At 51.4% G+C, this 57,671-nt stretch carries 46 protein-coding genes, 1 tRNA gene, 1 other RNA gene and 1 pseudogene (2 of these 49 running past the window's edge); 33 read left to right on the forward strand and 16 right to left on the reverse strand.

Features of this window, described 5'->3' with window-relative positions:
* The 13 genes from QUF18_RS01380 to QUF18_RS01440 form a co-directional block, all read left to right on the forward strand.
* Positions 1-528, forward strand: the 3' portion of a protein-coding gene (locus QUF18_RS01380) for a TadE/TadG family type IV pilus assembly protein (RefSeq protein WP_289384581.1). Its footprint begins 39 nt before the window's first position; only the last 528 of its 567 coding nucleotides appear in the window; its start codon lies beyond the left edge, outside the window; it ends in the stop codon at positions 526-528.
* On the forward strand, positions 525-1,115 hold the full coding sequence (locus QUF18_RS01385) for a TadE/TadG family type IV pilus assembly protein (RefSeq protein WP_289384583.1): 591 nt from the start codon (positions 525-527) through the stop codon (positions 1,113-1,115). Before QUF18_RS01380 ends, QUF18_RS01385 begins: the two co-directional genes overlap by 4 nt.
* Before the next feature lie 118 nt (positions 1,116-1,233).
* Positions 1,234-2,448: a phosphopentomutase gene (locus QUF18_RS01390; protein ID WP_289384586.1), complete on the forward strand. Its 1,215-nt coding sequence runs from the start codon at positions 1,234-1,236 to the stop codon at positions 2,446-2,448.
* 28 nt (positions 2,449-2,476) lie between these two features.
* Positions 2,477-3,376 (forward strand): bifunctional DNA-formamidopyrimidine glycosylase/DNA-(apurinic or apyrimidinic site) lyase, encoded by a 900-nt coding sequence (gene mutM / locus QUF18_RS01395; protein ID WP_289384588.1) that lies wholly within the window; start codon positions 2,477-2,479, stop codon positions 3,374-3,376.
* A gap of 33 nt (positions 3,377-3,409) precedes the next feature.
* Positions 3,410-4,183, forward strand: a complete 774-nt coding sequence (locus QUF18_RS01400; protein ID WP_289384590.1) for an enoyl-CoA hydratase — start codon at positions 3,410-3,412, stop codon at positions 4,181-4,183.
* A 261-nt stretch (positions 4,184-4,444) separates the two neighbouring features.
* Positions 4,445-4,711 carry a 30S ribosomal protein S20 gene (gene rpsT / locus QUF18_RS01405; RefSeq protein WP_289384593.1) on the forward strand — a complete coding sequence of 89 codons (267 nt, stop codon included), beginning with the start codon at positions 4,445-4,447 and terminating at the stop codon, positions 4,709-4,711.
* 1,410 nt (positions 4,712-6,121) lie between these two features.
* On the forward strand, positions 6,122-7,696 hold the full coding sequence (gene dnaA, locus QUF18_RS01410; protein WP_374806472.1) for a chromosomal replication initiator protein DnaA: 1,575 nt from the start codon (positions 6,122-6,124) through the stop codon (positions 7,694-7,696).
* Positions 7,697-7,939: 243 nt separating this feature from the next.
* Positions 7,940-9,058 (forward strand): DNA polymerase III subunit beta, encoded by a 1,119-nt coding sequence (gene dnaN / locus QUF18_RS01415; protein WP_289384595.1) that lies wholly within the window; start codon positions 7,940-7,942, stop codon positions 9,056-9,058.
* Between the two features lie 38 nt (positions 9,059-9,096).
* The gene (gene recF, locus QUF18_RS01420) at positions 9,097-10,242 is read left to right on the forward strand and encodes a DNA replication/repair protein RecF (protein ID WP_374806447.1); all 1,146 of its coding nucleotides are present in this window, start codon (positions 9,097-9,099) and stop codon (positions 10,240-10,242) included.
* A 91-nt stretch (positions 10,243-10,333) separates the two neighbouring features.
* Positions 10,334-11,119: a molybdopterin-synthase adenylyltransferase MoeB gene (locus tag QUF18_RS01425; protein ID WP_289384601.1), complete on the forward strand. Its 786-nt coding sequence runs from the start codon at positions 10,334-10,336 to the stop codon at positions 11,117-11,119.
* On the forward strand, positions 11,112-11,603 hold the full coding sequence (locus QUF18_RS01430) for a GNAT family N-acetyltransferase (RefSeq protein WP_289384603.1): 492 nt from the start codon (positions 11,112-11,114) through the stop codon (positions 11,601-11,603). The genes QUF18_RS01425 and QUF18_RS01430 overlap by 8 nt, the downstream gene beginning before the upstream one ends.
* Before the next feature lie 19 nt (positions 11,604-11,622).
* Positions 11,623-12,882, forward strand: coding sequence for an aconitase X (locus QUF18_RS01435; protein WP_289384606.1), 1,260 nt, complete (start codon positions 11,623-11,625; stop codon positions 12,880-12,882).
* Positions 12,882-13,310: an aconitase X swivel domain-containing protein gene (locus QUF18_RS01440; RefSeq protein ID WP_289384608.1), complete on the forward strand. Its 429-nt coding sequence runs from the start codon at positions 12,882-12,884 to the stop codon at positions 13,308-13,310. The genes QUF18_RS01435 and QUF18_RS01440 overlap by 1 nt, the downstream gene beginning before the upstream one ends.
* 75 nt (positions 13,311-13,385) lie before the next feature.
* On the opposite strand, the gene QUF18_RS01445 is transcribed toward QUF18_RS01440, so the two are convergent.
* The 8 genes from QUF18_RS01445 to QUF18_RS01480 form a co-directional block, all read right to left on the reverse strand.
* Positions 13,386-14,354 (reverse strand): 2-hydroxyacid dehydrogenase, encoded by a 969-nt coding sequence (locus QUF18_RS01445; protein ID WP_289384610.1) that lies wholly within the window; start codon positions 14,352-14,354, stop codon positions 13,386-13,388.
* Positions 14,351-15,994: an ABC transporter ATP-binding protein gene (locus QUF18_RS01450; RefSeq protein ID WP_289384612.1), complete on the reverse strand. Its 1,644-nt coding sequence runs from the start codon at positions 15,992-15,994 to the stop codon at positions 14,351-14,353. The genes QUF18_RS01445 and QUF18_RS01450 overlap by 4 nt, the downstream gene beginning before the upstream one ends.
* Positions 15,991-17,127: an ABC transporter permease gene (locus QUF18_RS01455; protein WP_289384613.1), complete on the reverse strand. Its 1,137-nt coding sequence runs from the start codon at positions 17,125-17,127 to the stop codon at positions 15,991-15,993. Before QUF18_RS01455 ends, QUF18_RS01450 begins: the two co-directional genes overlap by 4 nt.
* Positions 17,127-18,221: a microcin C ABC transporter permease YejB gene (locus tag QUF18_RS01460; RefSeq protein ID WP_289384616.1), complete on the reverse strand. Its 1,095-nt coding sequence runs from the start codon at positions 18,219-18,221 to the stop codon at positions 17,127-17,129. The genes QUF18_RS01455 and QUF18_RS01460 overlap by 1 nt, the downstream gene beginning before the upstream one ends.
* Positions 18,222-18,281: 60 nt before the next feature.
* Entirely contained in the window at positions 18,282-20,141 is a 1,860-nt protein-coding gene (locus QUF18_RS01465; protein ID WP_289384618.1) for an extracellular solute-binding protein, read from the reverse strand.
* Positions 20,142-20,275: 134 nt separating this feature from the next.
* Positions 20,276-22,138: an extracellular solute-binding protein gene (locus QUF18_RS01470; protein WP_289384620.1), complete on the reverse strand. Its 1,863-nt coding sequence runs from the start codon at positions 22,136-22,138 to the stop codon at positions 20,276-20,278.
* A 125-nt stretch (positions 22,139-22,263) separates the two neighbouring features.
* Positions 22,264-22,488 (reverse strand): alkylphosphonate utilization protein, encoded by a 225-nt coding sequence (locus QUF18_RS01475; protein ID WP_289384622.1) that lies wholly within the window; start codon positions 22,486-22,488, stop codon positions 22,264-22,266.
* Between the two features lie 74 nt (positions 22,489-22,562).
* Complete coding sequence (locus QUF18_RS01480) at positions 22,563-23,252, reverse strand: c-type cytochrome (protein ID WP_289384624.1); 690 nt, start codon at positions 23,250-23,252, stop codon at positions 22,563-22,565.
* A gap of 182 nt (positions 23,253-23,434) precedes the next feature.
* Here QUF18_RS01480 and QUF18_RS01485 point away from each other — a divergent pair, with 182 nt between their 5' ends.
* Together QUF18_RS01485 and QUF18_RS01490 are read left to right on the forward strand one after the other, a co-directional pair.
* The gene (locus QUF18_RS01485) at positions 23,435-24,178 is read left to right on the forward strand and encodes a 3-deoxy-manno-octulosonate cytidylyltransferase (protein ID WP_289384627.1); all 744 of its coding nucleotides are present in this window, start codon (positions 23,435-23,437) and stop codon (positions 24,176-24,178) included.
* 51 nt (positions 24,179-24,229) lie between these two features.
* Complete coding sequence (locus QUF18_RS01490) at positions 24,230-25,096, forward strand: prephenate dehydratase (RefSeq protein ID WP_289384628.1); 867 nt, start codon at positions 24,230-24,232, stop codon at positions 25,094-25,096.
* A 51-nt stretch (positions 25,097-25,147) separates the two neighbouring features.
* On the opposite strand, the gene nudC is transcribed toward QUF18_RS01490, so the two are convergent.
* Positions 25,148-26,095: an NAD(+) diphosphatase gene (gene nudC, locus QUF18_RS01495; RefSeq protein WP_289384630.1), complete on the reverse strand. Its 948-nt coding sequence runs from the start codon at positions 26,093-26,095 to the stop codon at positions 25,148-25,150.
* 38 nt (positions 26,096-26,133) lie between these two features.
* Complete coding sequence (locus tag QUF18_RS01500) at positions 26,134-26,544, reverse strand: HIT domain-containing protein (protein ID WP_289384632.1); 411 nt, start codon at positions 26,542-26,544, stop codon at positions 26,134-26,136.
* Positions 26,545-26,711: 167 nt separating this feature from the next.
* Here QUF18_RS01500 and ffs point away from each other — a divergent pair.
* The 5 genes from ffs (at position 26,712) to QUF18_RS01525 (ending at position 31,367) form a co-directional block, all read left to right on the forward strand.
* Positions 26,712-26,808: signal recognition particle sRNA small type (ffs, locus tag QUF18_RS01505), an RNA gene on the forward strand.
* 121 nt (positions 26,809-26,929) lie between these two features.
* Positions 26,930-28,777: a DNA polymerase III subunit gamma/tau gene (locus QUF18_RS01510; protein WP_289386082.1), complete on the forward strand. Its 1,848-nt coding sequence runs from the start codon at positions 26,930-26,932 to the stop codon at positions 28,775-28,777.
* Between the two features lie 176 nt (positions 28,778-28,953).
* The gene (locus QUF18_RS01515) at positions 28,954-29,277 is read left to right on the forward strand and encodes a YbaB/EbfC family nucleoid-associated protein (RefSeq protein WP_022711615.1); all 324 of its coding nucleotides are present in this window, start codon (positions 28,954-28,956) and stop codon (positions 29,275-29,277) included.
* Positions 29,278-29,358: 81 nt separating this feature from the next.
* Positions 29,359-29,964 carry a recombination mediator RecR gene (gene recR, locus QUF18_RS01520; RefSeq protein WP_289384640.1) on the forward strand — a complete coding sequence of 202 codons (606 nt, stop codon included), beginning with the start codon at positions 29,359-29,361 and terminating at the stop codon, positions 29,962-29,964.
* Between the two features lie 125 nt (positions 29,965-30,089).
* Complete coding sequence (locus QUF18_RS01525; RefSeq protein WP_289384642.1) at positions 30,090-31,367, forward strand: lytic murein transglycosylase; 1,278 nt, start codon at positions 30,090-30,092, stop codon at positions 31,365-31,367.
* 3 nt (positions 31,368-31,370) lie between these two features.
* Here the strand turns inward: QUF18_RS01525 and QUF18_RS01530 are convergent, their stop codons facing one another.
* Positions 31,371-32,255: a LysR family transcriptional regulator gene (locus QUF18_RS01530; RefSeq protein WP_289384644.1), complete on the reverse strand. Its 885-nt coding sequence runs from the start codon at positions 32,253-32,255 to the stop codon at positions 31,371-31,373.
* A 105-nt stretch (positions 32,256-32,360) separates the two neighbouring features.
* On the opposite strand from QUF18_RS01530, the gene QUF18_RS01535 reads away from it, so the two are divergent.
* Positions 32,361-33,377, forward strand: a complete 1,017-nt coding sequence (locus QUF18_RS01535; protein ID WP_289384646.1) for a YeiH family protein — start codon at positions 32,361-32,363, stop codon at positions 33,375-33,377.
* A 237-nt stretch (positions 33,378-33,614) separates the two neighbouring features.
* Here QUF18_RS01535 and rpsA read toward each other — a convergent pair whose 3' ends face one another.
* The 3 genes from rpsA to aroA all read right to left on the reverse strand — a co-directional run bounded on the left by rpsA (position 33,615) and on the right by aroA (position 37,491).
* On the reverse strand, positions 33,615-35,315 hold the full coding sequence (rpsA, locus tag QUF18_RS01540; RefSeq protein ID WP_289384648.1) for a 30S ribosomal protein S1: 1,701 nt from the start codon (positions 35,313-35,315) through the stop codon (positions 33,615-33,617).
* A gap of 176 nt (positions 35,316-35,491) precedes the next feature.
* Positions 35,492-36,133: a (d)CMP kinase gene (gene cmk / locus QUF18_RS01545; RefSeq protein ID WP_289384650.1), complete on the reverse strand. Its 642-nt coding sequence runs from the start codon at positions 36,131-36,133 to the stop codon at positions 35,492-35,494.
* A 5-nt stretch (positions 36,134-36,138) separates the two neighbouring features.
* Complete coding sequence (gene aroA, locus QUF18_RS01550) at positions 36,139-37,491, reverse strand: 3-phosphoshikimate 1-carboxyvinyltransferase (RefSeq protein WP_289384652.1); 1,353 nt, start codon at positions 37,489-37,491, stop codon at positions 36,139-36,141.
* A 446-nt stretch (positions 37,492-37,937) separates the two neighbouring features.
* Here aroA and QUF18_RS01555 point away from each other — a divergent pair, with 446 nt between their 5' ends.
* Together QUF18_RS01555 and QUF18_RS01560 are read left to right on the forward strand one after the other, a co-directional pair.
* Entirely contained in the window at positions 37,938-38,333 is a 396-nt protein-coding gene (locus QUF18_RS01555) for a TIGR02300 family protein (protein ID WP_289384654.1), read from the forward strand.
* 262 nt (positions 38,334-38,595) lie between these two features.
* Positions 38,596-38,671, forward strand: a tRNA-Ala gene (locus tag QUF18_RS01560).
* Positions 38,672-39,036: 365 nt separating this feature from the next.
* Here QUF18_RS01560 and QUF18_RS01565 read toward each other — a convergent pair.
* Complete coding sequence (locus QUF18_RS01565; protein WP_289384656.1) at positions 39,037-39,249, reverse strand: hypothetical protein; 213 nt, start codon at positions 39,247-39,249, stop codon at positions 39,037-39,039.
* 155 nt (positions 39,250-39,404) lie between these two features.
* Between QUF18_RS01565 and QUF18_RS01570 the strand changes: the two genes are divergently transcribed.
* Entirely contained in the window at positions 39,405-40,670 is a 1,266-nt protein-coding gene (locus tag QUF18_RS01570) for an NAD(P)/FAD-dependent oxidoreductase (RefSeq protein ID WP_289384658.1), read from the forward strand.
* A 100-nt stretch (positions 40,671-40,770) separates the two neighbouring features.
* Here QUF18_RS01570 and QUF18_RS01575 read toward each other — a convergent pair whose 3' ends face one another.
* The gene (locus QUF18_RS01575) at positions 40,771-42,432 is read right to left on the reverse strand and encodes an FMN-binding glutamate synthase family protein (RefSeq protein ID WP_289384660.1); all 1,662 of its coding nucleotides are present in this window, start codon (positions 42,430-42,432) and stop codon (positions 40,771-40,773) included.
* A 2,290-nt stretch (positions 42,433-44,722) separates the two neighbouring features.
* Here QUF18_RS01575 and QUF18_RS20460 point away from each other — a divergent pair.
* From QUF18_RS20460 to QUF18_RS01620, 9 genes and pseudogenes are all read left to right on the forward strand, one after another.
* Positions 44,723-46,243: pseudogene (locus QUF18_RS20460) on the forward strand (DNA translocase FtsK); the annotation flags it as partial.
* 282 nt (positions 46,244-46,525) lie between these two features.
* A complete protein-coding gene (locus QUF18_RS01585) occupies positions 46,526-46,744 on the forward strand; it encodes a hypothetical protein (protein ID WP_289384662.1) in 219 nt (72 codons plus the stop codon).
* 907 nt (positions 46,745-47,651) lie between these two features.
* Complete coding sequence (gene cyoA / locus QUF18_RS01590) at positions 47,652-48,596, forward strand: ubiquinol oxidase subunit II (RefSeq protein ID WP_289384664.1); 945 nt, start codon at positions 47,652-47,654, stop codon at positions 48,594-48,596.
* Between the two features lie 76 nt (positions 48,597-48,672).
* Positions 48,673-50,658, forward strand: a complete 1,986-nt coding sequence (gene cyoB / locus QUF18_RS01595; protein ID WP_289384665.1) for a cytochrome o ubiquinol oxidase subunit I — start codon at positions 48,673-48,675, stop codon at positions 50,656-50,658.
* Positions 50,655-51,275 (forward strand): cytochrome o ubiquinol oxidase subunit III, encoded by a 621-nt coding sequence (gene cyoC / locus QUF18_RS01600; RefSeq protein WP_289384667.1) that lies wholly within the window; start codon positions 50,655-50,657, stop codon positions 51,273-51,275. Before cyoB ends, cyoC begins: the two co-directional genes overlap by 4 nt.
* Positions 51,272-51,625 (forward strand): cytochrome o ubiquinol oxidase subunit IV, encoded by a 354-nt coding sequence (gene cyoD, locus QUF18_RS01605; RefSeq protein ID WP_289384669.1) that lies wholly within the window; start codon positions 51,272-51,274, stop codon positions 51,623-51,625. The genes cyoC and cyoD overlap by 4 nt, the downstream gene beginning before the upstream one ends.
* A 197-nt stretch (positions 51,626-51,822) precedes the next feature.
* Positions 51,823-52,395: an SH3 domain-containing protein gene (locus tag QUF18_RS01610; RefSeq protein ID WP_289384671.1), complete on the forward strand. Its 573-nt coding sequence runs from the start codon at positions 51,823-51,825 to the stop codon at positions 52,393-52,395.
* A 763-nt stretch (positions 52,396-53,158) separates the two neighbouring features.
* On the forward strand, positions 53,159-55,054 hold the full coding sequence (locus tag QUF18_RS01615; RefSeq protein ID WP_289384672.1) for an autotransporter assembly complex protein TamA: 1,896 nt from the start codon (positions 53,159-53,161) through the stop codon (positions 55,052-55,054).
* Positions 55,051-57,671 carry the 5' portion of a translocation/assembly module TamB domain-containing protein gene (locus QUF18_RS01620; RefSeq protein ID WP_289384674.1) on the forward strand. It continues 2,158 nt past the right edge of the window, so 2,621 of the gene's 4,779 nt are visible here — the first part of the coding sequence; its start codon is at positions 55,051-55,053; the stop codon falls past the right edge of the window. Before QUF18_RS01615 ends, QUF18_RS01620 begins: the two co-directional genes overlap by 4 nt.

Consider the following 57,671-nt stretch of genomic DNA (forward strand, 5'->3'; position numbering starts at 1 on the left):
CCTCAAAAAAAGTTCCGTTTGTTTTTTCGGGACGAAAAAGGTGTAACAGCAGTCGAGTTTGCTCTGGTTGTTTTTCCGTTTTTATTCTTGATTTTTGCGATCATTGAGCTGGGCATTAGTTTTGCAATGCAGCAGATGCTAAATTTTGCGGTTGAGGATATAAGTCGCCAATTTTATACGGGGCAGCTCAGAGAAGAAAATCTGAGACCTGATTCTGTTAAGAGCAGTATTTGTAAAAAAATCAGCATTTTACCCATCGTTGATTGTAATAAATTGTCGATCAATCTGGATAATTATACTAGTTTTTCAGAAGTGCCTGTGAAAAATCTTGTTACGAAAAACGGAGAGCTTGGCCTGCCGCAAACGATCAATGTCGGAGGGCCATCGACGATTAACCAGATTAATGTGTTGTATCGCTGGCCTGTCATGACCAATATTCTGTATTATTTGAATCCGGATGTGAAACCTGCTGATCGTGTTCTTCCACTGTTTATAACCGTCACCTGGCAAAATGAGCCATATTCATGATGGGAAAAGAGTGTGAAAAACTGGTTCGCTTAGTACAGAACATATATGCATATTTAAGATGCTTTTCGAAAGATGAACGGGCTGTATCGGCGGTAGAGTTCGCTTTATTGTTGCCTGTTATAATCCTGATTTATGCTGGTGTTGCCGATGTTTCGCGTGGTGTTGATGCAAGCCGCAAGGTCAATCGGGTCGCTAGTGTTGTTGGTGACTTGGTAAGTCGGCAAATTAGTGTGCTACCTGCGCAATTGGATGATATTTTTCTGATTGGTGCCAGCATTATGGTGCCGTCAGCAAAAAATCCTGAAATTAAAATATCTTTTCTAAGAGTGGAGAGGATCAATAATTCTTCAAATTTTAGAGTGACATTGTTATGGTCGCGCAAGACCCGTGGCTTTGATGATAAAAAAGGCATGGGCGCAACAGAGCTACCAGAGAGTCTACGTAAAGAGGTCATGAATTATATTCGTGTTGAAACACAATATACCTATCAGCCACTGCTTTCTGCTGTGCTTCCCCCTATCAATATGGCAGAGACTTATTTTGTCAGCCCGCGCTATTCGGATCTTATTCCTTGTGCGGCTTGTTGATAGCTCGTCCGCGATAATACATCGAGTGGCATAAACACCTCCATGCTTGACGCTTGCGGTAGGTTTCATGATATGCATTTCGTTGAACCAAACGAAAGCAGTCAGAAGGCACTATTCTATGCGGCGGGTTATACTCATTGTGCTCGACTCATTCGGCATCGGCGGCGCACCGGATGCGGATTTGTTTGCCGATCAGGGCGCTAACACTCTAGGTACGATTGCCGGTTTTTGTGCCGACAGGCAGACACATCTGAACATCCCTCATATGCTGCAGCTGGGGCTGGGACTGGCTGCGCAATGCGCGACCGGAATATATCCGGCCGGGTTCAATGCCGATCTGCCGGTCAGCGGACTTTGGGGCGCGGCTTGCGAAGTCTCAAAAGGCAAGGATACACCTTCCGGCCATTGGGAAATTACAGGTTTGCCGGTTCCTTTCGACTGGGGTTATTTTCCAAAGACTATTCCAACATTTCCTGCAAGCCTGACCGAAACGATTATTCGCCAAGAGAAACTCAGCGGAATATTGGGCGATTGCCATGCATCCGGCACGGAGATTATTGCGCAATATGGTGAGGAACATATCCGTAGCGGCAAGCCGATTTTCTACACATCTTCAGATTCAGTCTTACAGGTCGCTGCCCATGAGGCGCATTTTGGCTTGCAGCGTCTCTATGATCTGTGTGCGGCTTTGCGCTTGCTGGTCGATCCGCTCAATATTGGCCGTGTGATTGCCCGCCCTTTTATTGGTGAGACGCGGGACAGTTTTGAGCGCACCGGCAACCGGCGCGATTTCGCGGTGCCGCCGCCACAACCGACACTGCTGAATATTGTCGAAGCGTCAGGACATGATGTTTATGCGGTGGGTAAAATCAGCGATATTTTTGCCGGATCAGGCATAACAAAACTACGTAAAGCGCATGGCAATCAAGCACTGGTGGATGCCACTCTGGAAGCGATGGATGAAGCCGGTGACGGCGATCTGGTTTTCACCAATCTTGTTGACTTTGATATGCTCTATGGTCACAGGCGCGATATTACCGGCTATGCGGCTGCCCTTGAAGCCTTTGACAAGCGCTTACCTGAAATTTTGCAAAAAATGTGTGAGGGCGACTTGCTGATTCTGACCGCCGATCATGGTTGTGATCCGGGCTGGCATGGCAGCGATCATACCCGTGAATGTGTGCCGGTGCTTGTCGCGGGCGCTGGAAGCGGCACGATTGGTATGCGGAATAGTTTTGCCGATATTGGTAAATCTGTTGCATCCTATCTGGGTCTTGAGAATAATCTGGCCGGTGAGAATTTTCTGACAGCAGATAATAAAGCGCAGTCATAAACGCAGCCAGATAAGAGTGGAGATTAGAATGCCTGAATTGCCTGAGGTGGAAACGGTTCGCCGTGGTCTGCAACCGGTTATGGAAGGTGCAGTCGTAGAAAAACTGGTTTTAAATCGTCCTGATCTGCGTTTTCCTTTTCCGGAAAATCTCAATGAGCGCCTGCAAGGGCAAAAAATTGTCTCACTGGGGCGCCGCGCCAAATATCTGCTGATTGAATTTGAGGATGGTGCCAGTCTGATCAGTCATTTGGGCATGTCCGGTTCCTATCGGATTGAGCCTGATTTGCGTATTTCTGCGCCGAAACAGGCTCAGGAACAGGCAGATGACGGGTTTCATTATCCGCGGTCCAAAAATCCTGCACATGACCATGTGGTTTTTCACGTTCAATCGGAAATCTATGGCCAAAGGCAGGTGATTTATAATGATCCGCGCCGGTTCGGTTTTTTGTTGTTGTGCGGCGCCGGTGAACTGGCAGACCACCCTTCATTGAAAGACCTTGGCATTGAGCCGACCGGTAACAGCCTGTCCGGAGCGGTGCTTGCCAGTCTTTTCAAGGGTAAAAAAACAGTTTTAAAGGCAGCTTTGCTGGATCAGCGGTTGATTGCCGGTCTTGGCAATATTTACGTTTGTGAAGCCTTATGGCGCACCGGCTTATCTCCGCTGCGTGCTGCCGCAGAGGTTGCAGAAGACCCTAAGCTTGCAGAAGCACTGGCAACTTCAATCCGCGAGGTCATTGCCGAGGCAATTGTTGCGGGCGGTTCCAGCCTGCGCGATCACCGACAGGCAGATGGCACGCTGGGCTATTTCCAGCATAGTTTTGCGGTTTATGACCGTGAGGGTGAACCTTGCCGGCGTTGCGGCGCGCCTGTGCAGCGCATTGTGCAGAACGGGCGCTCGACTTTCTTTTGTGCAGCTTGCAGCGTTTAATTTTCTACAGCATAATTTTAGGGGAGTATCTCGATGGCTTATGAAACCATTTTGGCTGAAACACGTGGCAAAACCGGCCTTATCCGGTTGAACCGGCCACAGGCACTGAATGCGCTGAACCTGCAACTGGTGAGTGAGCTGATGGACGCTCTGCGAGCCTTTGACAAGGATGATGCAATTGGCGCCATTGTTCTGACAGGCTCGGAAAAGGCTTTTGCTGCGGGCGCTGATATTAAGGAGATGCAGAACCTGACTTTCGCAGAAGCCTATGGTCAGGATTTCTTAGGCGAAGCAGAGGGCGTCAGCGCCATTCGCAAGCCGATTATCGCGGCCGTCAGCGGGTATACATTGGGCGGTGGTTGTGAGCTGGCCATGATGTGCGATTTCATCATTGCGGCGGATAATGCAAAATTTGGTCAGCCTGAAATCACATTGGGAATCATTCCGGGCATTGGCGGGACGCAACGTCTGGCACGCTTTGTCGGCAAGTCCAAAGCGATGGATATGGTGCTGACCGGCCGGATGATGGACGCTGCCGAGGCAGAACGCTGCGGGCTGGTATCGCGCGTTGTTGCACCGGAAGCACTGCTCGATGAAGCTCTGAAGGCTGCAGAGCGGATTGCATCCCTCTCAAGGCTTTCCGTGATGATGGCTAAAGAATCGGTCAATCGCGCTTTCGAGACGACATTGCAGGAAGGGTTGAAATATGAACGCCGTTCTTTTCAAGCGCTTTTTGCGACAGAAGATCAGAAAGAGGGCATGGCGGCTTTTGTCGATAAGCGCACTCCGACCTTTTCAAACCGCTGAGTCGGGGCGCGTGAGGCTGCTCTGCCCCTGAAACCATGGGCAGAGCGTCAGGAAAGGCTTTGAAGGCCATCTTTTACGGGATTCAGGCGCTCTGTGCGAGAGAATCCACATTGACGGGGCTGCAAAGCTGATCTATAAGCGCGCAACAGTGAGACGGCTCTCGGGCTGTCCGAATAGATTTTTGCCCGGTGGCCTGCCCCTTCGATATGATATCGATGCTGAAAAGCCCGCTGGATAGCTGACAGAAAAAGAGAGGCATTTATGGCCAATACACCTTCGGCAAAGAAAGCGGTTCGTAAAATCGAAGCCCGCACCGAGGTCAACAAATCCCGTCGCTCACGCGTACGTACCTTCATTCGTAAGTTTGAAGATGCTGTAGCACTTGGTGATAAAGATGCTGCACAGGCTGCTTTCAAGATTGCTGAGCCTGAACTGATGCGCGCTGTCACTAAAGGCGTTGTTCACAAGAACACAGCTTCGCGTAAAGTTTCGCGTCTTGCTGCACGTCTTAAAGGCATGACCGCCTGATATCAGGTGTCGTCTGTTTGTTAAAAAAACCCGGTCTTCGTACCGGGTTTTTTTGTGCCTGAATTTCTGATGATTCTGCATATTCAAAGTTACAAGCTTTTGCTGGCTGACTGTTTTGGCGTTGGACATTCATCAACGCGGGGGGGGGGGGGCAGGCGAATACAGAGTGCGCGGACGGCAGCTTTCGCTGGAGCGGTTTATGTGCCGATTAGATCGTACTGCTCGCTCTAAAGCGTGTTGCGCTCAAAGAGATCCAGCTTGGCTGTGAAATGCTCTGGCGTGCATTGCGTCAATCTCATTCAAACTGCCGCACAAAACTTCTTTCACTCTCGTAGAGTGACAAAGACGAAATGAGCCCTTTTGCAGCAGACATGCGTTAGGCACTACCCGTTCCGCAGGTTTTTTGAAGTGAGACCCGGTTCCGTTATTTCGTTAATATTTGAGCGCGGTTGTTCACACGAGAATCGCCTTTGCGTGCCGTTTCATTTTGAGCAGGATTCACTGTGTAAAAGCGGCTGTTTTACAAAAGAAACTGCTAAAGTACCTTGGAGATTCTCTTTTCTAAATTTTTCTTTTTGCAATGAATTTCCGGCTGAGACCCGTTTTTATACACAGTTCTGCACTGAGTCTGGGGATTGCTCAGGAGGGCTCTGAGTCAAGCGAATTATTATTATTTTTTTTCACGCCTGAGATTCTGGAATGGTTAATAATTGCTCCGATAAAAAGATGTTGAATCCAAAGGTCTTATTAATTTCAGACCCTGTATCAGAAGAGTTATGCGTACTGAAAGACAGTTCCAATGATTAAAAAACCCTTAACGGTGGTCTTGCCCTGAGGCTAAAGATTTCGCTAATGTTAGCCGATCAGTGCTCTGGACCATTGGCATAAAAGCTATCGGCGTCCGGTTATAATTTCATGGTGTGCAAAGTGAGCTGACGCAGAATTTCCTGTTCTGCGAAGGAGAATTTGTGTGCCTGCAAAATCCAGCACTGCGGGGGAAATATCCTGAATGAGGATCTGACCTGCGGTTGCCGGAGATGAGAGAGGCTGTTCTGTAATGTTACGATATTACAGAATTTACCAGTCATTAACCTAAACAAAGCTTTGCGCAGCCGCAAACGGAAACAGAGGTTGTTGAATGGTTCAATACGGGCAATCAGCATAGGGCGGACAAAACATGAGTCGTTATCTGGTGATCTCGCATCGGCATATTCGAGCGAACAGAATTTAAGACCGAAGCTAAAACGAACAAAAAAGAGTGCGGATGCTGAGAGACCCTTTCAGTCAAACCGCTGAGTAACAAGCATCTGCAAAAGATGCTCCGGTGTGATCGCAAGATCAGCTGCCTAAAAAACTGAACATGATTGTGAGGCGACAATGATTGCAAAGAATGAGGCGAAACTGGGCGTGATGAACGAAGCCGGTCAGCCAGTCCCGCCGATCAGTCAGAGCCTGCATGGTCAGTTTGATACGGCACCGGATTTTATGAGTGAGAAAGAGAATATGACTTTGACAACCGCTTCTCCGGATGAGGCCTTTGAACGACTGCTGAGCAAGCTGAAAGCGCGCGTCGGCAGTGAAATATTCTCTTCATGGTTCGGCCGTCTGAAGCTTGATGAAGTCTCCAAGAGTGTTGTGCGTTTTTCCGTTCCGACCGCCTTTTTGCGTTCATGGATCAACAATCATTACGCAGAAATGCTGACCCTGCTGTGGCAGGAAGAAAACCCGCAGATTATGAAGGTTGAGGTTGTTGTGCGCGGTATGAGCCGTGTTGCACGTCCTGTTGCACCGGTTGCCGATGTTATGCCGGAAATCCCGCAGCTCGCCGCTCCGCAGCGCGAAAAGCCGGTTTTCCCGGTTGGCCAGAGCTTCTCTGCCGAGAAACGTACCAGTCAGGTTGAAGCGGCCGCTCAGAGTGCTGCTGCCGGTTCTGTGCTCGGTTCTCCGCTTGATCCGCGTTATACATTCGACAGCTTTGTTGATGGTGCATCCAACCGCGTGGCACTTGCCGCAGCGCGTACCATTGCTGAAGCCGGTTCCAGCGCCGTGCGTTTCAACCCGCTGTTTATTCATGCCTCCGTTGGTCTTGGTAAAACCCATCTTTTGCAGGCGATTGCCGCCAATGCATTGCAGCGCCAAGACAAGCCGCGTGTTGTCTATCTGACCGCTGAATATTTCATGTGGCGTTTTGCAACTGCAATTCGTGACAATAATGCGCTCTCCTTCAAAGAGCAGCTGCGCGATATCGACCTGCTGATTATTGATGACATGCAGTTCCTGCAGGGTAAATCGATCCAGCACGAGTTCTGCCATCTGATCAATACGCTGCTCGACAGTGCCAAACAGGTTGTTGTGGCCGCAGACCGTGCGCCGTCCGAACTGGAATCACTCGATGTGCGCGTGCGTTCCCGCCTGCAGGGTGGTGTGGCTCTGGAAATGGCAGCACCGGATTATGAAATGCGTGTGGAAATGCTCAAGCGTCGTCTGAGCGCTGCGCAGGCCGAAGAACGCAATATTGATATTGCTGATGATATTCTCGCTCATGTGGCACGCACTGTCACCGGTTCCGGCCGTGAACTGGAAGGCGCTTTCAACCAGCTCCTGTTCCGTCAGTCTTTTGAGCCAAATCTCTCGATCGACCGCGTTGACGAGTTGCTTGGTCATCTGACCCGCGCAGGTGAACCTAAGCGTATCCGTATTGAAGAAATTCAGCGTATTGTTGCCCGTCATTACAATGTGTCGAAGCAGGATTTGCTCTCGAACCGCCGTACCCGCACGATTGTAAAGCCGCGTCAGGTCGCGATGTATCTCGCGAAAATGCTGACCCCGCGCTCGCTGCCGGAAATTGGCCGTCGTTTCGGCGGACGTGATCACACTACAGTTCTGCATGCTGTGCGTAAGATCGAAGATCTGGTCGGCGCCGATTTGAAACTGGCGCAGGAGCTTGAGCTTCTGAAGCGCCTGATCAACGAACAATCCGCATAATCTGTTACAGATATCCATGATTCTGTATCGCGGCTCATGTCGCGATACAGGCTCCCATACAAAAAAGGGTGCAAAGAGCGGGCTACAGGCCTTTTATGCAGAAGAAATCATTGATGTGCGGTTCTGCGGACTTGCAATGTCCCCTTAAATTCTGGCAATTTAACCGTCCATGAGGCGCCTGTCGCGCCGTGATCTCCGGTCAGCTGGGCTGTGCCGGACAGATGTTAGCGAGTTCTGTATATCATGCGCGTAACTATTGAACGTTCAAATCTCCTGAAATCCCTCAATCATGTGCATCGCGTGGTTGAGCGCCGGAATACAATTCCGATTCTCTCCAACGTCTTGTTGCAGGGTGAAGACGGTGTGCTGAAGCTTAAAGCCACGGATCTTGATCTGGAAGTAACCGAATCGACCGATGCCGCCATTGATACGGCTGGTGCGACAACAGTTCCGGCGCACCTGCTGTATGACATCGTGCGCAAGCTGCCGGACGGCGCTGAAGTGATGCTGGCCAATAATGAAGATGGGACAGCCATGTCGGTTGTATCCGGCCGCTCGTCCTTCCGTCTGCAATGCCTGCCACAGTCCGATTTTCCTGAGCTGACAGCGGGTAGCTTCACCCATACATTCCGTATGGAGGCGAGCGCGCTGAAACGTCTGATCGACCGCACCAATTTTGCGATCTCGACGGAAGAAACCCGTTATTACCTCAATGGTATTCATCTTTATGCCGGTGAAGATGATGGCCGTTTGGAACTGCGCGCCGTTGCCACTGACGGTCACCGTCTGGCGCGTGCCGCGATGGAAGCACCAAGCGGTGCCGAAGGCATGCCCGCCATTATCATTCCGCGCAAAACCGTTGCGGAATTGCAGAAGCTGGTTGATGTGCCGGATATGCAGGTGACGATTGAAGTGTCGGATGTGAAAATCCGCTTCACCGTTGGTACTGTTGTTCTGACCTCGAAACTGATCGACGGCACATTCCCTGAATATAAGCGGGTGATTCCGGCTGGCAATGACCGCAAGCTGGTGATTGACCGCCAGAGCTTTGCCGCTTCCGTTGACCGCGTATCGACCATTTCCAATGAAAAAGGCCGTGCGGTTAAGCTCAGCATTTCCGATGGTCTGCTGACACTGACCGTGAACAACCCCGATTCCGGTTCCGCGACAGATGAAGTACCGGCAGGCTATGACAGTGAACCGATGGAAATCGGCTTCAACTCGAAATATCTGCTCGATATCACATCGCAGCTTTCCGGTAAGGAAGCCGTGTTCATGCTGGCCGATGCCGGTTCGCCAATGCTGGTGCGCGATGAGGGTGATGAACATCTGGTCTATGTTCTGATGCCGATGCGTGTATAAGTGCACGGGTGAACACAGATTATAACATGAATGCACAAATGACAGGTCGCAGCGAACGGGTCAGTTTCCGTCGTCTGCGGCTTGCGCATTTTCGCAACTATGACAGCCTGACCTTGCCGCTCAGTGGCGGCCATGTGGTGCTGACCGGCGAGAATGGCGCAGGTAAAACCAATCTTCTTGAGGCGGTTTCCTTTCTGTCACCAGGGCGGGGGATGCGTCGCGCTGCCTATGCCGATGTCAGCCGCAGCGGCGCGCCGGATGGTTTTGCTATCCATGCATTGCTGGAATCAGCAAGCTATGGCGAGGCCGAGATCGGTACCGGTCTGGCCGGAACCAATGGTGAAACAGGGCGCAAAGTTCGTATCAATAGTGCGCCCGCCAGCGCCGATCAGCTGCTCGATTATTCCCGTATCATCTGGCTCATTCCGGCGATGGACGGGTTGTTTACCGGTTCTGCCGGAGACCGCCGTCGTTTTCTTGACCGAATGGTGCTGGCCATTGATGTCAGCCATGGCAAGCGCGTGCTGGATTATGAAAAAGCCATGCGCAGCCGCAACCGGCTGATCTCGGATTATAACAGTGATACCCAATGGCTGGATGCGATTGAAGCGCAGATGGCCGAACTTGGTACAGCCATTGCGGCTGCGCGTGCAGAGCTGATCAGCCTGATCGCGGCCATGATTGAGCAGACACCCGATGACAGCCCGTTTCCGAAAGTGGATTGCTTTCTTGAGGGCGAGCTGGAAGGTCGTATCCGTCTGGAAGCGGCGCTGGATCTCGAAGAGAATTTCCGTCGAACACTCCGTGACATGCGCGGTCGTGACCGCGCGGCAGGACGCACATTAGACGGGCCGCACCGCACCGATATGGTTGTGCATCACCGCCCCAAGGGCATGCCTGCCGCCTTGTGCTCGACCGGTGAGCAGAAGGCTCTGCTGATCGGGCTGGTACTTGCCCATGCGAGATTAACTGCCAATCTTGCCAATATGACACCGGTGCTGTTGCTGGATGAAATTGCTGCCCATCTTGACGAGGGCAGACGTGCTGCCTTGTTCGATATTATTGATGATCTGGGTGCGCAGGCTTTTATGACCGGAACGGATCGTGCCCTGTTTCGCGACCTCAAAGGTGAGACGCAGTTTTTCAATGTCAGTGCTGCCAACCTGACATCTTATGACATTTGAACCGGCAGGGTTTCTGCGGCTCTTTTTATTTTACGCGTATCTTATCCGAAAACCGCTTCACACTTTTCAGGATACGCTCTAGACTTCTCGCATGAGCACACAGGCTGAACCCTTTAGCGGATTAGAAATCGAGCGTTATGCGCGCCATATCATCTTGGCCGAAATCGGCGGGGCAGGGCAGCAGAAGCTTAAAAATGCGCGCGTTCTGGTGATCGGTGCGGGCGGGCTTGGCAGTCCGGCATTGCTCTATCTGGCGGCAGCCGGTGTCGGCCATCTCGGCATTGTCGATGATGATATGGTGACCCTGTCCAATCTGCAACGCCAGATCGTGCACCACACCGATAGCATCGGTGAGAATAAAACCGACAGCGCCGCCGCTACCATGCAGCGTATCAACCCGCATATTAAAGTGTACTGCCACACATTACGGCTCACGCCAGAGAATGTGGCGGAGCTGTTTTCAGCCTATGATATTATCGTCGATGGTTCGGATAATTTTGCCACCCGCTATCTGGTGGCGGATCATGCGGCATTGCTGGAAAAAGCACTGGTCACCGCAGCGATGGGGAGGTTTGACGGCTCGCTGACAGTGCTGAAACCCTATGAACGGGATATGCAAGGCAATCTCTATCCGCATTATCGTGATCTGTTTCCTGAGCCGCCGCCGGACGGATTGATTCCCTCCTGTGCAGAAGCGGGCGTAATCGGCGCCTTACCGGCGATTCTCGGCTCAATGCAGGCCATGGAAGTGATCAAACTGATTACCGGCATCGGAGAGCCTCTGCTGGGCCGTTTGCTGCTCTATGATGCGCTGGCGGCGCGTTTTGAAACCATGCGCTATAAACGACGGGCAAAGGCGGCTGAAACAGATGAGTGAACAGAGCCGGTCTTTTCAGGTTTTTACAATTACACCTGACTATGACGGGTTCGATACTCTGTTGCTGCTGATACAGGATGCCTTTGCCACGCTGGATCGTGTGATTGATCCGCCAAGTTCGGCCGGACGGCTGACGACAGATATTCTGCACTATAAGGCTTATAAAGAGACAGCCTATGGCGTGCTCTGTGATGGTGAGCTGGCCGCATGCGTGTTTCTGGCGGATAAGGGCGACTATCTTTATTTAGGCAAGCTGGCGGTCGGTAAAAAATTTCGCGGGCTTGGGCTGGCACATCTTTTGGTCGAACAGGCCGAGAAGCTGGCACGGCAGCGTGCAATGTCGCATATCGACCTGCAAGTCCGCATTGAGCTGAAGGATAATCAACGCCTGTTCAAAAGGCTGGGTTTTGAAGTGGTCGGAGAAACCATGCATCCGGGCTTTGATCGCGTGACATCGCTGACAATGCGTAAAACTCTGCTTTAATCATATTCGGGAGGAACCTATGGTGCTGGCACTGAGCGCGGAGGAGCGTGCCATTATCAACGGGCGGGATGGTGCTGGCTCTGCAATGGCAATGCGCATCGTTGCCAGAACTGCGGAGCTGATGGGGGCGCCGAGGCTGATCCCCATCGCTTCCGCACATATTGACGGTGCGCTTTATCATGGCGACAGCGGAACTTATTTTGCAGAGAAGCTGGTTGAAGGACAGGCAAAGGTGCGCGTGCGCGCGACGCTGAATGTCGGTTCGCTGGATCTGACCGGTTGTTCCGGTAACCGTTTGCCGCCGCATGAGGCGGCAATGGCGAAGCGGATGATGCAGGCCTATATCAAACTTGGTTGTGAATCGTCATGGACCTGCGCGCCCTATCAGGCAGGGCACCGCCCGCAAACCGGCACCGATGTGGCATGGGGCGAATCGAATGCCGTGGTGTTTTGTAACTCGGTTTTGGGTGCCCGTACGAATCGCTACGGCGATTATCTCGATATTGCCTGTGCGATTGCCGGTCGCGCACCGGACTACGGATTGCACCGGCCGGAGAATCGCCGTGCGACCGTTGTGGTTGATCTGAGCGCTCTTGATTCTGCACTTCTAAATCAGGCGGTGGCCTGGCCGGTGTTGGGCAATCTTTACGGACGCCTGATTGGTGATTCTATCGGCGTGGTGACAGGTGTTGCACCGGAGATGTTATCCGAGGATGATCTGAAAGCCTTTGGTGCTGCCTCTGCCTCATCCGGCGCTGTTGGTCTTTTTCATATTGCGGGGCGCACGCCGGAGGCACCGGATGCCGAATCGGCATTGCAGGGACATGAACCGCTGGAAACGATCCGCGTGACACCACAAATGGTGCGGGAAGCACGCAAAGCTTTGTCCACGATCGAGGCGGACAGAATCGATGCGGTGGCAATTGGCAGTCCGCATTTATCGCTCTTTGAATTTGACCAGCTGGAGGCTGCAATTTCTGACCGGCGATTAACGGTGCCGCTTTATGCCTGTACGGGACGGCATGTGCTGCGCGAGCTGGACAAGAATCAGCGCAGGCAAAGACTGGAACAGGCGGGCGTGATTGTCGTGGCTGATACCTGCGTGGTCGTCACGCCGATTCTGCCGGAAAAGGACAATGCGGTGCTGATGACCAATTCCGGTAAATTTGCCCATTACGCGCCGGGCAATACCGGCTATGGCGTTATCTATGGGTCTTTGCAGGAATGTGTTGAAAGCGCTGTCACCGGCCGTGTCCGGTTTACTGAGGAGACATGGTGATGGAGGCGCTTTTACAAGACAGATTTCAGGCTAAAATACTGGTTGCAGGTGCGTCGGTGGAAGCGCCTGCTTTTGCGCTGACGGCGCCGATCAGCTTTTGGGGCGGCGTTGATCCGCAAACCGGCCTGATCGCCAATGTGCGCCATCCGCAATATGGCCAGTCTGTCTCCGGTAAAGTGCTGTGCCTGCCTGCAACTGTGGGGTCTTCATCGGCGGCTGCTGTGCTTCTGGAACTGGTACACAGCAACCGTGCACCGGGAGCGATTCTCTTGCATGAGCCGGATGCAATTCTGTTGCTGGGTTTGATTGTTGCAGAAGAAATGGGATTGAAAATCCCGCCCGCCTATCAGCTGGATCGTGAAACCTATGCGCTGTTAGATCAGCGACAACTTCATATCAGTGAGCAGGGAATAATCTGTTTTCTATAAGAAAAGAGCCGGAAACTCCGGCTCTTTTCATTATCTCATAGTGCTCCTTATGCGTCCAATGGAGCGACCGCTATTTTAATATTGTTTTTCACGGTCAACCAGATTGGTCAATGTGCCGTCACGCTCATAATCGGTAATCATTTTCACGACTTCCGGTGTCAGCGCATTGGCGGAGGAGCTGGCTGCGGCATGTGGTGTGATGGTAATTTTCGGATTTCCCCAAAGCGGGCTCGATTCCGGCAGTGGCTCGGTTTCAAACACATCAAGCGAGGCAGCAGAGAGCAGGCCGCGTTCAAGCGCTGCCTGAATATCCGCCTCATTCTGCAAACCACCACGTCCCGCATTAATCAGGATTGGCGCGCCGAGCGGGCCGTCCTCTTTCATACGCCCAAAGACTGACATCGACAGAATGCCTTTGGTATCCGGTGTCAGCGGCAGCAGGCAGACAAGAATATCAACCTGTTTGAGAAAATCGCTCAAGCCGTCTTTACCGTGATAAGTGTTCACACCGGCAACATCCTGCGGGCGGCGGCTCCAGCCGCTGACATTGAAACCAAGATGTTTCAGCTTGTCGGCTGCATCGCGCCCTAAAACGCCTAAGCCCATAATCCCGACATTGACCTCATTGGCCGCAGGTTGACGGCGGTCTTCACGCCAGATTTTCTTGAGCTGTTGCGCACGATATTGCGGTCCGAGACGATGATGATCGAGAACCTGCCAGACCACATATTCAGTCATACGCATGGTCAGGTCAGGCGAAACGGTGCGTACGATAGGCAGGTTTGGCACCTGATCATCGTGGAACACATGATCCACACCGGCACCGAGCGAGAAGATAACTTTCAGATTCGGCAAATTGGCGAGTGAGCCGCGCTTTTGCTTCCAGACCAGAGCATAATCAATGGAGGCTTCTTCACCGGCTTTGATCTCGGTGACAATCTCACGATCCGGCGCATATTTGGCAAACGCCTGCATCCAGATTTCCGGATCCCAGCCAGTGGCTGCAAAATAGATTTTACCGGTGTTTTTTGTTGCTGCACTCATTGATTTACCACTCCCTTTTCAGCCGTCTCCAAACGGAAGGCTGCTGCCATCAATGCGCGGGTGTAATCGGTTTTCGGCGCCTCAAAAATCTCCTCCGCCGGACCATATTCCACCGCTTTGCCATTGCGCATCACCAGAACATGATTGGCAAGGGCTTTCACCACACGCAAGTCGTGACTGATGAAAAGATAGCTTAAATTGTGCTTTTTCTGTAAGTTTCGCAGCAATTCGACAACCTGTGCCTGCACACTCATATCGAGAGCAGAAGTCGGTTCATCCAGCATCACAAAACGCGGATTGAGCACCATGGCGCGCGCAATAGCGATACGCTGGCGCTGACCGCCGGAAAACTCGTGGGGATAGCGGAAGCGGCTTTCGGGATCGAGATTAACCTCATGCAGAGCTGCCACGACTTTATCATCGCGCTCATCGAGAGAAAGTTTAGGCTCATGCACCTGCAGGCCCTCGGCGATAATTTCCGCCACGGACATGCGCGGGCTAAGCGAACCGAACGGGTCCTGAAACACGATTTGCATTTCACGACGTAGCGGGCGCATATTTTTGAATGAGAACTGATCAATATTCCTGTCACCAAAGCGGATCGCGCCTTTGGAGGAAATCATGCGTGACAGTGCCAACCCAAGTGTGGTTTTTCCTGAACCGGATTCCCCCACAACACCGAGTGTCTGTCCCGCACGCAGCTCTACATTGATGCCGTCAACCGCTTTTACATAATCGACGGTTTTACGCATAAAGCCTTTTTTGATCGGGAACCAGACTTTGATATCCTCACCGCTCATCACCAGTGGGGCATCTTCCTGCGCAGGCAGGGGGGCGCCTTTGGGCTCCGCACTCAGCAAATGCTTGGTATAATCATGGTGCGGATTGGTGAAAATATCTTCCGTTTTGCCGCTTTCCACGATTTTGCCGTGATGCATGACACAGACACGGTCGGCAATCTTGCGCACCACACCCAGATCATGGGTGATGAACAGCATCGACATATCCTGCGCGCTTTTCAGCCCGGCCAGCAGCTGCAAAATCTGCGCCTGTACAGTCACATCAAGTGCGGTTGTCGGTTCATCAGCAATCAAAAGGCGTGGTTTGTTGGCCAGTGCCATAGCAATCATCACACGCTGACGCTGACCACCGGAGAGCTGATGCGGATAGGATTGCAGGCGTTTCTCCGGATCACGGATGCCGACTTCATTGAGCAGTTCAATCGTGCGCGCACGTGCCTGTTTCTCCCCCATACCCTGATGAAGACGCAGAATTTCACTGATCTGACGCTCAACGGAATGCAGCGGATTGAGCGAAGTCATCGGCTCCTGAAAGATCATGGCAATGTCATTGCCGCGCACGCTACGCAGTTTGTTTTCCGGTGTGGTCAGCATATCTTCGCCGTCGAACAGGATCTGACCGGACGGATGGCTGGCAGACGGGTAGGGCAACAGTTTCAGCACCGACAAAGCGGAGATGGATTTACCCGAACCGGATTCACCGACCAGCGCTACCGTTTCACCTTTGTGAATGTCGAAGGAAATATGATCGACCGCAACCCTGTCTTGCCCATCCTGATGAAAGGCAATCGACAGATCGCGGACACTGAGCAGCACATCGGCTTTTTCATCTCGGGTCATTTAAAAGCCTTTCGCGGATCAAAGGCATCACGCACTGCTTCACCGACAAAGATCAGCAAAGACAACATCAGCGAGATAACGATAAAGCCGGTTATGCCAAGCCACGGTGCCTGAAGATTATTCTTACCCTGTGCCAGCATCTCACCAAGCGATGCTGAACCCGGTGGCAGACCGAAGCCCAGAAAATCCAGCGAGGTCAACGTGGTGATCGAACCGTTGAGAATGAACGGCAGGAAGGTCAGGGTTGCAACCATCGCATTGGGCAGCAAGTGCCGCCACATGATGGTTCGGTTATTCACGCCCAGCGAGCGTGCTGCATTCACATATTCAAAGTTACGGGCGCGCAGGAATTCGGCACGGACAACGCCGACAAAGGCAACCCATGAGAATAGCAGCATGATGAACAGCAGCACCCAGAAGCCGGGCGGCAAAATGGCAGCGATAATCAGCAACAGATAGAGCACCGGTATCGATGACCAGATTTCGATGAAGCGCTGGAAAATCAGATCGACCCAGCCACCGAAATAACCTTGTACCGCACCGGCAGTCACGCCGATGACACCGGAAAAGGCGGTGAGGATAAGGCCGAACAGCACCGAAATACGGAAACCATAAAGCGCACGGGCAAAGACATCGCGCGCCTGATCATCCGTACCGAGCCAGTTCATATTGCCGATGGTGCAATTGGGATCATTCACACCTTCCGCATAGCGGGCGCAGCGCTGCTCTTTCGACATCAGCCAGAAAGGTTTGGACGGCGCAGCTTCCGGAATTTCGTTGTTGACGGTGCGGTAGGAATAGCGAACCGGCGGCCAGATCGCCCAGCCGTTTTGATTGATTTCATCCTGAATGACCGGATCGCGGTAGTCGGTGACGGCATAGAAACCGCCAAATTTCTCTTCCGGATAATCAACCAGCACCGGCATCAGAATTTCGCCCTTGTAGGAAACCAGAATTGGTTTGTCATTGGCGATAAATTCAGCAAACAGTGAGCCGATAAACAGGAACATAAACAGCCATAAAGACCACCAGCCACGGCGATTGGCTTTGAAATTACGCCAGCGTCGCTGATTGAGCGGCGACAAAAACGGACGTTTCACCCGCACAGGAGAGGTTGCGGTGATATCGCTCATCACACATCCCTCCGGTCAAAATCAATACGCGGATCAATCCATGTGTAAGTGAGGTCGGAGAGCAGGCTGACCAGCAAACCGATCAGCGAGAAGATAAACAAGTTGGCAAAGACCACCGGATAATCGCGGTTAAGCACCGACTGATAGCCAAGCAGACCAAGACCGTCGAGCGAGAAAATAGTTTCGATCAGCAGTGAGCCGGTGAAGAAGGCGGTAATGAAAGCACCGGGGAAACCGGCAATCACAATCAGCATCGCATTTCGGAACACATGACCGTACAACACCTGCCGCTCTGTCAGACCTTTGGCGCGCGCGGTGGTGACATATTGTTTGCGAATTTCTTCAAGAAACGAGTTTTTGGTGAGCAGGGTGGTGGTCGCAAAAGCAGACAGCACCAGTGCCAGTACCGGCAGCGCCATATGCCAGATATAATCGGTGATCTTGCCCCACAGGCTCATCTGATCAAAGTCCGGCGAAGTCAGTCCACGCAGCGGGAACCAGTCAAAGAATGAGCCGCCGGCAAACAGCACAATCAGCATGATAGCGAAGAGGAAGCTTGGAATCGCATAACCGACAATGATCACCGCGCTGGTCCAAACGTCAAAGCGCGAGCCGTCACGGACAGCTTTGGTAATACCGAGCGGAATGGAGATCATATAGGAAATCAGCGTGAGCCAAAGGCCGAGCGAAATCGATACCGGCAGTTTTTCTTTAATCAGATCAAGAACTTCAATATCGCGGAAATAGGAATGGCCGAAATCAAAACGGGCATAGTTCCACAGCATCAGGCCGAAGCGCTCCAGCGGTGGTTTATCAAAGCCGAACTGCTTTTCAAGACTGGCGATAAATTCAGGATCAAGCCCCTGCGCACCGCGATATTTCGAGGAGCCGCCGCTATCCAATGATATGCTGCCTGCATCAGCACCTCCGCCTGAGAGCCTGTCCATGGCATCGCCGCCCTGTCCCTGCAATTGCGCAATAACACGCTCGACAGGGCCACCGGGGGCAAACTGGATGACGGCAAAGGAAATGGCCATGATTCCCAGAATGGTCGGAATCATGAGCAGCAGGCGTCGGAGAATATAAGCGCCCATCAGTTGTATAATCCTGTTTGTTTTTTATTGTCTTTTGACAGTTTAATGCAAAGTGCTGAATTATGTTTTACCAAGCTGTGCGGCTTTCTCGTGATCATACCACCAGTAAAACTCCGGATAGCCGCCATAGGGCATTGAATCCATCATTCCGAACTTGTCCCAATAGGCAATCAGTTTGCCGCCTGCTGACCAGCAGGGTATCCAGTCTCTGCGATAGCGCAGCAGCCGGTCGAGCACACGGATGGTTGCCGTTAACTCATCGCGATTGTCTGCTCGTGCCACATCATCCAGCAAGGCGTCAATTAAAGGACTGCTGGTACCGGTATAATTTTGAGAACCGGGTAGGCTGACACTTTCTGACCCGTACATCACGGCCAAAGTTGTTCTGTCAGGTGTCGGTGAGGAACTGGCGGCAAAACCAATCATGTCATAGTCAAAATCGAGCTGGCGTTTTTGATAGGTCGCGGCTTCAGCCATGCGCACTTCCGCATTAATCCCGATCGCCTGAAGATTCTTAATCATCGGATTATAGACGCGGTTAAAGCCGTCAGAATTGTTGAGAATTTCCAGCGTGAAAACCTGTCCGTTTTTATCAACCAGCCACCGGTCTTTGCGCTGATAACCAGCTTCTTTCATCAGGTCGGCGGCGCGGCGCAACTGCTCACGATTGCGACCGCTACCGTCTGTTACCGGCATAGTGACGGGGGTATCCAGCAGCGCTGTGCGTGTTGCCTCATCCATTAAACCCGCATGGCGGGAGATAATCGCCTGCTCTTCAGGGGAGGGCTTACCTTCGGTTTCAAAGGCAGAGTTGCTGAAATTGGATTGCTGGCGTTGATACAGATCGCTGAACAGGTTGCGGTTGCTCCACTCAAAATCAAAGCAGAGCACAATAGCCTCACGCACACGCTGATCGCTAAAACGCTCGCGGCGCTGGTTGAGCGCCCAGCTTTGCATGGAGGGAATTTTCCACGCAGGAAAGCGCGTCTTGATAACTTTACCGGATTGCACTGCACTGAAGTCGTAATCATTGGTCCATGATTTTGAAACACTTTCAGCACGCCAGTCGAGAATGCCCTTTTTAAAGGCCTCAAAAGCCGGTTGTCTGTCGCGGAAAAACTCAATACGGATACGGTCGAAATTATTGGAGCCGATATTCACATTGAGGTCTTTAGCCCAATAATCTTCATTGCGCTGATATTCGATATATTGCCCTGCCGAGAGCGCACCGACTTTATAGGCGCCGGAACCGAGCGGGATATTCAGGCTGCTTCCGTCAAACTTATGCTCTGTGTAATAGGCTTTGGAGAGTACCGGCAGTAGAACCATGCTGGTGATCAGACGGCGGTTTTGACCGGCATCCTCACCTTTGAGCGTCAGGCTCAGATGATAATCATCTTGCGCAACTGCACTCTCCATTTTGGCGAGCAGCAAGCGCAAAGCAGGGTGCCCTTTTTCTTTCAGCAGATCATAGCTGTAAGCCGCATCATGGGCGGTCACTGGCGTATTGTCGTGAAAACGTGCCTGTTCACGCAGTTTAAAGCGATAGCTTTTGCCGTCTTCGCTGACGGTAACATTTTCAGCCAGCAAGCCATATACCGCATCCGGTTCATCCAAAGCGCGGGTCATCAGACTATCAAAGCACGATTCCATCCGTGGCGGAGCATCGCCCAACGCTGAAAATGTGTTGAGCGTATTGAAGGTATTGGGTGCCTGATTAAGTGTCCATTCATTGACGGAGAGCCGGAATATTCCGCCTTTTGGCGCTTGAGGATTAATATAATCAAAATGGCTGAAACCGGCCGGATATTTCAGATCATCAAAGACGGAAAGACCGTGCGTTGGTTTGTCAGGCGTGCCTTGCGCTTTAACGTGCAACGGCAGAGCCGCGCTCAATACTGCTGCTCCGCTGAATGTCATAAGCTGACGCCGGTTTATGAGGTTTTTGTTACCCTCTGCCATCATGCTCCTCCTGCCTCGTGGTTAATATCCGATAGGGAATCAAACTCAAAAAATGCGAGTCAAAATACAAGACCAAACCAGCGTGAGCCATTTTATGGTTTTGGTTTTACCCACCAGGAGAAGGGATCAATCCCTGCATAATCAGGCTGTTTGTCCGGCAGACCAAACTTGTTCCAATAGGCAATATTGATAGTGTCGGAATACCATTGCGGAACGGTATAATAATTCCAGAGCAGCACGCGGTCGAGTGCACGGGTTGTTGCCACCAACTCGTCGTAATCTTTGGCATAGACCACACGGTCGATCAGCTTGTCGACTGCCGGATTTTTAATACCGGCATAGTTTTTACTGCCTTTCAGATCAGCAGACTGGCTGCTCCACATTTCCCGCTGTTCATTGCCCGGAGATTGGCTTTGCGCCACAACCGAGGTGATGACATCATAGTCGAAGTCATTGACCCGCGCCTGATATTGCGCGTCATCAACAACGCGCAAAGATGCATTGATACCAACGCGGCGCAGATTGTTGATGAACGGACTGACGACGCGTTCGTCATTCGGATTATTGGTCAGGAATTCGAGAGTAAAAACCTCACCCTTGTTATTGGTAAGTTTGCCATCTTTCACGACCCATCCGGCTTGTGCAAGCAGATCAAGGGCATGGCGTATATTGGTACGTGTAGCCTGTGGCGTATCAAAGACCGGCAGCTTATAAGGCTTGGTGAAAACAGCTTCCGGAATTTCTCCGCGCACTGTTTCAAGGATTTTCAACTCCGCTTCTGAAGGCAAACCGGACGATGCCAGATCAATACCGGCAAAATAGCTTTCAATGCGCTTATACTGATTGAAGAACAGCATGCGGTTCATGCTTTCAAAATCAAACACCCAGTTCAGCGCTTCACGTACACGCACGTCCTGCAATTTGGCTTTGCGGGTATTCAGGAATGCACCTTGCATACGGCCTGCTGCATGCATCGGAAAACTGGCTTTGATTACATCACCACGCTCAAAGGCCGGAAAATTATATTGTTCCTGCCAGCGCTGCGCGATGTTCTCCTGACGATAGTCATAGACGCCACCTTTTTTAAAGGCTTCCCATGTTGCGTCATTATTGAGGAAATATTCGTATTTGACCTGATCGAAATTATTGCGGCCGACTTGTGTTGGCTGGTCTTTACCCCAGTAGTCATCCACGCGTTGCCAGATGATGGATTTTCCCGCATTGACAGACGCGATTTTATAGGCGCTGGAGCCAAGCGGAGTTTCAAGTGTCGGACGGCTGATATCACGCTGTTTACCGTTTTTATCTTTGCCTTCCCACCAATGTTTCGGCAGCACGACAAGATCGCCCATAATGTTTGGCAACTCGCGATTACCAGCCTTGTCGAAAGTAAAGGTAACTTCGTTGTTGCCGGTTTTTTCGGCTTTGACGACATCTGAATAGTAGCGATTATAGAGCGGCGATTGTTTTTTCAGAGTCTCAAACGACCAGATCACGTCTTCAACACTGATCGGGGTTTTGTCATGCCAAGCAGCTTTGGGATTGAGGCGAAATTTAACCCAGGAAAAATCATCCGGAAATTGCATCGCTTCGGCAATCATTCCGTAGGTGGTCGAGCTCTGATCCATCGACTGATCCATCAGCGTATCATAGAGCATGCCGCCGCCGAAATTTGCGAGACCTGCGGCAGCAACACCCTGAACCACATAAGGGTTCAGACTATCAAAAGTGCCGACAGTAACCTGATTGAGCATGCCGCCCTTAGGAGCGTCCGGATTGACATAGTCGTAATGCTTAAAGCCTGCGGGATATTTTGGCACGCCGGTCAGGCTGTTGGCGTGCCGCCATTGCAGGCCGTTTTCCGGTACTTTGTCTTGGGCTTTATCCTGAGCGGAAGCCAAACTGGTATACAAGCTCAAACCTGCGACAAGCATAACCCGCAAAGCTGTTTTCATTCCGCCACCCGATAATTTGCTCACAAGAAGATGTGACCACCTTAATGATCCCCGCGTGAATTAAAAGGGAGCGCGGGTGCATGCAGGGCAAAAATCGGGTTTGCGGAATTAAATCTTTGTAATAATCAGGCCTTTTTGACGAATTCGGTTTTCAGAACCAAACCTTTGACCTGTTTGGTGTTGCACTCAACTTCGCCATCACGGCCGTTCAGACGGACATTTTTGACCAGTGTACCGCGCTTGATGGTTTCAGATGTACCTTTGACCTTGAGGTCCTTGATAAGGGTGACGGAATCGCCGTCCTGTAACTGGGCGCCGTTGCTGTCGCGTACAATTGGTTCATCAGACATAGAGTTTCATCTTTCTTAAAAATAAAAGCCGGGCTTTGAAGCCCGGCTTGATAATCGGAGACTGATCTTCAGGATCAGTTTGCAGGCTGTGTTGCCGGTGCTTCCGGTGCGGCAGGTGCTGGAGTTTCTGGTGCCACAGGCGCTTCAGCAGGTTTTTCGTCCGCTGGCTTTGCTTCTTCAGCCGGTTTTGTCGCTTCAGCAGGTGCTGCGGCTTCCGGTGAAGGCAGTGGCGCCGGATTGTCAGACAGTGAGCGCAGATAAGCAATCAGATCAGCGCGTTCATTGTCTTTTTTGTCGCCGGCAAAGCCCATGGCGGTGCCTTTGATATAGCCTTTAGGAGATGTCAGGAATTTATTGAGATGCTCATAATCCCAGACTTCCTTGCCGCCCTGTGAAAACTCTTTCATCGCAGCGGAATAGCTGAAGCCTTCAACCGTTGCCATCGGGCGATTAACAACATCCCAGAGATGCGGGCCGACTTTATTAGCGCCGCCTTTTTCCCCTGTATGACAGGCGGCACAGCGTTTAAAAACATTCTGGCCGCGTGCAGGGTCTGCTGATGCAAGCAGTGTTGCAATCGGAACCGCAGCCGGTGCTTCTTTACCGGCAGCCGGTGCGCCACCCTCAGAGGCCGCAATGACATAGCCTTCAGCTTCAGGATGCGGTGTAGAAAAAATCGCATCTGAAGAAATACCAATGGTCATGGCAATAAAAACGGTGGCCAGAAAGGCCATAATATATTTGTTTGACTGAGATGAATTCATGTGGCCGCTAGCGCTCCTATTCCCCCAACGCCTTTAGCTTGGCGGTGATATTTAGTCTGTCTTAGGGGAGGGTCGCCCTCCATTACTGACCTTTGCCGGAAACTAGGTCTTTTGCTTGACGCTGGCAACACCTATAAGAACAGCTGCACCCGTGACTTTTTGACACTTTCGGATGAATAGCCATGTCTAAGCCGTTTAAATCGCTGATCCTGATTCCTGCCCGTATGGCCTCAACGCGTCTGCCCGGTAAGCCGCTGGCGGATATCGCCGGAAAGCCGATGATCGTTCATGTCGCAGAGCGCGCTGTTGCCTCTGGTCTGGGGCGCGTGGTGGTTGCAACCGACAGCACCGAGATTAAAGAGGCTATGGAAGCCCATGGCCTTGAAGCCGTGATGACCCGAGGGGATCATGAATCTGGTTCCGACAGAATTTATGAGGCTTTACAACTTATTGATCCCAATAAAGAATTTGATGCGGTGATTAATGTTCAGGGGGACCTGCCGACCATCGATCCGGCGCTGATTAAGACGGCTTTGTTGCCGCTCATCGAAGGGCCGGCGGATATCGCAACCCTCGGTGTGGAGATCACTGATGAGAAGGAAAAGACCAATCCCAATGTGGTGAAGATTGTCGGTTCACCATTGGCCGGTGCCAATAAACTACGCGCGCTCTATTTCACCCGCGCCACCGCCCCTTATGGTGATGGCCCGCTCTATCATCATATCGGTCTTTACGCCTATCGCCGTGAAGCACTGGAGAAATTCGTCGCACTTGGTCAGTCTGTGCTGGAAATCCGCGAAAAACTGGAACAGCTACGGGCGCTAGAAGCGGGTATGCGAATCGATGTGGAAGTGGTTCAATCCTTCCCGCTCGGGGTGGATACACCTGAGGATCTGGAGAAAGCACGGCAGGTTTTGTCGCGCTGATCTGTAAAACAACGGAAAAGCATTTCTAAACTTAAGTCAAAGGCACCAAAAATGGCAGCGAAGACCAATAAAATAGCGTTTCAGGGTGAACCGGGAGCAAATTCCGACACGGCCTGCCGCAATATGTTTCCGACAATGGAGCCGCTGCCATGTGCAACTTTTGAAGACGCGTTTAATGCTGTTGAAAATGGTGAAGCCGATCTGGCAATGATTCCGATTGAAAATACGCTGGCCGGTCGTGTTGCGGATATTCATCATCTTCTGCCGGAATCACGCCTGCATATTATCGGCGAATATTTCCTGCCGATCCATTTTCAGCTGATGGTGCTGCCTGGCACCAAAAAAGAAGACATCAAAAGCGTTCACAGCCATATTCATGCACTGGGGCAATGCCGCAAAATCATTCGCGGCAATGGCTGGAAGCCGGTGATTGCCGGCGATACCGCAGGCGCTGCCCGTCAGGTGGCTGAAATCGGTGATAAGAGCAAGGCGGCTTTGGCACCATTGCTGGCGGCTGAACTCTATGGTCTTGAGATTTTGCAGAACAATGTCGAAGACGCTGAAAACAATATTACGCGCTTTGTTGTTCTGTCGAAACAAGAACAATGGGCGCCACGCCAGTCACCGGATGAATTGATGGTGACGACTTTTGTGTTCCGCGTGCGCAACGTACCGGCGGCACTTTATAAGGCGATGGGCGGCTTTGCCACCAATGGCATCAACATGACCAAGCTGGAGAGCTACCAGATCGGCGGGACTTTCATGGCAACACAGTTCTATGCGGATATTGAGGGACATCCGGATGACCGTTCTGTGCAGCTGGCTTTGGAAGAACTCGACTTCTTCACCAAGGAAGTGCGGATTGTCGGTGTTTATCCGGGCAGTGAGAACCGCAAGCAACTGCTTGCAGCAGAGTAAGCTCAATTACTTTGTATGAAATAAAAGCGCCGGAGTAATCCGGCGCTTTTTTTATTTGTCCGCGCTGTCTACCCAGTGCCGGATAAGGGCGCTGGCGATCGCGCCGGCTGGCGGGGTGCGTAAGCCTTGCACATGTGCATCATCCAGCATGGCTTTGGCTTCCTCACGGGTAAACCAACGGCCATCTTCCAGCTCATCATGATCAAGATTAATTGCATCGGACAAGCCCTGAGCGAAACAGCCGATCATCAGGGAATAGGGAAACGGCCATGGCTGACTGGTATAGTAAGTTACTTGCCCGACAGGCAGGCCAGATTCTTCGCGCACTTCACGCCGGACAGCATTTTCAATCGTTTCCCCCGGCTCGACAAATCCGGCAAGGCAGGAATAGGTCAGCGGGGCAAAATGCGGGCTGCGTGCAAGCAGACAACGTTCACCGGACGGTGATTGGTGTGTAACCAGCATAATCACCACTGGATCAGTGCGTGGGAAATGCTCGGCATTGCAGGATGTGCAAACCCGTTTGAAACCGCCGATACGCATTTCGGTTTCATGGCCGCAACGACCGCAAAAGCGATGGGTTTTATGCCATGCTAACAGCGCTGCTGCCTGCGCAACCATACCGCTATGCGCGGGGCTTAGCAGATTATGTGTATAAAGCGTGCGATATTCGGAGGCTTCGAGTATTGGAGGAAGAGCTTCGGGATCAAGGCCGGTATCCAGCGCAAGATAGGCAATGCCTTCCGCTTCGCCTAACAAAATCAGATTGTTTTTGCTACCCTCATCCGCTCCGCTTTGCAGATTGCGGATTTCTTCCTGACTAAATAAAGCGCGGTGTTCCGGCGCGCCCTGTTTGAGCAGGATTTTACCGCGTGCAAACAACAAAAATTGCGCATCAGGATTGGCCAGTGCATTGGCTAAGCTGGTTTCATCACGTTTTTCAGCCTGCGGATCAAGTGTCTTACCGGCAAAACCAAGGCCGTGATTCTTGTCAGCCATCGCTGCAGATTCAAAATTATGGGGCATAACGACAAGACTCAGGCAGCAAGACGGGCGCGTAATTCATTGATGAGCTTATGGGCTTCTTCTTCGGTGTAAGGCTCACGCGTGCCATGCCCCCAAACCGGACCCGGCCATGCCGCATCGCCGCTATTACGTGCAATAATATGGATATGTAATTGCCGAACAATATTGCCGAGTGCGCCGCTATTGATTTTCTCGCAAGCTGTCGCCTGTTTCATCGCCTCTGCAACCATTGAGGTTTCAAAGCTGAGCATGGTCTGGTCGAGCGGGGTGAGCTCGTGAATTTCTGACATAGCTGCCCGCTGTGGCACAAGAATCAACCACGGCCAGCGCTTGTCATTCATCAAAAGCAACTGGCACAGGCCGAGCGGGCCGATTGGGAAGGTGTCATTTTGTAAACGTTGGTCGAGGGCGAAATCTGGCATGATGCGGTGCCTTTTTGAGGGATATTGTTCTTGTTTGGCCGTTTTGATACTGATTTTGACTAGTCTGGAACTATTCAAACATAAAATGCGTGAAAATAATCTCTATTTTTTTATCTCAGCTTATTTGAGTCTTGCATTTTGCGTTTAAATTTCCGATATGAAGCGCGGGAGGTTGGTGGTGGACGGTCCACTCGCCAACCGGGTCAGGTCCGGAAGGAAGCAGCCCTAACGAGCTCGGCACGGGTCATCGTGCCAGCCTCCCACCTTTTTTCTCCCCTGAAATCCAGATTGTTGTGCACGGAAAAGCTAAGTTTTCCGAGAGGCCGCTTTCTGTTTTCAATCGGCTGACGATCTGTGCTACAGCAGTGAAGTTTAAAGACGGGATCTGAAGGAGCGCGCGAAATCCATGGATAATAAACCGGCAGATAATGCTTATCGCGTTCTCGCCCGTAAATACCGCCCGCAGAATTTTGACGATCTTTATGGTCAGGAGCCGATGGTGCGCACCCTGACCAATGCTTTTGAAGCAGGACGTATTGCTCAGGCATGGATGCTGACCGGTGTACGCGGGGTGGGTAAAACCACAACGGCGCGTATTCTGGCGCGCGGCCTGAATTATAAAACAGATACAATTGATCAGCCGAGTGTGCATCTGACCGAATTGGGTGAGCATTGTCAGGCGATTATGGAAGGCCGCCATGTCGATGTGATCGAGATGGATGCGGCATCCCATACGGGTATTGATGATATTCGTGAGATTATTGAACAGGTGCGCTACCGTCCGGTTTCTGCCCGTTACAAAGTCTATATCATCGATGAGGTGCATATGCTTTCCAATCAGGCCTTCAACGGCCTGTTGAAGACATTGGAAGAGCCGCCGCCGCATGTGAAGTTTATTTTTGCGACCACGGAAATCCGCAAAGTGCCGATTACGGTTCTGTCGCGCTGTCAGCGTTTTGACCTGCGCCGCATTGAATCCGGCACATTGACCAGCCTGCTGCGCAAGATCACCGGTCTTGAAAATGTGCAGGCTGACGACACAGCTTTGGCGATGATTGCCCGTGCCGGTGAAGGTTCTGCGCGTGACAGCCTGTCGATTCTCGATCAGGCAATCGCCCACGGCAACGGCACGGTCGATAGCCAGACTGTGCGTGAAATGCTCGGTCTTGCTGACCGTGCGCGCATTATCGATCTGTTTGAAATGCTGATGCGCGGTGATGTGGCGGGCGTACTCAAAGAATTCCGTGCGCAATATGATGTGGGCGCTGATCCTTCTGTCGTGCTGAGCGATCTCGCGGATTTCAACCATCTGGTCACACGTCTGCGTTTTACGCCGGAAGTCGCGCAGGATATGTCGCTGTCGGAAGATGAGCGTGTGCGCGGCGCTGAATTTGCCAAGACATTGTCGATCCGCGCTTTGTCGCGCTGCTGGCAGATGCTTCTCAAAGGTATTCATGAGGTGGAAACCTCATCGCGTCCGGTGCAGGCGGCAGAAATGCTGCTGATCCGTTTGGCACATTCTGCTGATTTGCCGACATTGGATGAAGCGCTGAAAGCTATCACTAATGGGCATAGTGCTGGCGGTTCTGCACCATCAGCTCCGCAAGGCGGTGGCGGTGGTAATGGTTCTGGCGGCGGTGCAACAGCCTATGCTGCCGCTGATGCGGTTTCCGGTCAGATGGTGCAACGCCAAAATAATGGTGGTGCCGCTCTTCGATTGGCCGAGCCTGCGGCACAGACAGCGATACAGCCGCAAACCATTGTCCAGCCTAAAGCAGAACCTGCTCCGCAGGCAGTGCGTATTCGTGATCTGAATGATATCGTCAATCTGGCTGGCAATAAGCGCGATTTGCAGTTCAAGATTCTGGTCAAGAATTTCGTGCGTCTGGTTTCCATCGGGCAAAACCGTATGGAAATTGCGCTGACCGAGCATGCGCCGAAAACACTGGCCACGGATATGGCACAGCGTCTGCTCGACTGGACAGGCGAGCGCTGGATGGTTTCCGTTGCCCGTGACGGTGGTGGTCAGACTGTGGCTGAGGTTGAAACCGCACGGCGCGAGGAACTGGTAACAGATGCCCGCGCTGATCCGGATGTGGCGGCGATCCTTGCAAAATTTCCGGGCGCTAAAATCATCGACGTGCGCATTACCACACCGGATGATGATACGGAGCTGGAAATGCAAATGCCGGATCCTGGTGTGGATAGCGGCGATTTAGATGATGAAGATTAATTATAGAGCGGTTTCAGTTAATATTGAACCGTTGAAACCGCTCTATCTTTTTGTTTTTACGCGCATTTGAATCCGAAAACCGCTTCACACTTTTCGGAATGCGCTTTAGCTGCGGTTGAAACTGCCATGGCTATGAACCATTTATTGAAAAAGAGTAATTCGAGGAGTCCTGCCACATGCGTGACATGATGGGTATGCTGAGCAAAGCAAAAGAAATGCAGGCCAAAATGCAGGCCATGCAGGAAGAAATCGCGCAGATGGAAGTTAGCGCCACTTCCGGCGGCGGTCTGGTCAGTCTGACGCTGCTCGGCAAAGGTACATTGACCAGTCTGAAAATTGATCCGTCGCTGCTCAAAGAAGGCGAAGGCGAAATTCTGGAAGACCTGATTATCGCAGCGCATAATGATGCGAAAGCCAAGCTGGAAGCGATGATGGCTGAAAAGACACAGGCGCTGACCGCCGGTCTGCCAATCCCTCCGGGCATGAAACTGCCGTTCTAAAGCGGCAGATTATCCATACATCATGTGATTATAAATTAACGCCCGATTCTATTCGGGCGTTAAATGTTTTAAGTCTTCACTATGTCAAAACGAATCGCCGGTCCTGAAATTGAACGCCTGATCCAGCTTCTTGCCCGCGTGCCGGGGCTCGGGCCCCGTTCTGCACGCCGCGCCGCGCTGCATCTGATCAAGAAAAAAGATGCGCTGCTGGTGCCACTTGGCTCTGCTATGCAGGAAGCTGCTGAAAAGGTGCGTATTTGTTCCTGCTGCGGCAATGTCGATACCAGTGATCCATGTACGGTTTGCGAAGATCCGCGCCGTGATCCTTCCATGCTTATTGTCGTTGAAGATGTGTCCGATCTTTGGGCACTGGAACGTGCAGGCACCATGAATGTGCGCTACCATGTTCTGGGCGGGCGTCTGTCACCATTGGATGGTGTGGGGCCGGATGATCTCAATATTAAAGGTCTGATCGAGCGTGTGACGGGCGGTGAGATCAAAGAGATTATTCTCGCGGTCAATGCCACGGTCGAAGGGCAGACCACAGCGCATTATATCACCGATCAGCTCGACGGCATGGATGTGAAAATCACCCGTCTTGCCCATGGTGTGCCGGTCGGCGGTGAGCTGGATTATCTGGATGAGGGGACACTGGCAGCAGCTTTGCGCGCCAGAACCTCCCTTTAAAAACCGTCTGGTCTGGCTGCAAATGGCAGTTTCCTGTGCTCCGGTACTCGAAAATCACCATTTCGCTTGCGACCAACCGATTTTTTATCCAAGTTTCAGGTGTATTTTTTATAACAGGAGCAGCCATGCAGAAGACTTTCCTCCGTCAGGCTCTGGTGGCGCTCAGCCTGTTGGGTGTAGCGGTGCCGCTTAGTATACCGTCAGCGCAGGCACAGACTTATTCTGCTGCACTCCAATCCAAAACCAATGCAGCTTTTCAACAATGGCTGCAGAATGATCTGTGGTCGCAGGCACAACAGCGCGGCATCAGCCGTAGCGTGTTCGACCAGTCTTTATCCGGTGTGCAGCTGAACTGGAAACTGCCGGATCTGGTGCCACCCGGCACCAAGCCGCAAACACCAAAACAGCAGACTCAATCTGAATTTGGCTCTCCGGGCAATTATTTCCGCAAAGGTACAGTTGATTCCGTTGTCAGCAACGGCAAGGCAAAGCTCAATGCCCATAAGAGCCTGCTGGCGAAAATCGAACGTGATTTCGGCGTGCCTGCCGGTATTGTTGTTGCTGTCTGGGGACGTGAATCCGCCTTCGGCACGGTGAAAATTCCCTATAACGGTTTTGAAGTGCTGGCGACCAAAGCCTTTATGGCAACGCGTAAGGATATGTTCCGCGCGGAGTTGCTAGCTGCACTGGAGATTGTGCAGAAGGGCTATATGGATAGTGCGCACCTGAAAAGCTCATGGGCGGGAGCGCTTGGTCAGCCGCAATTCATGCCGACCTCTTATTTAAAACATGCCGTCGATTACGACGGGGACGGCCGACGCGACATTTGGAATTCTGTGCCGGATACACTGGCTTCTATTGCTGCCTATTTGCAGCATTTCGGTTGGCAGAAAGGCCGTGACTGGGGCTTTGAGGTCAATGTGCCGCAAAACGTCTCCTGCTCGCTGGAAGGGCCGGATCAGGGCAAAACATTTAAAGACTGGACAGCGCTGGGCATTACCCGCGTGAATGGCAAGGCATTCCCTGCACAGGAAATGGCACAAGAAAGTTTTCTGCTGATGCCTGCCGGTCGTCATGGGCCTGCATTTATCGTCACGCCGAATTTCTATGTGCTGAAAAACTATAATATGAGCGATCTCTATGCACTGTTCATCGGTCATGTCTCTGACAGGATGAGCTATGGAGCCGGTGGTTTTCAGCAAGGCTGGGGCGATGTCGGCGGTCTTTATCGCTCCGATGTCGCTGCCATGCAGAAACGTCTGCAAAAGCAGGGCTATGATGTCGGTAAGCCTGATGGTCTGGCAGGATTTAAAACCCGACGCTCTATCGGCATCTGGCAGGCAAAGAATGGCCAGCCTGCCACCTGTTTCCCTGATAAGGCGCTGGTTAAAGCCATTCGCTGACTGTTATCTGGTTTCTTTGACCATCACATAAAGCGCTTTAAAGGCGTGGCTCTGGTAGCGCTCGCGGTGGTTCAGAAGCCAGAACTGTCGTGGCGGCAGTGTGAAGGGCACTTGCTTTAATGTGCCTGCCGCGAGATGCGGCCGGGCTGCGAGTGCAGAAAGCACAGTGGCATAATCTCCTGCAATCAGAGCCGAGCATATAGCCTCGTTGGATGGTAATTCCAGTGCGAGCGGCAGGTGTGCGGGATCAAAAGCCTGATCGCGTAAATAGGCCTCAAAGGCCGCACGCGTGCCGGAGCCTTGCTCACGTAAAATCCAGAAACTTTCCGGCAATATTTTAGCAGAGAGCGCAGTCAATTTTGCCCAAGGATGCTCCGGGCGAACAACGGTAATCAACTGATCTGTTGCCACTGATTCTTTATGCAGCAATGGATCATCGGTCTCGCCTTCAATAAAACCTGTATCCGCCAGCCCCTCCCGTAACGCCTCAACAACCTGCTCGCTGTTACCGATAGAGAGTTTGAGATCAATCATCGGATAGGTAGTGTGAAACCGCGCCAATACCGGTGGCAGCCAATAACTGGCAATCGTCTGGCTGGCATAAATATGCAGGCTGCCCCGTTGCAGACCGGTTATCTCGCTGAGCGTGAGTTCTGCGGCCTGCGCACGGGCAAGCACAGCCTCTGCTTCATGCAGAAAGATGCGCCCTGTTTCATTCAGCTCAATCCGCCGGCCAATGCGGTTGAACAGTTGCGTATCATAGCGCTCTTCCAGTGTTTTGATCGCCGCACTGACTGCCGAGGGCGTCAAATGCAGGCTCTCGGCTGCACGGGTGAGATGCTGCTGACGGGCGACTTCCGCGAATATCCGTAATTGTTCAAGCGTCATGGCGATCAATCATTCGTTTTTACTGAACGAAACATACCATATTTTCAAATGGAATGAATGATTGAAATGAGCGATAGAATTAGAAAAATTATTGGAATAACTGCCATGACACGTAACATTACTTCTAATTTCTCCCGAATTTTACCCGGTTTCATGCTCTGCCTTCTGGTCAGCGCTGCGGCTTACGGGCTGGAATATATTGAAGCCGAGCTGTTCGGACGTGCATGGTTGGAATCAATCGTACTGGCTATTTTGATCGGTGCAGCCGTGCGCTCCCTGTTCAGCCTGTCTGATCGCTATCATTCAGGGATACAGTTTTCAGCAAAGATGATTCTGGAAATTGCGATTGTACTGCTTGGTGCATCTATTAGCGCTGAAGCGGTGATGCAGGCAGGGCCGGCTTTGATCGGCGGGATTGCCGGTGTTGTGATGCTGTCGATTGGCATCAGCTATTCGATTGGCCGGATGATGCGCCTGTCGCATCGCATGGCGGTGCTGGTTGCCTGTGGTAATTCCATTTGCGGCAATTCGGCGATTGCTGCAACTGCACCGGTTATCGGTGCCAATAGCGATGATGTGGCATCGTCCATTGCCTTTACAGCAGTACTGGGCGTGATTGTGGTGCTCTGTCTGCCATTGTTGGTGCCGTTGCTGAATATGTCGGCTGCACAATATGGTATTCTGGCCGGTCTCACCGTCTATGCAGTTCCGCAGGTCTTGGCCGCGACTGCGCCTGTGGCAGCGCTGAGTGTGCAAATTGGCACATTGGTTAAGCTGGTGCGTGTGCTGATGCTGGGGCCGGTCATTGTGACAATCGGTGTTATTGGTGCGAAGTCGGGTGGTGCCCGCCCGAAATTATCACAGATGGTGCCTTGGTTTATTATTGGCTTTTTGGCCATGATGGCTCTGCGCAGCCTGTCATTTATCCCGCCAATGGCGCTGACACCGTTACATGAAGGCAGCACAGCCCTGACTGTTATTGCGATGGCTGGCCTAGGTCTTGGTGTGGATGTCCGCACTGTCATTAAAGCCGGAGGCCGTGTGACACTAACTGCGATCTTCTCGCTACTGGCATTGGGCGCTATCAGCCTGTCTTTGATTACTTTGCTTGGCGTAGCCTAGAGTGCCGTGCGCCCTCTTGGGCGCACAAAGGTCGCTCTAACGCTTTATATTTACAGCATAATTCCTTAAACTGATTCAAGTTTAAGGAATTATGCTGTAGAGCGCCGCATCAGCAATTCAGAAGCGGTGTTCTATGATGCCCCTCATAAAAAAGCCCCCGCCGGATTGCTCCGGCGGGGGCTTTAACTACTTAAGATAAACAGGGCTCAATCACACGGATAAAGCCCCGCTCATGAATTAGTTGTTTTCGGACTTCTTCATTGCTGCAGCAAGAATGTCACCGAGCGATGCGCCGCCATCTGCGGAACCGTACTGAGCAACTGCTTCTTTTTCTTCAGCAATTTCGAGAGCCTTGATGGAAACCTGCAGCTTGCGGGTTTTCTTGTCGAAGGAGATGACGCGTGCGTCAAACTTCTGGCCGACAGAGAAACGCTCTGGGCGCTGTTCGTCACGGTCACGGGACAGGTCGGAACGCTTGATGAAGGTTTCGATATCGTGGTCAACGAGCTTAACTTCCAGACCACCATCGGTAACAGCGGTAACTTCACAAGCTACAACTGCGTTTTTGCGCAGGTCGCCGGAAGAAGCTGCTTCACCAACGCTATCGCCGGTCAGCTGCTTGATGCCAAGGGAGATACGTTCTTTTTCGATGTCTACATCGAGAACGACTGCCTTAACAACGTCACCTTTGTTGAACTCTTCGATAACCTGTTCGCCCGGACGGTTCCAGTCGAGATCCGACAGGTGAACCATGCCGTCTACATCGCCGTCGAGACCAATGAACAGGCCGAATTCGGTCTTGTTCTTAACTTCGCCTTCAACAACGCTGTTGGCTGGATATTTCTGAGCGAAAGTTGTCCATGGGTTGTCGAGGGTCTGCTTGAGACCGAGCGAAATACGGCGCTTGACCGGATCCACTTCGAGCACAACAACTTCGACTTCCTGAGAGGTCGACAGGATTTTGCCCGGATGTACGTTCTTCTTTGTCCAGGACATTTCGGAAACGTGGATCAGACCTTCGATACCTGGTTCGATTTCAACAAATGCACCGTAATCGGTGATGTTGGTTACGTTACCAGTGATCTTCTTGCCAACCGGATATTTCGCACCGATGCCATCCCAAGGATCATTTTCAAGCTGCTTCATGCCCAGGGAAATACGATGTGTATCCTGGTTGATGCGGATGATCTGAACCTTAACCTGCTGACCGATTGTCAGGATTTCGGAAGGATGGTTTACACGGCGCCATGCCATGTCGGTAACGTGCAGCAGGCCGTCAATGCCGCCGAGGTCAACGAACGCACCGTAATCGGTGATGTTCTTGACAACGCCGTCAACAACCTGACCTTCTTCAAGGTTCTGAACGATTTCAGAGCGCTGTTCCGCACGGGATTCTTCCAGAACGGTACGACGGGACACAACGATGTTGCCGCGACGCTTGTCCATTTTCAGGATTTCAAACGGCTGTGGGTTGTGCATCAGAGGTGTAACGTCGCGGATCGGACGAATGTCAACCTGTGAACGTGGCAGGAACGCAACGGCACCATCGAGATCAACGGTGAAACCACCCTTAACCTGATTGAAGATAACGCCATCAACGCGTTCACCTTTGCCGAATTTCTCTTCGAGGCGAACCCAGCTTTCTTCGCGGCGAGCTTTTTCGCGCGACAGAACAGCTTCGCCAAGCGCGTTTTCGATACGCTCAACGTAAACTTCTACTTCGTCGCCCGGCTTCATCGAGCCGTCTTTGCCCTTAGCGCCGAATTCCTTCAGCGGCACGCGGCCTTCAACTTTGAGACCTGCATCGATGATTGCCATGTCTTTTTCGATGGCAACAATACGGCCCTTAACAACATAACCTTCTGCAAGGTCATTATTGGCGAAGGACTCAGCCAGCAGAGCTTCAAAATCTTCGCGTGTCGGGTTAAAATCTGACATGTAGACTCCTGATGTATCCGTGCAAAACACAGGATACGGCGCCGGGGGTTGGTGTTTCGAGAAAGTCTGAAGACAAGCCGTTCTTAAAAAGAACAATCCGGCGCATGGCCTGAAAACAGACATTTTTTATATAAAAGACGCACAACTCAATGATTTTTCTGAAATTCAGAAGATGATCAGCTGCGCAATGCAGTATCTATCAGCGTTTTCGCTTCTAGAAATGCCGCTTCTATAGACATTTTACTGGTGTCGATCAAGTGCGCATCGTGCGCAGGCTTCAATGGGGAAGCTTCGCGGTTCATATCGCGCTCGTCACGGCGTTTCAGATCGTCCAGAACTTCATTATAATCCGCATCTGCGTTTTTTGCACGCATTTCCTGATAGCGGCGCTCTGCTCGTACTTCCGCAGAGGCGGTGATATAGAGTTTGACCGGTGCATCAGGGCAGACAACTGTGCCGATATCGCGACCATCCAGCACTGTGCCTGGCAGAGTGTCAGCGAATTTGCGCTGGGCTTCCACCAAGGCGCGGCGCACATTTTGCATGACCGCTACTTTGGAGGCAGCTTCGCCAATCTCATGAGCGGACAGCACAGTGCGGTCCAGCCCTTTCAGATCGAGTTTCTGTGCCGCTGAGGTTGCAATGCCTTCATCATCAAGCGGTAAACCCTGATCAATCAAGGCTTTAGCAACCGCACGATAGGTGAGGCCGGTATCCAGATGATGAAAGCCGTAATGCGCGGCGAGGTTGCGGGCCAGCGTTCCTTTTCCGGATGCCGCAGGCCCGTCAATGGCAATGATGAAAGCTTTATCCTGCATTGCGGTTATTTGGCTTTCGTCATGGTGATATCAGCACCCAAACCGCGCATCAGATCCATGAATTCCGGAAATGATGTGGCGATCATCGTGGCATCGTCAACGGTCACCGGCTTTTCCGCAGCCAGACCAAGCACGAGGAAGCTCATAGCAATGCGGTGATCGAGATGCGTAGCAACAGTGCCGCCGCCAAAACCTTTACCGGATGGCTTGCCGCGCACGGTCAGTGACATTTCACCCTCAGTGCAATCGACACCATTGGCCTCAAGGCCACGGGCAACGGCTGCAAGACGGTCTGATTCTTTGACGCGCAGTTCATCCAACCCGTCCATAATGGTTTCACCTTCCGCAAAAGCGGCGGCAATGGCCAGAACCGGATATTCGTCAATCATCGAAGGTGCGCGATCGACAGGCACAGTAATGCCGGTGAGTTTTGACGAGCGCACACGCAGGTCGGCGACATCTTCACCGCCAGCCAGACGCGGATCGAGAATCTCGATCTCGGCACCCATTTCCTGCAAAGTGGTGATCAGGCCGGTACGGGTCGGGTTCATCAGCACATTACGAATGATGAGGTCTGAACCTTCAGTAATCAGTGCAGCAACCAGTGGGAAGGCGGTTGAGGACGGATCGCCCGGTACATCAATGGTCTGGCCGGTGAGTTTGCCCTGACCAACAATGTGAATGTGACGCACACCGTCTTTGTCGGTTTCAACGCTCAAATCCGCGCCAAAGCCCTGCAACATCTTTTCCGTGTGGTCGCGGGTCATGATCGGTTCGATCACTGTGGTCACACCTGGCGTATTAAGTCCGGCGAGCAGTACGGCGGATTTAACCTGTGCCGAGGCCATTGGCACACGGTAGCGGATCGGATTGGCTGTGCGAGGACCGTGCAATGTCAGGGGCAGGCGGTCGCCTTCTGCGGCTTCAACCTGTACGCCCATTTCACGCAATGGGTTGAGCACACGAGCCATCGGACGGGAGGTGAGTGATGCATCGCCTAAGAACGATGTTTTCATATCATAGGTGCCGACCAGACCCATGGTCAGGCGTACACCGGTGCCGGCATTGCCGAAATCCAGCGGGGTTTCTGATTCCAGCAGGCAGCCGTTGCCGGTGCCGTTGATAATCCAGATATCGCCGTCTTTACGGATTTGCGCACCCATAGCCTGCATGGCTTTGCCGGTGGCCAGAATATCTTCACCTTCCAGCAGACCGGAAATGCGGGTTTCACCCGATGCCAGACCGCCGAACATGAAAGAACGGTGAGAAATCGATTTGTCGCCCGGAATACGGATATCGCCCTTCAGGTCACGTGAGCGACGAGCGGTTGCAGGTTTGGAAACTTGAGAGTGAGACATAATATTACAGTCAGTTTATGCTGCCGTTTTTTAAGCTTTAAGCGCGTTTCAGACAGCGCGGTCAATCGAGGTGGCACAGGTCTAGCATAGGTTTAACCGCAGGTCATCCTGCAAACTGAACCCTGCAGGTCATCCTGCAAACTGAGCAATGCAGGTCATCCTGCAAATTGAGCAACGCAGGTCATCCTGCAAACTCTGTGGTTGTCATGTATGCATATGGAATCTATGCAAGCCTGCACCTCTGTGGCATGGTGAAAAGAAACCGGCGCATTTTCGCCACGAAACCCCGTAAAGACACATGTTTCAGCAAAACATGTGTCTTTGGCTTTGACAAAGGCATCTAAATCCGTTTATGCACCAAAAAACACCGAAAAGGCTTTCCGGTTTTATCTCCTGTTTCAGGAGATGTGCGGATGCCGCAGCCGGCACAACTTATGAGGCTTGACGTGGCAAATTCTGAACTTGGCACAAAACGTATCGATCCGGAAACGGGCAAGAAATTTTATGACCTGAATAAGGATCCGATTGTTTCCCCTTATACAGGTAAATCCTATCCGCTGTCTTATTTCCAAACTACCGTGGATACCCGCGTAGTCGAGGAAGAAGAAGCTGAAGCTGAAGAACTGGATACAGCTCTGGATGCACCTGAATTCGTATCACTGGAAGATGCGGATGATGAAGCTAAGGGCGATGATATTCCGGATCTGGATGATGATGACGATGTGGATCTCGGCGATGACGATGATCCGTTCCTGACCACCGATGATGAAGATGAAGATGACGATGATATGTCTGGTCTTCTCGGCGGCGGCGGCGGCGTTGGTGACGACGACGAAGGCTAATCGGTAATTATCCGATATTAAATTGCAAATGCCCTGCACTGATACCAGTGCAGGGCATTTTGTTTTCCGGCTTTATACAGAGGGGAGTGCGCTTTTCCTGTGGGTTTCATAAATAATACGGATATCTTTGAAAGAGTTTGATTTTTGCTCTTGATCTTCTGTGAAAGGCAATTTATGTAGCCGTCACGAACAGATCATAATCTGCTTCGCACCACCGGAACCGACGCTCAGGTCGGCATGTTTCAAAGACATGAACGGAAATGGGGCCATAGCTCAGCTGGGAGAGCGCTTGCATGGCATGCAAGAGGTCAGCGGTTCGATCCCGCTTGGCTCCACCAAATAATCCAAAATATTATATTAGTTGAAATCTAAAGCTGGAATAAAGCCGCTTACTGATTTTCCATATTCCGACCAATCGTTCCGACTAAGGTATGTCCGTTTCTGTTAAAGAGGCTATTGGGCTCATATCTGCTGTCAATACAGTATCAGACTGCTGCTGCTCACGATCGATGAAATTGCCGGGGAAAATGACTTTCCTTTCGGGATGGTGTTACCCGATCGAATTTTAATTTATTCAAGAGATCGTGAAGCTTCATCCCGTTGCCATGAATATCGTATCCGCTTAATTTCAGAGATCTTCCTTCAAGATGGAATAGTGTGAAGCAAGAGAAATGAAAACATTCTGATTAAGATCAGGGCTTTATCAGAAATTCAGGTTCTTTGAAATTTGCCATTCATTGGTAGCACTCAGTTCTACGCGTTTGTTGCCGCGATAGAAAATCGGATTTCCGGTTTTTTTATCCATGGAAAAGCGGGACGGAGCAAGTCTGTCATCCTCATAGCCGGTTGTCGCTAAGGCAAGTGCTTCTTTGAATTTACCGTCTTTGCATAGGTTTTTGAAAAGGCTCAGATTCATAGTTTTGCTTTCATTCATCCCTGTTACTCAAACATTAGCTTGTAAGGATTTCCTGCTCATTAAGCTATGCTCTAAGCGCGGTTTATGCAGCATAGTGGCTGAAAAGGCGGTATAGCTTGTATGCAGACGGCTCTCATTCAGAAGCGGAATATGTTATGAAAAAGAAGCTTGTGGTCATTGGTGCCGGTTTTGCCGGCTTGCAGGTGGTTCACGGTTTGAAAAAGACCGATTTGGACATCACTTTGGTTGATCGTCGTAATCATCATTTGTTTCAGCCTTTGCTATATCAGGTTGCCACAACTGTCTTGGCAACATCAGAAATTGCATGGCCTGTCCGGCATCTTTTCCGCGATCGTTCCGAAGTGACGACTTTGCTCGATGAAGTTGTAAGCATTGATCGTGTTGGTAAGACTGTGCGCCTGCGCAACAGTGCCGAACTGCCCTATGATATCCTCGTGCTGGCAACAGGCGCGCGCCATGCGTATTTCGGCAAAGATAAATGGGAAGGTTTTGCACCGGGTTTGAAAACCCTTGAAGATGCAACGACTATCCGCAGACGAATATTGCTGGCGTTTGAGCAGGCAGAACTGGAAACTGATCCGGTTAAGCGCGATGCCTTGCTGACATTTTCAGTGATTGGCGCTGGCCCCACCGGTGTTGAAATGGCTGGCATGATTGCGGAGCTTGCTCATCACACGTTACCGCGCGAGTTTCGCCGCATTGATACACGTCAGGCCAAAGTTCTGCTGGTTGAGGCGGGAGCGCGTGTTTTGCCGAGTTTCAGTGAAAGCCTGTCTGATTATGTGCGAAATTCCCTGACAAAACTCGGCGTTACCGTACGTACCGGCGTGCCTGTAACGGCCTGCGACGAGAGCGGTATAAAAATTGGTGAAGAGCCGATTGCTTGCCGCACAATCATCTGGGCGGCCGGTGTGCAGGCATCACCAGCGGCGCAGTGGCTCGGTGCGGAGGCAGATCGTGCGGGCAGGGTAGTTGTCACCAAAGATTTGCGGCTTGCCGATGATCCGTCAATTTTCGTGATCGGTGACACAGCATCGGTAAAATGGGGTGAAGATAAGTCGGTGCCCGGTATCGCGCCTGCAGCCAAGCAACAGGGGAGTTTTGTTGCAAAATGTATTCGTGCATCATTGAAGGGGACAACGCCGCCTGAAACCTTCAAATACCGGCATCAGGGCAATCTTGCGACAATCGGGCGTAAAGTTGCGGTAATTGAATTCGGTAATTTTAAGCTGAAAGGCATTCTGGCGTGGTGGATTTGGGGGCTCGCCCATATCTATTTCCTGATCGGAACGCGATCGCGCCTTGCTGTCGCATGGAGCTGGCTCTGGATTTATCTGAGCGGTTTGCAGAGTGCGCGTCTGATCACGCAAAAAGAAACCATGCGTGATCCTGAAGTTTGAAGGCATAAAAATCCCGCCCCCAAGCATTTCCGGCAAAAGTGCGAAGCGGTTTAGCGTCGGACAATGCGTGAAAGCATCAGATGGGGCGGGATTTTTTTAATCAGGCAGCAATCTTGCGGCGTGTGAACGGGCCATGCGGAATTTCCGGTGGCGCGAAGCTTTCCGCAGATGCGCGATCCCAGCGGCTGTACCAGTCGGACAGTTCTGCAATTTCAGAACCGGAAACCAGAAAGCCGTTTGGCAGATATGGATAGACTTCATTACCGTCGAGGAATTCATTGTCCTTTTGGCGGAACATGAAGTGATAAGGCATGAAATCGCGTGGATCGCTGAGGCCAGCCGCACCGGCAAGCTCACCCAGAGCATGCATAGTGTTGCGGTGGAATCGCGCAACGCGGTTGCTCTTATCGTTGACATCAATGGCACGCTGACGCAGCGGATCCTGCGTAGCAATACCGACAGGACAGGTATTGGTATGGCAGGACTGCGCCTGAATGCAGCCAACAGCAAACATGAAGCCACGTGCCGAGTTGCACCAGTCTGCGCCGAGAGCGAAGGTACGGGCAATATCAAAGGCGGAGACGATTTTGCCTGCCGCACCGATCTTGATCTCGTGACGAATACCTGCGCCGCGCAGTGTATTATGCACGAAGGTCAGACCTTCAAGCATTGGCATACCAACGCGGTTTGCAAACTCCAGCGGTGCCGCACCGGTGCCGCCTTCTTTACCATCAACAACGATGAAATCCGGATAAATGCCGGTTTTCAGCATGGCTTTGACCATCGACATGAATTCGCGGCGATGACCGATGCAAAGTTTGAAACCGACAGGTTTGCCGCCGGAAAGCTCACGAAGCTTGCCGATAAATTCCATCATGCCGATTGGCGTGGAGAAGGTATTATGTGCCGGTGGGGAAATACAGTCTTTGCCCATCGGAATACCGCGCGCTTCGGCGATTTCCGGTGAGATTTTCTTGGCTGGCAGCATACCGCCATGACCAGGCTTGGCACCCTGACTGATTTTCAGCTCGATCATTTTGACCTGAGGATCAGCAGCCTGAACTGCAAATTTCTCCGGTGAGAATGTGCCGTCATCATTACGACAGCCGAAATAACCGGATGCAACTTGATAGATCAGATCGCCGCCGCCTTCACGATGGTAGCGGCTGATGCTGCCTTCACCGGTATCATGGGCAAAACTACCCATTTTCGCGCCTTTGTTCAAAGCGAGAATGGCATTGGCTGACAGCGCACCGAAGCTCATGGCAGAAATATTATACAGGCTGGCATCGTAAGGCTGTTTACAGGCCGAACCACCAATACGGACACGGAAATCTGTATCCTTAATAACCGTAGGGACGGCAGAATGTGTCAGCCATGCATAGCCGGATCTGTAGACATTCTCGATGGTGCCGAACGGCCGTTTATCCTCAACACCCTTGGCGCGCTGATAGACAAGTCCGCGAATCTCTCTGCTGAAAGGTTCTTCATCGCGGTCACCTTCAATAATATATTGACGGAGTTCCGGACGGATACTTTCAAGAATAAAGCGCATATGGCCGATGATCGGGTAGTTGCGCAGAATCGCGTGTCTGGACTGAAAAACATCATAAATTCCGAGGCCGAACAGGGCACTGGAAATTGCAGTGATGATTAGCAGCCATTCGCTATAATAAACCGCCCCGAGAAACGAGGCAATTGTCAGAAGCGCAACACATGTGAAAACCGCATAACGCTGATAAGAGAGCATGAGTGTCACCATTTTTATATGAGCCGGAGGGAGCCACTTTTTGAAAAAGAGTCGCTTAACCGGTCGATTGGCGTCTCCTTAGCCCACCCGCCAGATGATTGCGAGGGGGATTTTTGCCTTAGGTTAGGCGGATTAAGCGGAAATTATGCACAATTCATCGTGAATTCGTCTGCACAACAGCGATATTGCGCTTAAAACCATGCTTTGGACTGTATTTTCACGATTGCTTGTATGCCAGAGCAGTTATGAAAAGCACACTGACATTTGTGCGGATCGTTGATTTGTGCGGATGAGCTGACCTGTTGAGGTATGGCCACAATGCAGAAATATTGTTTCAGCTGAAAATTCTCACGTTTGTTTAAGTCAACTAATTGAATTTAAACATGTTTTTTTAATTTCAGGTTGAAATTCACTCCCGTTTTCCTGCCGGAACAGGGGATCACAAATTCGTTTTGGAAGGAACTTATTAACCTTCATTTTTTATTACTTTGTGGACAGAACTCAGTAGCGTATTTTTTGGTTTTTCAGGTCCATGCGTATTCCAAGATCCAATTTCTCCACAGCACCGTCTGACCGTTTCGCGGCTTCCGATGATATGTATGAATCGGTATCGCCGCCGCAGGAAATTCAAAACTTTAAACAGACTGCCGCTGGCGCTCTAGCACCCGAGTCACAGTATCAGCCGACAGAGCAGGCTTTTGCAGAATCAGAACTTAGGCAAACGGAAACATTGGCACCTCTCAGCTATGCTCCGGCCATTGTTACTGAAATTGCGCCTGCCACATCTGTTGCTGAAGCTGTGTCCACTATCCCGTCATACCCGCTTAGGAGTAAGCAGATGAGCAACAATTTTGCGGTTAAACATTGGATGGATCAGGATCGTTCCGCTCCCGCTGAAGAGCAGACTGCCGTTGCGCAGCCTGTTGCTGAGCAAGCAGCGCCTGTTGCAGCACCGCAAGCCGTTGCTACGCCGGCTCATCCGAAACCAGCTAATCCGACCATGATTATGAACAGCCCGCATGTGGCCTATCAGGGGCTTTCTGTGCGTGAGCAATTCGGCTCGGGTGAGAAGGTCTGGAAAAATGCTTTTGCATTGGCTGAGAATGTTCGCTTTACCCGTACGCCGGAAAATGAGCTTATGCGCTTGCGCGCCAAGCTGATTGAGGAATTCGGCGCAGAGGAAGAAACACAGCCGGTCGCGAAGACTGAAACGGCAGCCGCTTCTGTGACACAGATCGGGCAGCCTGTTGTCGCTGCACCGCAGACTTCTGCCAATGTGGCTGCTACGCAGGCTTCTGCCAGTATGGCTGCTGCGCAGCCGGTGCGCACCGCGCCCGTATTGCGCGGCCCTTCCAGCGTGATTGTTGCTGCACGTCTGCGTTTGCCGGTTGTGCCGGTTGCACCGCATGTTGAAGCGGTGGCACCATTGGCTGGCGCCGTATCCTCGCGGGTGGTTTCTGTTATTCCTGAAGCCGAAGTTGTGAATGCTGTTGTTTCCCACCTGCCGCAAGCGCCGGTCGTTGCAGAAGTGACTGCGGCTCCGGTTGTTGCGAGCGAACAGGGCGGCCTGCAGCTCAGCCATTTGTCTGACTTTGCATTCTGGGAATTTGCTGGTTTGCCGGATATTTTACCTTCAGCATCCGCGCCGGTTGTAACCGTGCCGGAGGTTGTTGCCTCCGTAGCGGCGCTTGCAGTTGAAGAAACCGTTGTTAAGCCGGTTACGGAGACAAAATCTATTCTGAGTATGTTCCGTGCGGTTGAATGGCGCCCTGCACAGGATGTTGTTCAGGAAATTGTCGCAATGGCTGAGCCGGTTACTGTAGGTGAGCCACATGCAGGCGTTCCGGCAGAAGTTGCAGTGCCGATTGCTGAAACCGTTCAGGTTACAGAACCGACTGTTGCAGAGGTTGCGCCTGTTGAAGCAGCTCCTGCTGTTGCTCAAATCAGCAATCCGTTTTTGCCGTCCTTCAGCTTCGGTCTGTCCGGCTATCAGATGCCTGTCTACTCCATTGCCACACAGGCGCTGCATGTTCCGACACCAGTGAGTGTGGCTGTCGAAGAACAGGCTGTTGCTGCTGAAACCAGTGTTGAGACTGCGCCTGAAGCGATCGTTGAACAGAGTGAGCCGGTTGCGGAAGTTGTAGAGGCGGCTGCGGTTGTGATCGATGCGCCAGTTGAAAAAGCTGCGGTACCGGTAACATTTGCTGCTGCTCCGGCTGCGGCGCGTAACTCTGCATCTTCAATCAACTTGTCGATTTTCTCCCCGACCGCGATTGAAACCGGAACGGTAATGTCCGGTGAGGGCTATGAATATCCGCCACGCGCTTTGTTGCAGGAACCTGTCTATAAAGACGGTGCGATTATTTCGCAGGAAATGCTGGAACGTAGCGCTGGTCTGCTGGAAAGCATTCTTGAAGATTTCGGTGTGCGCGGTGAGATCATTCATGTGCGCCCGGGACCTGTGGTCACCCTCTATGAGTTTGAACCGGCGCCGGGTGTTAAATCCTCCCGTGTTATCGGTCTGGCTGATGATATTGCGCGCTCCATGTCAGCGCTCTCTGCCCGTGTTGCAGTGGTTCCGGGCCGCAATGTGATCGGTATTGAGCTACCGAATTCCATTCGTGAAACCGTGTATTTCCGCGAATTGATTGAATCGCCTGCTTTTGAGCGCACAAGCTGCCGTTTGGCACTGTGCCTTGGTAAAACCATCGGCGGTGAGCCGGTGATTGCTGAACTGGCAAAGATGCCGCATCTGTTGGTTGCCGGCACCACCGGTTCGGGTAAATCCGTGGCGATTAACACGATGATCCTGTCGCTGCTCTACCGTCTGAAGCCGGAAGAATGCCGCCTGATCATGATTGATCCGAAAATGCTGGAACTGTCGATCTATGACGGTATTCCGCACCTGCTCACCCCTGTTGTGACCGATCCGAAAAAGGCTGTTGTGGCGCTGAAATGGACCGTGCGCGAAATGGAAGAGCGCTATCGCAAGATGTCACGTCTCGGTGTGCGTAATATTGATGGCTATAATGCCCGCGCTGCGACTGCACGTGAAAAAGGTGAAACCGTAACCTCGACAGTGCAGGCCGGTTTTGACAAGGCGACCGGTGAAATCCTGTATGAAGAACAGGAAATGGATCTGACGCCAATGCCATATATCGTCGTTATCGTCGATGAAATGGCCGACCTGATGATGGTTGCGGGTAAGGAAATCGAAGGTGCAATCCAGCGTCTGGCGCAGATGGCACGTGCTGCCGGTATCCACCTCATCATGGCCACACAAAGACCGAGCGTCGATGTGATCACCGGTACGATCAAGGCGAACTTCCCGACCCGTATTTCCTTTCAGGTCACGTCAAAAATCGACAGCCGTACTATTCTCGGTGAGCAGGGTGCAGAACAACTGCTGGGTCAGGGCGATATGCTGCATATGGCCGGTGGCGGTCGTATCGTGCGTGTCCATGGTCCGTTCGTGTCGGATGAGGAAGTGGAAAAGGTCGTTAATCACCTGAAAGAACAGGGGCGCCCTGACTATCTGTCGACTGTAACTGCGGATGAAGACGACACGGATGCCGCTGAAGATGACAGCGCTGTGTTTGACAAAAGCGACATGGGCTCAGAAGACGGCGACGACCTGTTTGAAAAGGCTGTCAAAGTTGTTCTGCGTGATAAGAAATGCTCGACATCTTACATCCAGCGTCGTCTGTCGATTGGTTATAACCGTGCGGCTTCTCTGGTTGAACGTATGGAGCAGGAAGGCCTTGTCGGCGCTGCGAATCATGTCGGTAAACGTGAGATTATCGGTCAGAATGACGGCATGTAATTTTTAGAGGTGATTTGCCGGTCATCTTGACCTTGGAATAAGTAAACTGCCTGCCGGATCTTCTATTCGGCGGGCTGTTTTGTTTTTGCATTTGGTAAATACGGATATGTGATTATTTTATAAAATAACGCAGAATATTATTATTGTTCAGAAGTTTGTTTCTGCCTGTATCTTATTGAAAAATGACAGCTATTCACTGTTGTGAAATCAGTTACATTCATATCATATTAACCATATGGGTGCATAAAGAGAAGGAACACTCTGAAATGCGTGAGGTGGGTTATGCAGCGTTACAGATTTGATCAAAAAGTAATAGTCGTTGAAGCGATTGTGGAAATGATTAAGCGTGGCGTGCCTGCCAGTGAAATGGATATTTATCTCAGCCGCATGGGGCCTGTTGATCTGGATATGCTGCAACAATGTATGGACGAAGTTTATACATATATCGCGCATGAGGATGCGAGGCAGCAGGGCGCTTATCAGGAGCGTGCAGTCGCCTAAACTGTGAATGTGAGAGCGGTGACACAAAGGTATTTTAAAACCGTCATGCTCTTGAAATAATTGGTGTCTATATACATCTAATGTCTACAGCGTTCACATTGTAACTAAAGCTTTGGAACCGCTGTAATTATTTGTTTTATGCATTCACAAAGTCGCTTCGCACGTTTGCTGGAAATGCTTTTAAAAATTCGCCTGACTTTTGACCACGGATGTACTGGCATTGGTTGAGGCGTTTCATGGAAGGTCGGGACATCCCGGCCTTTTCCATTTTATACATCCTCAATTTTTTGACATGCCTGTGCGATGGCCCTCGCAATATTCTCCAATTTTTGAAAACTTGATTGGTACTAAAACTTTATGAGTATGCCTCATGGGGGGGGAAGCCCGAGTGGCGATTGAACTTTTTCAAGGCGTGATGCGTTAGCATCTTGCGTCTTGGTATGAAGGATATAGTTTTCTAAGAGCCGCGCAAAAACGTGACCGAGATTCATCTTGCCGTTCGTTGCATTCATGCTTATAGAAACCGCAAAAGTCTCTGGATGTCAGACTGAATCGCTATGATGCAGCGCTTATCCGGCAGATGTTTTGTAGCGGGACGGTCAGTACTTACAGGCTGGCTCGTCTGGTTTGAGGCGGCTTTTATGTTTGATAAAAAGCTGTTTCTACAGAATTCCTGAAATGTTGTATATGAGCTTTCGGTGTTGAAATGCGGGGCTTTTTTGCCTATAGGTTTCAGGATTTACCGAAAGTACTGTATATTCTTCTCGTTCTGAAACAAATTTAGAGCAGAAATAATACAGCGTTTCAAAGCAGTTAAGGTGTCTTTGTGTTTTATCATGGACATAAAATACCTTGGTGAATGTTGATATGTGGCCTGCCCCGGGCGCATTCAAGACGGAAAATTTAAATGAAACACAGATTATTCCGCTCAGTAGGCATCGGTGCTGTTCTGATGCTGACGGCAATTCTGGCAGGGTGTCAGCAGGTTGTGCTGTTTCCTAAAGGCGAAGTCGGTATTAAAGAGCGCGACCTGATCGTTTTTGCGACTGTTATCATGTCGCTGATTGTTATTCCGGTCATTATCGCGACTCTCTATTTCGCGAATAAATATCGCGCCAACAAGGATAATGAGTACCTGCCTGATTGGCATCACTCCAACAAGATTGAAGCCTTTGTCTGGGTCATTCCGTGCATCGTCATTCTCATTCTTGGTTATGTGACCTGGGTTAAGACCCATGAGCTGGATCCGTATCGTCCGCTGGAACATGCGGCAAAGCCCGTTCAGGTTGAAGTTGTGGCGATGAACTGGAAATGGCTGTTCATCTATCCGGAACAGAATATCGCGACTGTGAACGAACTGGTTGTACCGGTCGATCGTCCGCTGAATTTCCGCATTACCTCCGGCCACATTATGAATTCCTTCTTCATTCCGGCTTTGGGTGGTCAGGTTTATGCAATGCCTGGCATGCAGACAAAACTGCACCTCATCGGAAATGAGATCGGTTCTTATGACGGTATTTCAGCGAACTATAGTGGTGACGGCTTCTCGCAGATGCGCTTCACAACCCATGTGAAGGCAGAAGCTGACTTTGAGAAATGGGTGTCCGAGGTTCGTACATCTGACAAAGCACTGAGCCGCGCCGGCTATATTGAGCTTGATCAGCCGACTGAGAAACATCCGGTTACGCATTATGCAACAACAGAACCAGGTCTGTTCAGCGCCATTATTGGTCGCTGCGTAGATGGCAAGACCCCTTGTGTCAGCCATGGTGGCGGCAGCGTTCAGAAGCTTTCGCCGTTCATCACCTCTTCTGTGAAGAAAGAATCGCCTGCGGAACCTGCGTCTAACTGACGGGATTTCGTGACTTTAGGCAGGCAGACCATTGGCCGTTTATGACCAATGGTCTTGCCATTAAAAGTGTAGAGAAATGTTCGGAAAACTTACCCTAGCGGATATTCCATTTCACGAACCGATTGTGATGGTCACTTTGGCCGCCGTCGGTTTAGGTGGTCTGTCTCTGCTTGCTGCTATTACCTATTTTGGTAAATGGGGCATTTTGTGGAGAGACTGGCTTACCACTGTTGACCATAAGCGCGTTGGTATCATGTATATCATTCTCGCGCTCATCATGCTGTTCCGTGGCTTCTCCGATGCCATTATGATGCGTGCGCAGCAGGCAATGGCCTCCGGTGCGAATGAAGGCTTCCTGCCTCCGCATCACTACGACCAGATCTTCACTGCCCATGGCGTGATTATGATCTTCTTCGTAGCGATGCCGTTCATCGTTGGTCTGATGAACTTTGCTGTGCCACTTCAGATCGGTGCACGCGACGTTGCGTTCCCTTACCTGAACTCCTTAAGCTTCTGGCTGACTGTTGCCGGTGCTATTCTGGTCAATATTTCACTTGGTGTCGGTGAATTCGCACGTACCGGCTGGCTGGCTTATCCGCCATTGTCCGGTCTGGAATACAGCCCTGGCGTTGGTGTTGACTACTATCTCTGGGCCTTGCAGATTTCCGGTATGGGTACATTGCTCTCCGGTGTGAACCTGATTGCAACCATCATCAAAATGCGTGCCCCTGGCATGACTATGATGAAGGTTCCGGTTTTCACATGGACTGCGCTTTGCTCGAACATTCTGATCGTTGCAGCTTTCCCGATCCTGACTGTTACCCTGTCGCTGCTGCAGCTTGACCGTTATCTTGGTATGCATTTCTTCACCAATGATTTTGGTGGCAATCCGATGATGTATATCAACCTCATCTGGATCTGGGGGCACCCGGAAGTTTATATTCTGGTTCTGCCTTGCTTTGGTGTGTTCTCGGAAATTATTGCTACTTTCTCGGCCAAGCGTTTGTTCGGTTATGCCTCAATGGTCTATGCGACTGTTGCCATTACCGTGCTGGCCTTCCTCGTCTGGGCGCATCACTTCTTCACCATGGGTGGCGGTGCCTCCGTTAACGCCTTCTTCGGCGTGGCGACGATGATTATTTCGATCCCGACAGGGGCGAAAGTCTTCAACTGGCTGTTCACAATGTATAAAGGCCGTGTGCGTATGGATACGCCGGTTCTGTGGACACTTGGTTTCATGTGTACCTTTGTTGTCGGTGGTATGACCGGTGTTATGCTTGCGATTCCGCCTGCGGATTTCGTACTGCACAATTCTGTGTTCCTGATTGCGCATTTCCATAACGTAATCATCTCCGGCGTATTGTTTGGTTGTTTTGCCGGTTTCATCTACTGGTTCCCGAAAGCATTCGGTTTCCGTCTTGATGAAACATGGGGCAAGCGCGCGTTCTGGTGCTGGCTGACAGGCTTCATTACTGCCTTTATGCCGCTCTATATCCTCGGCTTCATGGGTATGACCCGTCGTGTTAACCACACAGAAAATCCGGCATGGCAGATCTATCTGATTATTGCTGCGATTGGTGCTGCTATTATTCTGGTTGGTATTGTCTGTCAGATCATTCAGATTCTGGTCTCGATTCGTAATCGTGAGGCTCTGCGTGACCATACTGGTGATCCGTGGGAAAACGGGCGTACACTCGAATGGGCTGTGGCTTCTCCTGCTCCGTTCTACAACTTCTCTGAAACACCGCGTGTTCAGGACGTTGACGCTTACTGGGATATGAAGAAGCGTGGCGTGAAGCGTAAAACCGACAAGTTCAAGCCAATTCATATGCCGCGTAATACCGGTACCGGCTTTATCATCGGTATGGTTTGTATTGCGCTTGGTTTTGCCGGTGTATGGCACATCTGGTGGCTGGCAATTGCTGCTGCTCTGTCCATCATCGCGATCAGCATCATCCATTCGTTCAACAATAACCGCGACTACTATGTCACTGCGGAAGAAGTGCAGCGTGTTGAAGATGAACATACGCTCAAGCTGCAGTCTTTGGGAGTTAAGCCATGAGTGCCGCTGTAACGCACGCTACTGACCATGGTCATGACGATGATCACGAGCACCACGATTCCCGTGGCACGACGCTGATCGGTTTCTGGATCTACCTGATGAGTGACTGTGTCATCTTCTCGGGTCTGTTTGCCACTTTTGCTGTTCTCTCGCGTTCTTACGCGGGGGGGCCAACCGGCTGGGAACTGTTTGATCTGGAATTCGTGGCCGTTGAAACAGCTTTGCTGCTGTTCTCCAGCCTGACCTATGGTCTGGCCATGATTGCCATGTCGCAGAAAAAACAATCTGTGATGCTCGGCTGGATCGCTGCGACCTTCCTGCTAGGTGCAACCTTTCTGGCAATGGAAATCTATGAATTCCATCACCTGATCGAAATCGGTGCCGGTCCTGGCCGTTCCGCATTCCTGTCCGCCTTCTTCGTACTGGTCGGTACACATGGTCTGCATATTCTGTTCGGTCTGATCTGGATTCTGGTTCTGGTGGCGCAGGTTCTGCGTTCCGGTCTGACAGAAGCCAACCAGACACGCCTGATGTGCCTCAGCCTGTTCTGGCACTTCCTTGATGTTGTCTGGATCGGTGTATTCTCGATTGTTTATCTGATGGGAGTTCAGGCATGAGTTCCGCGCATAAAACTGAAGCATCAGCCAGCGAAACCAAGAATTATATCATCGGTTTCATTCTGGCCGTTATCCTCACAGCCGTGCCGTTTGGCGTGGTGATGGGGCAGTATTTTGATACCACCACAACAGTGGCCATTATCATGGTCTTTGGTGCGGTGCAGATGATCGTTCATCTGATCTACTTCCTGCATATGGATTCCAAATCCGAAGGCGGCTGGACTTTGCTGGCTCTGCTGTTCACCGTGCTGATTTTGGCGATTGTTCTGATCGGCTCGCTGTGGATTATGAACCATCTGGCCATCAATATGATGGAAGTCAGCCCTGAAGCTGCCCGTGCCCTGCCATAAATAGCAGGAAGAATGAGTTGAACTCATTCGGGATGTTAAAAAACTAATGAACGGCGTTGCGAAAGCAGCGCCGTTTTTTGTTACGCACTCTTTACAGATTCAATTGAATAGCTGCGCGTGTATATTAATCTGATGGAGTTGTTCTCCGTAATTTCTAATGTTTCATTTAATTTTTCATTTTTATTTCGGTGGCTTCAATGAAGATTATTCACTTTGATAAGTTGTTTAAAAATAAAATGATGACGGTGCTGCTGTCAGGCCTGATGGTATTGGTGGCAAGTTACGTTGCTCAGGCGCAGACCGCATCTGTTTCGGGCTCCGTCAATTTGCGGCAGGGACCCGGCGCAAATTATCTACGGATCAGCACATTACCGCGCGGTGCATCAGTGCATATTGATTATTGCCGTGGTGGCTGGTGTCAGGTCAGAAGCAGCTGGGGTATAGGCTGGGTCAGTAGCAGATATTTGCTGCAAGGATATAATTCAGCGCCTGCTTATAGCCAGAGCTATCCTGTGCAGCCACAGGTCACTTTCGGGCTGAATATCGGCTCGGGCTTCTATGATGACGGTGGTTATTATGACTCGTATTACAGGCCGTATTACCGGCCTTATGACCGGCCGTGGTACCGCCCGGGTTACAGATCAGGTTTCAGGCCGGGTTATCGTCCTTATGGACCGCGCTATAATCCGCGACCCTATGGGCGGGAAGGCTGGAACCCACGTTGGGGTGTTGGGCCTGCACATTTTCCGGATGTGAGACGACGCAGATAGCGCAAACAATCCAGACTACAGCATAACTCCTTAAACTTGAATCTGTTTAAGGTAGAATTATGCGTACATATAAAGTGTTATACCAAAACTCCATGAGTATGACTTATGGAGTTTTGGTTAAGCCCGAGTGGTGATTGAACTTTCTCAAGGCTTGGATAGCGTCAGCATCTTGAGCCGCCTTGGTATTAAAGCGAGTGTTGTGCGCCCAAGAGAACGCACAGGCTCTATTGCTACGAATCCCTGCACCGGATTGCGATTCCGTTGCAGGGATTTTTTGTATTTGAGCATATATCTTAACGAATGCACGGAAGCGGTAGCCGCCGCTTGTAACAAATATTAAAATCATATTTCAGAACCTGAAACTCGGTTTGAGCAGGTGGAATTGAGGTGATTTTTTGTGAATAGTATATGTTTTCAATGTGTTGCGCGATTTTGAAGGTTTAATATTTGCCCTTATTTGTTTCTTAATATTGAATATTTTTATTCTGTTCTTTGCCGGAAATCACAAATTTAGTTTTTCTTTAGGTAAAGAAAATTTCAAATTAAGAATTTTTTAAGTATAAATCTTAAAAAAACAGTGGGAGCTTTCGGGTAATACTCCCCGATGAGTGGCTGTCGGCCATTGCCCGATGGGTGGAGCGGGCGAGTTGTGGAATATGCGTATTGACCCTGTTGTGCGGGATGATATGCAGGTAATAGATTAAGGAGAGCTCCAATCCGTAAAGTCAGCACCCTCCTGCTGTTCACTGCGCTGCTGCCGGTTATGGCGGCAACGCCTGCGCATGCTTTTGAGCTCTTTGGAATTAAACTTTGGGGCAAGGACAAGGCTGAAGAAGCCGATGATGTCATTGCTGAACCTAAGCATTATAAAGTGGAAGTTACATCCAGCGGAAACCGTACCAATAAAGACGGTAAAGCTGCTGATGTCGATGATCTGATTAAAGGTGCCTCACGCCTTGTGGCCGATGAGGAAAAAGCAGCGTCGGGCTCCGGCGGACTGCTTGCTAAAGCACGCGGCGATTACCGGCGTTTGCTGATGGCGCTTTATGGCGAAGGTCGCTATGGCGGCACGATCAGCATTAAGCTTGATGGGCAGGAAGTGGCAGATTTACCTGCTGATACGCAATTGCCTGATACGTCCAAGATTGTCATCAGTGTTGATCCGGGGCCGCAGTTCCTTTTCGCGCGCGCCAGTATCACAGAGCTTGCACCGCCGGTTGAGGAACGGCGCAATAAATTGCAGACGCCTGAAGATGCCGGCTTTAAGAGTGGTGAGCTTGCAAAGTCCGGTGCGATCCTGAAAGCGGAGCGTCTGGCTGTTGAAGCCTGGCGCCGTCAGGGCTATGCCAAGGCAAAAGTCACCAATGAAAATATCGTTGCCGACCATGAAGGCAATGTGGTGAATGCGGATATTACGCTGGATCAGGGACGGTTGGCGCATTACGGCCCCGTCACTGTGCAAGGCACAGACCGGATGGATCCGGAATTTGTGACCTATATGGCAGACCTCAAGCCGGGTGAGCAATATGATCCCGCTGATCTGGAACGTACCCGCCGCCGTTTAGCGCGGATGGATGTTTTCCGTTCGACCTCAATTCAGGAAGCGCAGGAAATCAATCGCGACGGCATTCTGCCGATGGATTTGATTGTGCAGGAGCGTAAACCCCGCCGTTTTGGTGTGGGCGCAAATTATTCGACGCTGGATGGTGCAGGGGTGGAAGCCTTCTGGATGCATCGTAACCTGTTCGGCAAGGCAGAGCGTCTGCGCTTTGATGCCAAGGTTAGCGGTATCGGCGGTTCGCAGGATAGCTCCTTTGATCCGAAGAATTTTACCTATGTGCTGGGTACAACTTTCACCAAGCCGGGTGTTTTCACGCCGGATACGGATTTTGTATCCTCGCTGACCGGTAAACGTGAAGTGCTGGATAATTATACCGAGACCTCGGTGAATGGTCAGGCCGGTTTCACGCATATTTTTGATGAATATATGAGCGGACGTCTGTTCGCGAATGTATCGCATGCGCGCTTTGATGATGATTTTTATGGCAAGCGTGACTTCTTCACAGTCGGCATGCTCGGCGGTATTTTGCTGGATAAGCGTGATAATCAGACCAATGCGACATCGGGCTATTATGCGGATGGTGTGATTGAGCCGTTCTATGAAATTAAGAATGGCAGCTTCTCGACCAAATTTACCGCAGAAGGTCGTGGTTATTACGGTTTTGGGGCGGATAACCGTGTTGTGCTTGCCGGTCGGTTGAAAGTCGGCTCGATTGTTGGCGCGGATATGAAAGATCTGCCGCCGGATAAAGTCTTCTTTGCCGGTGGCGGTGGTTCCGTGCGTGGTTATGCCTATCGCAGTATCGGCGTGAAAAAACCGGGCGATGTAGTGATCGGTGGCCGCTCTCTGGTGGAAATGTCCGGTGAAGTGCGTGCCAAAGTCACTGATAGTATCGGTTTGGTCGGGTTTGTTGACGGGGGGTATGTCGGGGAAGAAACGTATCCTGACTTTGCGGAGGATCTGCGTTTGGGGGCAGGTGCGGGCTTGCGTTATGATACCAGCCTCGGGCCAATCCGTTTCGATGTTGCCGTGCCGCTTAACCGCAGCAAAGGTGACTCAAGTTTTGCATTCTATGTCGGCATAGGACAGGCGTTTTGAACCGTTTTCTCGCTTTCGTAGCCACTTTCTTCATCATTCTGCCGCTCGGTATTTATATCGGGGCATCGCTGCTGCCACAGGGCGCGGCAAGTGTCACGACGCCTGCGACCAGCCAGAACAATCCGCCTGTGTCCGGCTCAGCTGATGGTCAGGTCACGCAGACGGATAATCCTGTCTCTGCGCAAGAGGCTGAGGAAGAAAAGTCCTATTTCCTGTCTTTTGTTGAAGAAAAGTTGTCAGGCCCGAACCGCAAGATCAGCTTTTCCGGCATTGAAGGCGTTTTGTCATCTGAGGCTAAAGTCGGCTCGATTACCGTTGCCGACCGCGAAGGTGTCTGGCTGCGTATTAAAGATGCCCAGTTGGTCTGGAGCCGCTTGGCATTGCTGCGCGGCCGTTTGAGCGTTGACACGCTTTCCGCAAAACAGGTCGAATTGATCCGCACACCTCTGCCGGATGAAAGCCTGCCGTCACCGGAAGCGGGCGGTTTTGCTTTGCCGGAATTGCCGCTGGCAATTTTGCTGGGCGAGCTGAATATTGAACGCCTGAAATTCGGACAACAGGTTTTTGGCCTTGAATCCGAAGTCGCGCTGAAAGGCAATCTGACCCTTCAGGATGGCTCCCTGCAGTCGCTGTTTGATATGAACCGCCTTGATGGTCCGGGCGGCACGATCAAGCTGAAAGCAGATTATGCCAATGCGGATCAGAAGCTTGATCTGGATGTGCGCCTAAGCGAACCGGCCAATGGTATTGCCGCTAATCTTTTGAATATTGAAGGCAAGCCGCCGGTTGAACTGGCTTTGAGCGGTGCAGGCAAGCTGGATGATCTGAAAATTGATCTGAAACTGGATGCTGACAGCCAGCGTATTCTGACCGGTCTTTTGACCCTGAACCGCGATGCGAATGGTGCGATTTCCGGACGCGTGTTTAATGCGGATGTTAAAGGCCCGATTGCAACGCTTATTCCGGAAAAATTCCGCGATTTCTTTGGTGCGACTTCCAGTCTTGCTGCCAATGGCCTGATTAAGGATGGCGGTGGCTTCCGTCTGGATAATTTCAACCTTTCCAATGCCGCTTTGCAGGTACAGGCCAAGGCTGAAACTGCCACTGACGGCTTCCTGACACGTTTGAATCTTGATGCGCTGATTTCCGATCAGGAAAAAGGCCGCGTACTATTGCCGGTCAGCGGTGGCGAAACATCGCTGGCTTCTGCCCGTCTGACACTGGATTACGGTGATCGCCAAAGCGGGGACTGGACAGGTAAGCTGCTGGTTGAAGGTCTGCAGGCCGGAGATTTCTCCGCGCAGCAGACTGTGCTGGATATGGGCGGTGCCGCAGAAAATCTGCAGGATGCGCAGAACCGCCATGTCGGTTTCAATATCACCGGTAATGTAACGGGTATTAGTGCAAAGCAGCCTGATATTGCTCAGGCTCTGGGCGATCGTTTTGATCTGGCTGTTCTTGGGGTATGGCGTGCGGGTACACCTGTACAGCTTGAGAAAATGCAGTTCACCGGTAACGGTTTGAGCGCAGCCCTCAAGGGTACAATCGACAAGTTCGTTTATGCCGGCGATATTGCCTTGCAGGCTGATAGTCTGATGCCGTTTTCAGCGCTGGCTGGCCGTTCGCTTGCCGGCAGCATTGATCTGAAGGCCAATGGTACAGTCGCGATGCTGACCGGTGGTTTTGACCTGACGCTTGACGGTACTGCTGAAAATATCAAGACCGGTCAGGATATTGCTGATCGTATTATCAATGGCCGTTCTACGCTGAGCGGTGGTCTGGCACGATCTGAAAGTGGTTTCTCTGCCCGTCAGTTCCGCCTTGGTAATGATGCCAATGCAATTACCGCCAATGGTACTTTCTCCAGCAAAACTGCCGATTTCGATCTGGGCGTTGAGCTTAGTGATATTGCTGATCTCTCAGACAAGGCATCAGGCCCGCTGTCGCTGAAAGCCAGCGCCCGTGGCACAGACAGCCGTATTGCTCTGGCTGCACGTGCGAATGTGCCTTCCGGTATGCTTGAAGGGCGCAAGCTCAATGACGGTTTGCTGGACTTCAACGCGCTGCTTGATGGTTCCGATCCGAAAGTTGCATCGTCCCTGAACGGTAATTTCACCGGTGGTGCTTTCCTCGGTGGCGAAAAGCTTGATCTTGCCGGTACGGTTGCATTGGATGAGCAGGGCAAACGTCTGAGTGATCTGAGCTTCGTTGCCGGTGGTATGCGGATCAGCGGTGATCTGAATATTGGTGACAAGAACCTGATCGCCGGTCGCCTGAAAGTGGATGCACCGGACGTATCAACGGCGGCGGCTCTCTTCCTTGCCAAGGCCAGCGGCAGCATCAATGCGGATATTGATCTGTCTCACGAAGGTGAGCGTCAGAACGCTGTTGTTAAGGCGGATATCCGTAATCTTAAAGTTGAAGACAATGTCATCGGTCAGGCTGCGATTGATGCAACACTGGCAGACTTATTCAACGTGCCGGTTGTTGACGGTACGGTCAAAGCTCAGACAATTCGTGCAGGCACTTTTGAGATCAATACCGTTGATGTGACGGCGCAGGCCAATGGCAGCAAGACAGTCTTTCAGGCTGCAACTGATCTGAAAATCGGTACCAA

Origin of the sequence: Pseudochrobactrum kiredjianiae (genome assembly GCF_030362795.1) — a bacterium.
GTDB classification, from domain to species: domain Bacteria; phylum Pseudomonadota; class Alphaproteobacteria; order Rhizobiales; family Rhizobiaceae; genus Pseudochrobactrum; species Pseudochrobactrum kiredjianiae.

Bases quoted from the DNA above. Each gene is read 5' to 3' on its own strand.
- QUF18_RS01385 (WP_289384583.1), top strand. From the start codon at position 525: ATGATGGGAAAAGAGTGTGAAAAACTGGTTCGCTTAGTACAGAACATA.
- QUF18_RS01390 (WP_289384586.1), top strand. From the start codon at position 1,234: ATGCGGCGGGTTATACTCATTGTGCTCGACTCATTCGGCATCGGCGGC.
- mutM (WP_289384588.1), top strand. From the start codon at position 2,477: ATGCCTGAATTGCCTGAGGTGGAAACGGTTCGCCGTGGTCTGCAACCG.
- QUF18_RS01400 (WP_289384590.1), top strand. From the start codon at position 3,410: ATGGCTTATGAAACCATTTTGGCTGAAACACGTGGCAAAACCGGCCTT.
- rpsT (WP_289384593.1), top strand. From the start codon at position 4,445: ATGGCCAATACACCTTCGGCAAAGAAAGCGGTTCGTAAAATCGAAGCC.
- dnaA (WP_374806472.1), top strand. From the start codon at position 6,122: ATGAACGAAGCCGGTCAGCCAGTCCCGCCGATCAGTCAGAGCCTGCAT.
- dnaN (WP_289384595.1), top strand. From the start codon at position 7,940: ATGCGCGTAACTATTGAACGTTCAAATCTCCTGAAATCCCTCAATCAT.
- recF (WP_374806447.1), top strand. From the start codon at position 9,097: ATGACAGGTCGCAGCGAACGGGTCAGTTTCCGTCGTCTGCGGCTTGCG.
- QUF18_RS01425 (WP_289384601.1), top strand. From the start codon at position 10,334: ATGAGCACACAGGCTGAACCCTTTAGCGGATTAGAAATCGAGCGTTAT.
- QUF18_RS01430 (WP_289384603.1), top strand. From the start codon at position 11,112: ATGAGTGAACAGAGCCGGTCTTTTCAGGTTTTTACAATTACACCTGAC.
- QUF18_RS01435 (WP_289384606.1), top strand. From the start codon at position 11,623: ATGGTGCTGGCACTGAGCGCGGAGGAGCGTGCCATTATCAACGGGCGG.
- QUF18_RS01440 (WP_289384608.1), top strand. From the start codon at position 12,882: ATGGAGGCGCTTTTACAAGACAGATTTCAGGCTAAAATACTGGTTGCA.
- QUF18_RS01445 (WP_289384610.1), bottom strand. From the start codon at position 14,354: ATGAGTGCAGCAACAAAAAACACCGGTAAAATCTATTTTGCAGCCACT.
- QUF18_RS01450 (WP_289384612.1), bottom strand. From the start codon at position 15,994: ATGACCCGAGATGAAAAAGCCGATGTGCTGCTCAGTGTCCGCGATCTG.
- QUF18_RS01455 (WP_289384613.1), bottom strand. From the start codon at position 17,127: ATGAGCGATATCACCGCAACCTCTCCTGTGCGGGTGAAACGTCCGTTT.
- QUF18_RS01460 (WP_289384616.1), bottom strand. From the start codon at position 18,221: ATGGGCGCTTATATTCTCCGACGCCTGCTGCTCATGATTCCGACCATT.
- QUF18_RS01465 (WP_289384618.1), bottom strand. From the start codon at position 20,141: ATGACATTCAGCGGAGCAGCAGTATTGAGCGCGGCTCTGCCGTTGCAC.
- QUF18_RS01470 (WP_289384620.1), bottom strand. From the start codon at position 22,138: ATGAAAACAGCTTTGCGGGTTATGCTTGTCGCAGGTTTGAGCTTGTAT.
- QUF18_RS01475 (WP_289384622.1), bottom strand. From the start codon at position 22,488: ATGTCTGATGAACCAATTGTACGCGACAGCAACGGCGCCCAGTTACAG.
- QUF18_RS01480 (WP_289384624.1), bottom strand. From the start codon at position 23,252: ATGAATTCATCTCAGTCAAACAAATATATTATGGCCTTTCTGGCCACC.
- QUF18_RS01485 (WP_289384627.1), top strand. From the start codon at position 23,435: ATGTCTAAGCCGTTTAAATCGCTGATCCTGATTCCTGCCCGTATGGCC.
- QUF18_RS01490 (WP_289384628.1), top strand. From the start codon at position 24,230: ATGGCAGCGAAGACCAATAAAATAGCGTTTCAGGGTGAACCGGGAGCA.
- nudC (WP_289384630.1), bottom strand. From the start codon at position 26,095: ATGGCTGACAAGAATCACGGCCTTGGTTTTGCCGGTAAGACACTTGAT.
- QUF18_RS01500 (WP_289384632.1), bottom strand. From the start codon at position 26,544: ATGCCAGATTTCGCCCTCGACCAACGTTTACAAAATGACACCTTCCCA.
- QUF18_RS01515 (WP_022711615.1), top strand. From the start codon at position 28,954: ATGCGTGACATGATGGGTATGCTGAGCAAAGCAAAAGAAATGCAGGCC.
- recR (WP_289384640.1), top strand. From the start codon at position 29,359: ATGTCAAAACGAATCGCCGGTCCTGAAATTGAACGCCTGATCCAGCTT.
- QUF18_RS01525 (WP_289384642.1), top strand. From the start codon at position 30,090: ATGCAGAAGACTTTCCTCCGTCAGGCTCTGGTGGCGCTCAGCCTGTTG.
- QUF18_RS01530 (WP_289384644.1), bottom strand. From the start codon at position 32,255: ATGACGCTTGAACAATTACGGATATTCGCGGAAGTCGCCCGTCAGCAG.
- QUF18_RS01535 (WP_289384646.1), top strand. From the start codon at position 32,361: ATGACACGTAACATTACTTCTAATTTCTCCCGAATTTTACCCGGTTTC.
- rpsA (WP_289384648.1), bottom strand. From the start codon at position 35,315: ATGTCAGATTTTAACCCGACACGCGAAGATTTTGAAGCTCTGCTGGCT.
- cmk (WP_289384650.1), bottom strand. From the start codon at position 36,133: ATGCAGGATAAAGCTTTCATCATTGCCATTGACGGGCCTGCGGCATCC.
- aroA (WP_289384652.1), bottom strand. From the start codon at position 37,491: ATGTCTCACTCTCAAGTTTCCAAACCTGCAACCGCTCGTCGCTCACGT.
- QUF18_RS01565 (WP_289384656.1), bottom strand. From the start codon at position 39,249: ATGAATCTGAGCCTTTTCAAAAACCTATGCAAAGACGGTAAATTCAAA.
- QUF18_RS01570 (WP_289384658.1), top strand. From the start codon at position 39,405: ATGAAAAAGAAGCTTGTGGTCATTGGTGCCGGTTTTGCCGGCTTGCAG.
- QUF18_RS01575 (WP_289384660.1), bottom strand. From the start codon at position 42,432: ATGGTGACACTCATGCTCTCTTATCAGCGTTATGCGGTTTTCACATGT.
- QUF18_RS01585 (WP_289384662.1), top strand. From the start codon at position 46,526: ATGCAGCGTTACAGATTTGATCAAAAAGTAATAGTCGTTGAAGCGATT.
- cyoA (WP_289384664.1), top strand. From the start codon at position 47,652: ATGAAACACAGATTATTCCGCTCAGTAGGCATCGGTGCTGTTCTGATG.
- cyoB (WP_289384665.1), top strand. From the start codon at position 48,673: ATGTTCGGAAAACTTACCCTAGCGGATATTCCATTTCACGAACCGATT.
- cyoC (WP_289384667.1), top strand. From the start codon at position 50,655: ATGAGTGCCGCTGTAACGCACGCTACTGACCATGGTCATGACGATGAT.
- cyoD (WP_289384669.1), top strand. From the start codon at position 51,272: ATGAGTTCCGCGCATAAAACTGAAGCATCAGCCAGCGAAACCAAGAAT.
- QUF18_RS01610 (WP_289384671.1), top strand. From the start codon at position 51,823: ATGAAGATTATTCACTTTGATAAGTTGTTTAAAAATAAAATGATGACG.
- QUF18_RS01615 (WP_289384672.1), top strand. From the start codon at position 53,159: ATGGCGGCAACGCCTGCGCATGCTTTTGAGCTCTTTGGAATTAAACTT.